This is a genomic window from Alphaproteobacteria bacterium (genome assembly GCA_041396705.1).
Classification (GTDB): Bacteria; Pseudomonadota; Alphaproteobacteria; order CALKHQ01; family CALKHQ01; genus CALKHQ01.
The window spans coordinates 1-46265 of sequence record JAWKYB010000027.1 but is presented as its reverse complement, the minus strand read 5'-3'; the positions used below and the strand labels follow the sequence as shown (position 1 = coordinate 46265).

Sequence of the window (46265 nt, the reverse complement as noted above, 5' to 3'; positions counted from 1 at the left end):
ATGTCAACAACGGCGGCGACATCGCCCTGGCGCTCGGCCACGGCGCGCGGTTCGCCATCGGCATCGTCGCCGACCCGCGCGACGGCCGCGTGGTCGGCCGGCTGACCATTGGCCACGGCGACGGCATCGGCGGCATCGCCACCAGCGGGCGGCACGGCCGCAGCCTGTCGCTGGGCATCGCCGACGCGGTCACGGTCCTGGCCGCCGATGCCGCCGCGGCGGATGCCGCCGCCACCCTGATCGCCAATGCGGTCGACCTGCCCGGCAGCGCCAAGGTCCACCGTGTACCGGCGCAGGCGGTGGCATGCGACAGCGACCTGGGCGACCGGTTGGTGACAGCGGGCGTCGACCCGCTGTCGGCCGACGAGGCGGACCGGGCGCTCGCCCGCGGCGCCGACGCCGCCCGCGCGATGCTGGCCCGCGGCCTGATCGCCGGCGCCGCCCTGTGCCTGGACCGCCGGGTCGCGACCGTCGGCGGCGAGGGCCGGTTCGTGCCGGACGCGCCGCAGCTTCACTGACGCCACACGCCGACAACGGAGGACGCCCGACATGCCCGAGATCAGGATCCGCAAGACGCTGTTGACCGTGGAGGAAATCTTCCACGAAGGCGGGCCGGTGGCGGCCCAGCCGCGGCGGCGCGCGGCGGCCGCAGCGGTGATCGCCAACCCGTTCGCAGGACGCTATGAGCCCGGCATCCAGGGCTTCATGGAGGACCTGAAGGCGCTGGGCGCGCTGCTGACCGACCGGCTGATCGCCGCACTGGGCGGCGACGTCTCGGTCATCGACGGCTATGGCAAGGGCGCCATCGCCGGCGAGGCCGGCGAGCTGGAGCATTGCGCGCTGTGGCACGTGCCCGGCGGCTATGCGATGCGCGAGAAGCTGGGCGAGTCCAAGGCGATCGTGCCGTCGGCGAAGAAGGTCGGCGGCATCGGCGCCCGGCTCGACATCCCGCTCGGCCACATCAACGCCGCCTATGTGCGCAGCCATTTCGACGCGATGGAGATGGGCGTGCCCGACGCGCCGCGGTCTAACGAGATCGTCTACATCCTGGCGATGGCCTGCGGCCCGCGCATCCATGCCCGCGTCGGCGGGCTGGAGGCGAAGGACGTCAAGGGCCTGGACGGGCTGCGGTGAGCGCAGACGCGACCGCCGCCGCCGACCGCGCGGTCGACGCCTACCGGCTGGACGACCAGGTCGGCTTCCTGCTGCGGCTGGCCAACCAGCGCCACACCACCCTGTTCGCCGAGCGGATGATCGGCGAGCTGACGCCGACCCAGTTCGCCGCCTTGGCCAGGCTGCACGAGGCGGGCGCGCTGTCGCAGAACGAGCTCGGCCGGATGACGGCGATGGATGCGGCGACGATCAAGGGCGTCGTCGACCGGCTGCGCGAGCGCGAGCTGGTCGCCAGCGCGCCGGACGCCAGCGACCGCCGCCGGCTGAGCCTGACGCTGACCGAACGCGGCCGGCGGCTGGCCCGGGCAGCGATTCCGGTGGCGGCGCGGATCACGGCGGAAACGTTGCAGCCGTTGCCGCCGGCCGACCGCGCACGCTTCGTCGCGCTGCTCGCCCGCCTGGGCTAGGATCGGCCGCATGAGCCAGCCCGTCATCGCCGGCGTCGACGTCGGCGGCACCTTCACCGACCTCGTGCTGATCGGCGCCGACGGGTCGGTGCGGCTGGCCAAGACCCCGACCACCGCCGACAACCAGGCCGGCGGCGTGCTCGACGCGCTGGACCAGGCCGGCGCGGTGCTGGCCGACACCGACCTGATCGTGCACGGCACCACCACCACGACCAACGCGGTGCTGGAGCGCAAGCTGGCGCGCACCGGCATGATCACCACCCGCGGCTTCCGCGACGTCATCGAGGTCGGCCGGCGCACCCGGCCGCAGCCCTATGGCATGACCGGCCGCTTCGTGCCTGTGATCCCGCGCGACCTGCGGCTGGAAGTGACCGAGCGGGTCGACGCCACCGGCGCGGTGCTGCAGAAGCTGGCCGAGGACGAGGTGCGCGCCTGCGCCCGCGCCCTGCTGGCCAGGGGCTGCGAGGCGCTTGTGGTCCACTTCCTGCACGCCTATGCCAATCCGGAGCACGAGCGGCTGGCGGCGCAGATCGCGGCCGAGGTCTGGCCGAACGCCTATATCACCGCCGGCCATGCGCTGCTGTCGGAATTCCGCGAGTTCGAGCGCGGGGTGACCGCCAGCGTGAACGCGGCGGTGCAGCCGATCCTCGACCGCTATGTCAGCCGGCTGCAGGCGGAGCTGACCGCGCGCGGCTTCCGCCGCGACCTGCTGGTGATGAACGGCAACGGCGGCATGGTGCCGGCGCGCGACGTGGCGCGCGAGGCGGCGAAGACGGTGATGTCGGGCCCCGCCTCCGGCGTGATGGCCGCCGCCTATACCTGCAAGCGCGCCGGCATCGCCGACGTCATCACCTACGACATGGGCGGCACCTCCAGCGACGTCGCGGTGATCCGCGGCGGCGTGCCCGCGGTCAGCGGCGAGCTGGAGATCGAATATGCGATGCCGATCCACGTGCCGATGGTCGACGTGCACACCATCGGCTCCGGCGGCGGCTCGATCGCCCGCGTCGACGGCGCCGGGCTCCTGCAGGTCGGGCCGGAAAGCGCCGGCGCCCGGCCCGGACCGATCCACTACGGCCGCGGCGGCGAGCGGCCGACCATCTCCGACGCCAACGTGGTGCTCGGCCGGCTGAGCCCGGAGCGGTTCCTGCCCGGCGACGGCTCGCTGACCCTCGACCACCTGCGGGCGCGGCTGGTCGAGGCGGTCGGCCGGCCGCTGGGGCTCGACGCCGAGCGGGCCGCCGCCGCGATCCTGCGCATCGCCGACATGAAGATGGCCGGCGCGATCCGCATGGTGTCGATCGGTAAGGGGCTGGACCCGCGCGACTTCGCGCTGTTCGCCTTCGGCGGCAGCGGGCCGCTGCACGCCACCGCGCTGGCCGCCGAGCTGGGCATCCCGCGGGTGCTGGTGCCGGCGCGGCCCGGCATCACCAACGCGCTGGGCTGCGTGGTCGCCGACTTCCGCCACGACTTCGTCAACACCGTCAACATGCCGCTCGACAACCTGGAGCTGGGCCTGATCCGTGCGATCTGGGAGGACCAGGTCGCCCAGGGTGCCCGCGCGATCGCCGAGGCGCCGGTGCCGGTCGAGAACGTGCAGATCCTGCACGCCGCCGACATGCAGTTCGTCGGCCAGACCCACCTGCTGCGGGTCGAGGTGCCGTCGGCCGCCGTCGACCAGGCCGAACTGCAGGCGCTGTTCGCCGCCGCCTACGACCGCCGCTTCCGGGTCGAGCTGCCGGAAATCCGGGCCAACCTGGTCAACCTGGCCACCTCGGTGATCGGCGCGCGGCCGCCGGTCGACCTCGCCAGACTGATCGACCCGGCCGGGCGCCGGGACAGCGCCGCCGCGGCGCAGACCGGCAGCCGGCCGGTGTGGTTCGCGTCCGGCACCGCCGACGGCGCCTGGCACGACACGCCGGTCTACTGGCGCGACCACCTGCCGCTCGATCCCGCGCTTGCCGGCCCGGCGGTGATCGAGCAGATGGACACCACCGTGCTGGTCGAGCCCGGCTGCACGGTCGGCGGCGACGCCGACGGCAACCTGATCGTCGCCGTGCCGCCGGCGGGGAGGCCCTGAGCATGGACGCCGCCAACGCGCCCGACCCGATCACCCTGGCGGTGATCCAGAACGGCCTGCAGCAGGTCTGCAACGAGATGGACCTGACCTTCTCGCGCGCCGCCTTCTCGCCGGTGATCGCCGAGGCCAACGACCGCTCCGACGGCATCTACGACGCCGACACCGGCGCGCTGATCGCCCAGGGCGAGCTGGGGCTGCCGGTGTTCGTCGGCACCATGCAGGAATCCACCGCGACGCTGATCGCGTTCATCCGCGACGGCCGCGCCGGCGCGCCGGCGCCGGGCGACATCTACATCGTCAACGACCCCTATCTCGGCGGCACCCACCTGATGGACGTGCGTTTCGCCATGCCGTATTTCCGCGACGGTCGCCTGTTCGCCTGGCTGTCGAACACCGGTCACTGGCCCGACATCGGCGGCGCGGTGCCCGGCGGCTTTTCCGCCAACGCCACGGCGGTGGAGCAGGAAGGGCTGCGGCTGCCGCCGGTGAAGCTGTTCAAGCGCGGCGCGCTCGACCGCGAGATCTACGCCATCATCGCCTCCAACATCCGCATCGCCGACCAGCGCATCGGCGATGTCAAGGCGCAGGCCGCCGCGCTCCGCGTCGGCCAGGCCCGGCTCGACGCGCTGCTCGATCGCTATGGCGACGAGACGGTACGCGCCGCCATCGCCGAGCTGCGCCAGCGCGCCGCGGCGCAGATGCGCGCCTGCATCGCCGCCATCCCCGACGGCACCTACGAAAGCGTCGCCCATGTCGATTCCGACGGCGTGGTCGACGTTCCGCTGGAGATCCGGCTGGCGGTGACCAAGCGCGGCGGCGACCTGTGGTTCGACTTCGCCGGGTCGAGCCCGCCCTGCGCCGGACCGATGAACTCGGTGATCGCCACCACCCGCTCGTCGGTCTACCTCGCCATGCGCCACATCTTCCCGGAGGTGCCGATCAGCGCCGGCGCGTTCGCGCCGCTGCACGTCGTCGACCCCGCCGGCACCTTTTTGCATGCGGTCTATCCGCGGCCGGTGTCCGGCTGCGCCGCCGAGGTGTCGCAGCGCATCGCCGAGGCGGTGTTCCTGGCGCTGGCCGACGCCCTGCCCGACCGGGTGACCGCGGCGCCGGCCGGCACCAGCGGCAACTTCGCGCTGGGCGGCGTCGACCCGCAGCGCGGCAGCGGCTACGTGATGTACCAGATCTCCGGCGGCGGCTACGGCGGCAACGCCGACCACGACGGGCTGACCAACGGCTGCTCGACCATCGGCATCTCGAAGACTCCGCCGATCGAGGTGATGGAGCAGGTCTATCCGGTGCTGTATCGCGAATACGGCCTGCGCGAAGGCTCCGGTGGCGCCGGCCGCCAGCGCGGCGGCTTCGGCGTGAAATACAGCGTCGAGCTGCGCCGCGGCGAGGCGCAGGCCTCGTTCGTGATGGACCACGGCCGCTTCGGCCCGCCCGGCGCGCGCGGCGGCGCGGCCGGGCAGCCGAACAGCGTCACGGTCGTGCGCGACGGCCAGGCGATGGTGCCGCCGCACCTGTCGAAGGCGCAGGACATCCGCATCCGCGCCGGCGACCGGGTCGAGGTCGGCACCCCCGGCGGCGGCGGCTATGGCGACCCGTTCGCCCGCGCGCCACAGGCGGTGCTGGCCGACGTGCGGCTGGGCTACTACACGCCCGAGCAGGCCCGTGCGCTGTTCGGCGTCGTGCTGGCCGCGGATCGCGCCGCCGTCGATGACGAGGCCACCGCGGCGCTGCGTGCCGCCCACGAGGCCACCGCGCCGTCGCGCGCCGCGCGGGACTGACCGCCGCTGCGACAGCCGGCCGGGTTGCCTGCCGGCCGCCCGCATGGTCAGATCGCACGCAAGAGTCTCACCAGGGAGGATTCCAGATGGCTGATCGGCCACCCTATCGCGCCGACCAGGTCGGCAGCCTGCTGCGGCCGCAAGCGGTGAAGGACGCCCGCGCCGCCCGCGAGGCCGGCACGCTGGACGCCGCCGGGCTGCGCGCGGTCGAGGACGCGGCGATCCGCGACGCGGTCGCGCACCAGTGCCGGGTCGGCCTGACCGGGGTCACCGACGGCGAGTTCCGCCGCGCCTTCTGGCACTTCGACTTCCTCGGCCAGCTCGAGGGCGTCGAGCTGCGCCAGGGCGAACGCGCCATCCAGTTCCACGGCATCCAGACCAAGGCGGTCAGCATCGCGGTCACCGGCAAGGTCGGCTTCGGCGACCACCCGATGCTGGCCGACTTCCGCTTCCTGAAGCAGGCGGCCGACGCACACGGCGCGGTGGCGAAGATGACGATCCCGGCGCCCAGCGTGCTGCACTTCCGCGGTGGTCGCGCCTCGATCAGCAAGGACGCCTATCCGGACATGGACGCTTTCTTCGCCGACACCGCCGAGGCCTATGCCCAGGCGGTGCGCGCCTTCTACGACGCCGGCTGCCGCTATCTGCAGTTCGACGACACGGTGTGGGCCTATCTGTGCTCGGAGAAGGAGCGCGAGGCGGCGCGCGCCCGCGGCGACGACCCGGAACCGCTGCAGATCGCCTATCGCGACATGATCCGGCACGCGCTGGCGGCCAAGCCGGCCGACATGACCATCACCACCCATGTCTGCCGCGGCAACTTCCGCTCCAGCTGGATCTCCGAGGGCGGCTACGAGCCGGTGGCCGAGGTGCTGCTGGGCCAGACCGGCTATGACGGCTTTTTCCTCGAGTACGACACCGAGCGGGCCGGCGGCTTCGAGCCGCTGCGCTTCCTGGCCAAGGGCGACCAGCGGGTGGTGCTGGGCCTCGTCACCTCCAAGTTCGGCGAGCTGGAAGCCGAAGGCGCGATCGAGGCGCGGATCGAGGAGGCGACCAAGTATGTCGCGCTCGACCAGCTCTGCCTCAGCCCGCAATGCGGCTTCGCCTCCACCGAGGAGGGCAACATCCTCAGCGAGGACGACCAGTGGGCCAAGCTGGCCCTGGTCACCGCGACGGCGAAGACGGTGTGGGGCGCAGCCTAGCACCTCTGCGTCGACGTCACCGTCCGGCTGCCGACTTCCGCCTCGTTCCCTGTTGACAGAAATGGAAAATTGTCGACAGCGTTGCGGCATTGTCGGTCATGACAGTGGGATCTGAGGGACCGAGACGATGGCGGGCAGCCAGGATTACGTCGCCGACACACGCAACAGGGACGTCGAGATCTACCTGAACGGGGAATTCGTTCACCGCGACAAGGCAATGGTTTCGATATTCGACGCCGGCTGGATTCTGGGCGACGGCATCTGGGAGGGCTTGCGCAACCACGGCGGCCGCCTTGCCTTCATGAAGCGGCATCTCGACAGGCTGTTCATGGGGGCCAAGGCGATAGACCTTGAGATCGGCATGACGCGGGCCGAGGTGCGGCAGGCGCTGGAAGCGACGCTGGCGCACAACGCCATGACAGGGGAAGAGGGGGTTCACGTCCGCCTGATGATCACCCGCGGCCTGAAGAAGACGCCCAACCAGGATCCGCGACACACCATTTCCAAGCCGACCGTGGCGATCGTGGCCGAGTTCAAGACCTTCGACCCCGCCATCCTGAAGACCGGGCTGACCCTGTTCACCTCGACCTTCCGCTGCGCACGGGCCGACATGTTCGACATGCGGCTCAACACGCACAGCCGGCTCAACCTGATCATGGCTCTGACCCAGGCGATCAAGGCCGGCGCCGACGAGGCGCTGATGCTCGACGATCGCGGGTTCGTCGCGAGCTGCAACGCGACCAATTTCTTCATCGTGAAAGACGGGAAGGTCATGACCTCGACCGGCGCCAATTGCTTCAACGGCATCACCCGCGCCAACATGATCGAGCTCTGCGCCCTGCTCGATATCCCGTGCGAGCAGAGGGACTTCTCGCTCAGCCACGTTTACGACGCCGACGAGGCGTTCGCGACCGGGACCTTCGGCGGGCTCACGCCGGTCGCCGAGGTGGACGGGCGCAAGATGCCGCACATCATGGGCCCGGTCTCGACCCGGCTCCGCGAGGCCTATTTCGAATACGCCAAGACGGCGGAATGACGCGCGATGGGCGACGCCATCCCCAACAAGGCCAGGCAGACGATGGCGGATACGCTCACGGTGGAACTGCGGGCCTATATCCTGACCGGCGCAGTCCAGCCCGGCCAGCCCCTCCGCGAGGAAACGCTCGGCGCCAGATTCGGCTGCGGGCGCGGCCCGGTCCGCGAGGCGCTTTCCCGGCTGGCGGAACGCGGCTTTCTGGTCAAGCAACCCTTCTCCGGCTATGCGATGCGCGACCTGCGCGTGACCGATATCCGCAGCTACTACAAGGTGCGCGAAAGCATCGAGTTGCTGGCCATCAGAAGCTGTTGGCCGCTTCGCGATCGCAGTTTTCAGAGCAACCTGCGCCGCCTGCATGGCCGCCTCGTCGCGGCCGTCGAGGCGGGCGAGGCGATCCGTTCGGTCGACGCCGAGGCGGATTTCCATGCGGCCGTCTACGTCGCCTCGGGCAATGAACCCCTGCTGCGCTGTTGGGAACTGCTCGCCTGCTATCGGGATCTCTACTACGTGACGCTCAACCGGCTGCGCCAGGACGGCCGCTTCCTGCCGGCACCGATGAGCGCGTCGCACCAGAGGCTGCTGGACGTGCTGATCGGCGACAGCCTCGAGGCCGCGCTGCAAGCGACAGTCGAGCATCTCACGATGGGGCTGGAGCAGTTCGAGCGCGCGCACGAGGAATACACCGATCGGATCGATCAGCTGCGCTGGTCTCACGACCCGCCGGGGCGGAGTCAAGGCAACGGGCACGTCGCACGCCGCGGCGGCAAACGAGGCGCGGACGCTGGTTCAAGGGGGAGCTGAGCGCGACCAAGAAGAACATGCCGTCAAGGCGGAAGCACTGCATGCAATATCCGCAAAAGCAATGACAGGAGGCTGATCATGAAACTGTTCAAGACGGCGAGGGCAACGGCGGCGGCCGCCATGCTCGCAGCGTTGCCCGTGACCGCGGCCAACGCGCAGGACAGCCTGGAACAGGTGATCGACAGCGGCGTGCTTCGCATCGGCGTCGCGCAGTCGCCGCCGTGGTTCTTCAAGACGTCCAGCGACGCCGAGTGGACCGGCGTCGGCGTCAGCATCGGCAGGCAGATGAGCGAGGATCTCGGTGTCGACCTCGCGTTCGTGGAGACGACCTGGGGCAACGCCGTCGCGGCACTGCAGGCCGACCAGATGGACCTGATGTTCATTCTCGACGCCACGCCGCAGCGGGCACTCGCCGTCGACTTCCCGACGGCGCCGTCGATCTACTACGCCATGGCCGTCATGCATAACGAGGACATGGCGGTGACGAGCTGGGAAGCCTTGAACAACCCCGACGTCAGCATCGCCGTGGCGCAGGGCTCCGCCATCGACAGCTTCATCTCCGACACCATGCCGAACGCGGAGATCCAGCGTTTCGCCGGCCTGCCGGAAGCCGTCGCCGCCTTCCAGTCCGGTCGCACCGATCTGGTGGCGATGTTCCACCCCGCGCTGATCTCGTTCCGCCAGCAGCTCGGTTATGGCGAGATCACGCTGCCCACGCCGGTCTTCGCATCCGCGTCCAGCGTCGGCGTGCGCCCGATGGCCGACAAGGCCTTCCGCGACTGGGTGAACACGGCAATCGCCTACTACTACAACACCGGCCGGACCCAAGGCTGGTTCGAGGACACGCTGGACACGCTCGGCGTCGATCCGGACAGCGTTCCGCCGATCCAGCGCGAGCTCTGGCGCTAGCCGCCACGTGAGGCGCCGCGCCACGGCGCGGCGCTTCCCAACCGCGACGCTCAAGCTGGTCCGATGGGTTACGACTGGAAATTCGGCCCCGTCTTCCGCAATTTCGACGTGCTGCTTGCCGGACTGGGCAATACCTTGCTGGTCACCGGCATTTGCCTGGTCTTCGGCCTGGCGCTGGGACTGCTGATCGCGCTGCTGCGGCTCAACAGGCACCGTCTTGTCTCCGCCCCGGTTGGCTTCGTCATCGACTTCCTGCGCATCGTCCCGCCGCTGGTGCAGTTGATGTGGGTGTTCTTCGCGCTGCCGATCCTGATCGATGTGCGCATGACGCCGTTCATCGCCGCCTGCGTGACGCTTTCGATCCAGTCGTCCGCCTTCTTCGCCGAGGTCATCCGCGGCGGCATCATTTCCATCGAGAAGGGGCAGTGGGAAGCCGCGCGCGCCCTGGCCATGCCCAAGGCTACCATGATGCGCCGGATCATCCTGCCGCAGGCCATCGGCCGGATGACCCCGACCCTGCTCGAGCGCGCCATCGAACTGCTGAAGACGACCTCGCTGGTCAGCGCCGTGTCTTATGCCGACCTGCTGTTCCGGGCGACGCAGGTGTCACAGGAGATCTTCCGTCCGCTCGAGACCTTCACCGTGGCCGCGGCCCTGTACCTCGCGGTCATTCTGCCCGGCAGCATCGCGGTAAGGCTGCTCGAACTGCGGATGGCGCGCAGCGGCATCGCCACCGTGGCCTAGCCGGTAGGGGGACGCAGGCCGGATGTATGAGTTCAACTTCCAGTACATCCTGGACAACCCCGGCTTCCTGTGGTCCGGGTTGCAGCACACCCTGCTGCTCTATGCGAGCTCGGTTGCCATCGGCCTGGTCCTGGGCATGGCGATCGGCTTCGGGCGCTACAGTTCCAATCGGCTGTTCAGGTGGCCGGCCACCGTCTGGGTCGAGCTGTTCCGGAACACGCCCGTGCTGGTCCAGATGATGTGGTTCTTTTTCGCGCTGCCGGTGCTGGTGGGTTTCTCCATCCCGGCCTATGTTGCGGCCACGTTGGCCCTGTCGGCCAACGGGTCGGCGAACGCGGCCGAGATTTTCCGGGCGGGCATCCAGTCGATCCACAAGGGCCAGTGGGAGGCCGCGCGGTCGCTGGGCATGCCCTACAACAGGATCATGCGCCGCATCATCCTGCCGCAGGCGATCCGGCGCATGATGCCAGCCTTTTCGAACCGGGCGATCGAACTGGCCAAGATGACCTCGCTGGCGGCCACCATTTCCTATGCGGAGCTGTTGTACGAGGCGCGCCTGTTGAGCTCGATCCGGTTCAACCCGATCGAGGCCTTCACCGCCGTCGCCGTGCTGTTCTTCGTCGTGCTCTATCCGCTGACCCGGCTTATCGCACGCTTCGAAGTCGACGCGAGATTCTGAGCGATGGCGCCGATCCTCCGGATTGTCGGCCTGCACAAGCGTTTCGGCGACCACGAAGTGCTGAAGGGCATCGATCTCGACGTGCACGAGGGCGAAGTGATCGTGGTGCTCGGGTCCAGCGGCTCCGGCAAGTCGACGCTGCTGCGTTGCATCAACCACATGGAGATGCCCAGCGCCGGCCACATCGAGATCGAAGGCGAACGCCCGGACGAAGGCAAGGTCCCCTACAGGATCACCGAACGCAACCTGCTGGCCCTGCGGCGCAAGGTCGGCATGGTCTTTCAGCAGTTCAACCTGTTCCCGCACATGACGGCGATCCAGAATGTCATGGAGGCGCCGCGTCAGGTCCTGGGCATGTCGGCCCAGGACGCCAAGGCGCTGGCCATGGGCCTGCTGGCGCGGGTCGGGCTGGAAGGCCGCGAAGACGTGCATCCGATCCGGCTTTCCGGGGGCCAGCAGCAGCGCGTCGCCATCGCCCGCGCATTGGCGATGAACCCGAAGGTCATGCTATTCGACGAGGCGACGTCATCGCTCGACCCCGAACTGGTGGGCGAGGTGCTCAAGGTGATGCGCGGCCTGGCCGAAGACGGGATGACGATGGTCGTCGTCACCCACGAAATCGGCTTCGCCTATTCGGTCGCCGACCGGGTCATCTTCCTCAACGATGGCAGGATCCTCGAGCACGGCAAGCCGTCTGAGATCCTGGTCAGGCCGCAGACGGAGCGATTCAGCCAATTCCTGAACGTCTTTCGCGAGTTCAACGTCCCAACGGCAGAGTAGCGCGGCCGGTCTCGGCGCCGACCCGGCGCGGAGCCGCGCGGCGCCCTCGGATATTCACGCCGCCGGCCGGGTCGGCGACCACATCCTGACCCCGCCCCTGGCCTCGTAGCCCATCCCCTGCGGGTAGTGGTACAGCTCCATGAAGTTGCCCCAGGGCGTCAGGAAATAGACCCACCACAGGCCGGCCAGGTCGCCGTCGGCGATGTGCATCGGCTCGTCCAGCACCTCGACGCCCTCGGCGCGCAGGTGGCGGACCGCGGCGTGGATGTCCTCGACATGAAAGGCGACATGGGCCGCACCGTGATCGCAGGTCTGCGGCATCTGCCGCTTCTGCTCCGGCGCGGTCCATTCCAGCAGCTCGATGTTGGAGCCCATGCCGCAGCGCATGATGCAGACCTTCACGGTCGCGCGCGGGTGGGTCTTGAACCGGCGCACCATCAGGTCGCCGGCGTCGCCGAACGGCGCGGTCCAGGCGACCGGCTCCGCGCCCAGCACCCGCTGGAACCACGCAACCGCCTGTTCCAGGTTCGGAACCGTCAGGCCGACATGGTCCGCCCCGGTGAAGCCGGCCTTCAGCCGGTGTCCCTCAGCCATGCTTGCGTCCTCCCTCACCATGCATTCGGTACTTGCCGAGCGGCCCGACCGCGCCCACTCCCTCCCGCCTCTCCCACCCCGCCCGCGGCGCGTGAGGGAGAATGCGCGGCCTACGTCTCGAACCCCAGGTCCGGCCGCGGGATCGCCGCGGTGGTGTCGGGGTCGAACAGGTGGACCTGGCGCATGTCGACGGCCAGGCGCACGGCCTGGCCGGGATCGGCGTGGAAGGCGCGGCCGAGCCGGGCGGAGACCTCGCGGTCGGGATAGCCCAGCGGCGCGCCGACCAGGATCACCTCCGGGCCGACCATTTCCGCCGCGCTGGCAGTGACCTGCAGCACCGCCGGGCTGCCAGGCGCGGCCTCGTCCAGGTCCTCCGGCCGGATGCCGAGCACCACAGCACGGTCGCGATAGGGCGCGTAGGCCGCGGCGAATTCCGCCGGCAGCGGCAGGCGCGCGGTACCCGCCTCCACCGCCAGGCCGTCGCCGGGTGCTGCGACCAGCCGCGCCGGCAGCAGGTTCATCGGCGGGCTGGCCAGGAAGCCGGCGACGAAGACGTTGGCCGGGTTGCGATAGACCTCGCGCGGCGGGCCGACCTGCACCACCCGGCCCTGGTGCATGATGCAGATGCGCTGGCCCATCGTCATCGCCTCGAGCTGGTCGTGGGTGACGTGGACGATGGTGGTGCCGAGCTGGCGGTGCAGCTTGACCAGTTCCAGCCGCATGGCGGTGCGCAGCTGGGCGTCGAGATTGCTGAGCGGCTCGTCGAGCAGGAAGCCGCGCGGCTCGCGGATCAGCGCCCGGCCCAGCGCCACCCGCTGGCGCTGGCCGCCGGACAGCGCGCCGGGCTTGCGCCGCAGCAGGTCCTCGATGCCCAGCATCGCCGCCGTCGCCTGCACCCGGCGCGCGATCTCCGCCGGCGGGGTGCCGCGCAGCCTGAGCCCGAATCCCAGGTTGCGCGCCACGTTCATGTGCGGATAGAGCGCGTAGTTCTGGAACACGATGGCGAGGTCGCGGTCGCGCGGGTCCGTCTCGTTGACCCGCTCGCCGTCGATCAGCATGTCGCCGGAGGAGATGGTCTCCAGCCCGGCGATCATCCGCAGGGTGGTCGACTTGCCGCAGCCGGACGGGCCCAGCAGCACCATGAACTCGCCGTCGGCGATCTCCAGGTCGACGGCGTCCACCGCCGTCACGCCGCCGGCGAACACCTTCGACACGCGTTGCAGGCTGATCGCCGCCATCTCAGCCGTGCCTCCCGACCTGGCAGCCGCGCCGGATGCGCCATCCGCAACCAAGCGGGCGGGCGAAGGGTGTTTGCGCCGGCATGGTCAGGTCCGCTCCCGCATCGCGCGGAACAGGCCGAGGGTCAGCACGATCACGATGACCATCAGGATCAGCGCCATCGCCGCGGCCTCGCCCAGGTTGAGGCGGGCGAAGGCGGAGCGGTAGATGTAGTAGCTGATCAGGTCGGTCGCGTCGCCGGGCCCGCCGCGGGTCATGATGTAGATCAGGTCGTAGGTCTTGATCGCGAAGATCAGCCGGATCAGCAGCGTCACCGCGATCACCGGCCGCATCAGCGGCAGGGTGATGAACCAGAAGGTCTGCAGCGTGCCGGCGCCCTCGGCGCGCGCCGCCTCGAACGGCTCGGTCGGCAGCGCCGACAGGCCGGCGGTCAGCAGCACCGCCATGAACGAGACCTGGTGCCAGATGTCGACCAGCACCACGGTCCAGAACGCGTTGGTCGGCTGGCCCAGCCAGTCCACGTCGGGAATGCCGAGCCCGCCGAGCAGCCAGTTGACGATGCCCAGCGTCGGGTGCAGCAGCATGCGCCAGATCAGCCCGACCACCACCGGGTTGATCAGCAGCGGGATCAGCAGGATCAGGTAGTAGACGTTCTTGCCGCGCTTCACGGTCGACAGCATCAGCGCGACGACGAAGCCGATGACGAACTCCAGCGCCACCACCGCCACCACGAAGAAGGTGGTGACCAGCATGGCGTTGGCGAACTCCGCGTTGTCGATGGCGCTGGCGAAGTTGTCGAACCAGATGAACGTGTCGAAGGTCATGTTCATCATGGTGTAGTCGAACAGGCTGGTCGCCAGCGCCAGCGCCACCGGCGCCAGGATGATCGCCGCCAGCACCAGCACCGCCGGCGCCGCCATGCCATAGCCGAAGCGCCGGTCGCGCGCGGCGAGGGTCGGGGCGAACAGGGACGGCGCCATCGCGGTCAGCAGGCCCTGGCGCCCATTCCCCCGCCGTCATGCCCGGGCTTGTCCCGGGCATCCGCGCCGCCCGGCACCCGCAGGCGCACGGGCGCCGTCCGCGCGGGTCCCGCGCGGCGTGCAGGCGTGGACGGTCGGAACGCGCCCGACCATGACGACGGAGGGGTTGGCACCTGTCGAGACCGGTTCGGGCGATACCGCGCCCTTACTGGATCTTGCCGTCGCGACGGGCCAGCTCGGTGAACTCCTCCTGGATCGTCGCCAGCGCCTCCTCGGCGGTCTTGTCGCCGACCACCGCCAGCGAAAGCTCGCGGCCCATGATGTCGACCAGTTCGGGCGTGTAGGTGAACACCGGGAAGTTGTGGCTGGTGTCCAGCAGCGCGCGCAGCGCCGGGTAGTAGGGGTACGTCGCGTTCAGCTCGGCATCGTCGAACACGTCGAAGCGGGTCGGCGAGCCGCCGAGCATGGCGCGCTGCTTGGCCACGTCGAAGGATTCCACCCACTGCAGGAACTGCCAGGCCGCCTCCGGGTCGGGGCTCGACACCGGGATCGCCCAGCCCCAGGCGCCGTTCAGCCCGCCGTTCGGCACCGGCGCCAGCTCCATCTTGCCGACCACCGCCGACTGGTCGGGATCGTCATAGGCGGTGCGGAACATGTTGTAGGTCAGATAGCTGTAGGCCTGACCCTGGGCGGCAACGTTGAACGCCTCGTCGAAGCCGAAGCTGGCGGCGCCGACCGGACCGAACTGCTCGATCATCATCTTGTAGTCCTCGAGCGCCTGCACCGCCTCCGGCGTGGTCAGCGTCGGGTTCCAGTTGTCGTCGTAGAACCGGCCGCCGTTGGCGAACAGGTAGTTCGACCACTCCATCGCGATCGGGTCCGGCCGCAGGCCCTGGTTGACCACGCCGTAGAAGCCGGCGTCCTTGTCGGTGAAGAACGCGACCTGGTCCTTGTATTCCTGCCAGCTGGTCGGCACCTGCAGCGGCATGCCGTATTCGGCCTGGAACGCGGCCTGGTTGTCCGGGTCGTCGATCAGGTCCTGCCGGTAGGTCAGGCCCATGGCGTAGTTGTAGAACGGCAGCATGTAGGTGACGCCGTCGACCCGGCCGACCAGGTCCATCAGCGACGGCACATAGACCGAGGTGTCCATGCCGGCCGCGGCGATGCGGTCGTCCAGCGGCTGCAGCCAGCCGGCCTTGGTGAACTCGCCGACCCAGTAGAAATCGACCACGATCACGTCGTAGCTGCCCTCGGGCGCGACCAGCTGGGGCACCAGCTTGGGGTGCATCTCGGCATAGTTCACCACCTCGATCTCGACCTCGATGCCGGTCGCCTCGGTGAATTGCGGCACCACCTCCTGGATGAAGCGCGTGTCGGGCACGCTCTCCATCAGGATCGAGATCGTCTCGGCATGCGCCAGCGCCGGCGTCGCCAGCATCGCCGAAGCCATCAGCAGTGTCTTGGTTCGCATTGTCGGTCTCTCCCCCTTCGCTGCGCGCTGGTCGGACGGGCGCCGCGCGCGATACGCCCTATTTCACCGCCCCAAGGGCCAGGCCCTTGATCAGGTACTTCTTCAGGAACGGCAGCAGCACGAACACCGGCGTGATCGAGAAGATCGTCGCCGCGGCCAGCAGCGCGATCTCGACCCCGCGGTGGGTCTCAAGCGCCGACAGGCCGATCGGCAGCGTGGCGGTCGCCTTGCCGGACAGCACCAGCGCATAGAGGAACTCGTTCCACGACAGGATCAGGCCGAGCAGCCCGGCGGCGACGATGCCGGGCGCGGCCATCGGCACGGCGACCAGCAGGAACGCCTGCAGCCGGGTGGCGCCCTCGACCCGTGCCGCCTCCTCCACCTGGCGGGCGTCGCCCTCGAAGAACGAGACCAGCATCCAGCCGAGGAACGGCAGGTTGATGGTGACATGGGCCAGGATGATGCCGAGGTGGTTGTTGATCAGGCCGACGGTGAGGAACACCGAGAACAGCGGCAGCACCAGGATCACCGGCGGCAGCATCTGGCTGGCCAGCACGGTGATGCGCAGGCCCATCCCGCCGGTGTTGAACCGGCAGAAGGCGTAGGCCAGCATCGTCGCCAGCGGCAGCGCGATCGCGGTGGAGCCGACCGCGACGATCAGGCTGTTGAGGAAGAAGTCGCCGAACGGGTGCTCGACGAAGATGTCGACATAGTTGTCGACCATCGGCTCGGTCCACTGCGGCGGGATCATGTAGGCGTTGAGCTTGTTGGTCAGGCTGGTGCGCAGCACCCACAAGAGCGGCAGCAGCAGCGAGGCCGAGAACAGGATCAGGATCAGGTGCGGCCCGACCGTCTTCACCGCCCGCTTCGCCGCGCGCACGGCGGGATCGGGCCGGCGCGCCGATGCCGGCGGGCGGGCTACGGTCTGCACGCGCAATCGACCCGAGCCCGGAGTGCCGTCGTTGCGGGCCGCCAGCCGGCGGCGCGGCAATCAAGGCCAACCGCACAGACGGCGCAGGCCACGGCCCGTGATTGCCGCGTCGCTTCGCTGCGCGCATTGACGGCGTGGTCGTTCCTCTTGCCCGCTACCCCATGTAGACGCCTCCGGTGACGTTGACGGCCTGGCCGGTCATGAAGCGGGCGGCGTCGCTGGCCAGGAACACGACCACATCGGCCACGTCCTCCGGCTCCTCGATCCGGCCGAGCGGGGTGGCGTCGATATAGCCCTGGCGCACCGCCTCCGGCGCGATGCCCCTGAGCTCGCCCTCCCAGACGATCTCGCGCTCCTGCATCGCCGTGCGGACATAGCCGGGGCAGACGGCGTTGACCCGGATGCCATCCTTGGCCACCGCCTTGGCCACCGCCTGGGTCAGGCCGACCACGGCGAACTTGCTGGCGGTGTAGTCGGCCAGGATGGCGTCGCCGACCTTGCCGGCCAGCGAGGCGGTGTTGACGATCGCGCCGCGCCCGCCCGCCTTCAGCATGCGTCGCACCGCCTCCTGGTCGGTCAGGAACACGCCCTTGGCGTTGATGTCCATGTTGAAGGCCCAGTCGGCCTCGGTCAGGTCGAGGAAGCGCTTCATGCGCGAGACGCCGGCATTGGCGCAGACGGTGTCGATGCCACCGAACGCCGCCTCGGCGGCATCGAAGCCGGCGGCGATGCTGGCGGCGCTGGTCACGTCGATGCGCGCGGCGATGGCGGCCGCGCCGATCTCGCCCGCGACCCGCTGGGCCGCGTCCGCGTCCATGTCGGTGACGGCGACGCGCGCGCCGGCCCTGGCCAGCGCATGCGCGATCGCACGGCCGATCCCCGCCCCCGCCCCGGTCACCAGGGCCCGGCGGCCGGCCAGATCATAGTGGCTCGGCATCGTTTCTCTCTCCCCGGCGCCGATGCTACGGGCGATGCCGCGGCCTGGCAAGCCGGCGGGACCGCGCGCCGCATGCCCGGCCGCACCGCGGCGGCGTCAGTGCATCACCGCGTCCGCGCCGGTGACGACGTCGAGCAGCTCGGCCGTCACCGCCTCCTGGCGGCCGGCCCGTTCCGCGCGGACCAGCCCGGTCAGCCGGTCGTCGATGTTGCGGTCGGCCTGCTGCATGGTCCACAGCCGGGCGCCGTTCTCGCTGGCCAACGCCTGCATCAGCGCGAAGGCGATCTCGGCCAGCAGATACTCGCCGGTCAGGCCCTGCAGCAGCGCGGCCGGATCGAGGTGGTGCAGCACGGCGGCGCCGTCGCGCCCGTCGGCGAGCAGCGCCGGGTCGAGCGGCAGCACCGGGCGCACCGCGACCGCGAAGCCGGCACGGTCGGGCCGGGCGTGAACGATGCGCACCCGGGCGCCGTCGGCGACCGCCACCGCCACGGCGCGCGCCAATGCCAGCACGCCGCCGACCCGGGTCGCCATCGGCAGGCTCCAGGCCGGTTCGATCCCGCGCTCGGCCGCGGCGGCCGCCCCGCGCCTGCCGACCAGGCCCAGCCGTGCGGCACCGCGCTCACGCTCGGCCAGGTCGAGCAGGCGGCGGTCGAGCGCGCCGGTGAAGCCGTGCTCCGACAGCACGACGACCAGCCAGTCGGCGCCCTCCGGCGTGCCCGCAGCCGGCGGCAGCGGGTCGAGGCCGTCGCCGACCAGCGCGGTCGTCTTGCCGATGGCGCCTTCCACCACCGCGGCATAGCGGCCGATGGCACCGAGCGCGGCGTCCGCTTCCTGCATATGGGCGGCGGCCAGCGCGCGCATGGCGCGGAACAGGCCGCGCAGCTCGCGCAGGCTGGCGATGCGCGCCTGCAGCCGGGCGACATCCTCCATCGCCGCTAGCCGGGCGCGAGTGTGCCGGCATAGGCGGACAGCGCCTGCAGCAGCACCGGCCGGTCCTCGTCGGCGACTGCCGCGCTGGCGTCGATGCGGGCGACGACCTGCGGGCAGGCGGCGGCCAGCCGGTCGGCGAGGCCGGCCTTGAACGTCTCCACCGCCGCCGGCGACAGCGGGTCGAGCACGCCTTCGCGCACCGCCAGCAGCAGCGCCGCCATCGCGCCGACGCCGAGCGGACGGTATTGCGGCTGGGCCAGGATCGCGCGGATGCGGTTGCCGTGGGCGATGCGGGCGCGGGTCCGCTCGTCGGTCATCGCGCCGAAGCGGGTGAAGATCTCCAGCTCCAGGAACTGGGCGTAGTCCAGCTTCAGGCTCTCGGCCAGGCTGCCGATCGCCGGCGGCTGGGTCTTACCGCCGACCCGCGACACGCTGAGCCCGACGTTCACCGCCGGCTTCTGGCCCTCGTAGAACAGCTTCGGCTCCAGGTAGATCTGGCCGTCGGTGATCGAGATCAGGTTGGTCGGGATATAGGCGCTGAGGTTGCCGGCCTGGGTCTCGGCGATCGGCAGCGCGGTCAGCGAGCCGCCGCCGAGGTCGTCCGAAAGCCGCGCCGCCCGCTCCAGCAGCCGGGCGTGCACATAGAAAATGTCGCCGGGATAGGCCTCGCGCCCGGGCGGCCGGCGCAGCAGCAGCGCGATCTGGCGATAGACGATGGCGTGCTTGGTCAGGTCGTCGAAAACCAGCAGGGCATGCTGGCCCCGGTCGCGGAAATACTCGGCGATGGCGCAGGCGGCATAGGGTGCGATCCACTGCGCCCCGGGCGGCGCGCCGGCGCCGGCCACCACGAACACGCAGCGCTCGAAGGCGCCGTGCCGGCGCACCGCCTCGATGATGGCGGCGGCGGTCGAAGCCTTCTGGCCGATCACGGCATAGACGGAGACCACGTCGGAGCCGCGCTGGTTGATCACCGTGTCGACCGCGATCGCGGTCTTCCCGGTCTTGCGGTCGCCGATGATCAGCTCGCGCTGGCCGCGGCCGAGCGGGATCATCGCGTCAACAACGGTGATGCCGGTCAGCAACGGCTGCGTCACCAGCGCCCGGTCGACGATGGCCGGCGCCGGCCGCTCGATCGGCAGGCTCTGCGTTGCCGCCGGCGCGGGCCCGCCGTCCAGCGGCGCGCCGGTCGGGTCGATCACCCGGCCCAGCAATTCGGGCCCCACCGGCACCCGCACCACCGTGCCGGTGCCGCGCACCTGCGCGCCGGCGACCACCCCGGCGCCGCCGCTGAGCAGCACGCAGCCGACCGCGCCGGCGTCGACCTGGAACGCAAGCCCGAGCGAGCCGTCCTCGAACGCCAGCACCTCGTCCAGCCGGGTCCACGGCAGGCCGACCACCTGGGCGACGCCGTCGCCGACATGGCGGACCGTGCCGACGTGGTCGACCGCGGCCGCCGGCACGAACCGGTCCAGCGTCGCCGGCGCCCGGCCGAGCCAGACGGCGAGATCGTCAGTCAGCGTGGGCATGGGCCAGCAGCGCCGAGCGCGCCGCCTCCAGCTGGTCGGCCCAGCCGCAGCCGATCACCGTGTGCGGGAAGTGCAGTGCCGCCCCGCCGATCAGCGCCGGGTCTTCGTCGAAGCCGACCGCCAGGTCGGCACCCAGGTCGCGGCGCAGCGCCGCGGTCCAGCGCGCCCGCGCCGGCGCGTCCAGCGGCACCGCCGTCGCCACCGTCACCCGGAAGCCGTCGTCGGCGAGTTCCCCCTGGAGCCTGCGGCGGTCGGAATCGGGCATTGCGGCCAGCGCCTGCTCGATCCGGGCCAGGAACACCGCGTCGGGCGTGGCGGGCGCCAGGTCGCGCAACAGTGCCGCCGCCATGCCGGCCGCCAGCCCGGCGACGGCGCCCTTGGTGTCGTGCAGGGCGGCGCGGCGCTCCTCGGCCAGCGCGTCGCGGCCGGCGGCGCGCAGCCGCTCGGCCTCCGCCTGCGCCGCAGCCAGCACCTGCGCCTTCTCCGCCGCCATCTCGTCGTGGGTGGCGTCGCGCATGCGCCGACGCTCGTCCTGCAGGCCGGCGAGCCTTGCCGCATAGTCGGCCTTGGCCGCCTCGCCCTCGGCGCGGACCTGCGCCGCCTCGGTCATTGCCGCCTCCGCCGCCGCCTTGCGCCGGGCGATCACCGCCTGCACCGGGCGATAGAGGAAGCGGTGCAGCAGCCAGACCAGGACCAGGAAGTTGACGACCTGGAGGCCGAGCGTCCACCAGTCGATCTGCATGGTCAGGCGGCGAAGGGGTTGGCGTAGAGCAGCAGCAGCGCGACGACCAGGCAGTAGATCGCCATGGTCTCGATCATCGCCAGGCCGACGAACAGGGTGCGGGAGATCGGCCCGGCGGCCTCCGGTTGGCGGGCGATCGCCTCCATTGCCGCGGCGATGGCGCGGCCCTCGCTGAACGCAGGCCCGATCGCGCCGAACGAGATGGCGACGACCGCTCCGATGATGCTGAGCGCGTGGATGTCCATGTCAGGTGCTTTCCGTCTTTGGCTGGGCCTTCATTCGGCCTGGACGCTGCCGATCGCCGCGCCGAGATAGACGGCGGCCAGCACGGTGAAGATGTAGGCCTGGATCAGGCCGATCAGGATGCCGAGCAGCAGGAACGGGATCGGCACGAACAGCCCGGCGAGCAGTGCGACGATGGCGATGACGATCTCGTGACTCATCATGTTGCCGAACAGACGGATCATCAGCGAGAAGGTGCGGGTGATCTCGGCCAGCACGTTCAGCGGCAGCATCAGCGGGCTGGGCCGCAGATAGTGGGCGAGATAGCCGCGCAGGCCCTTGCCGCGGATGCCGAAATAATGGACCGAGAAGAACACCACCAGGGCCAGCGCCGCCGGCGTCTCGATGTGCGCGGTCGGCGCCTGCACCCCCGGCAGCACCGCCGACAGGTTGGCGAAGGCGAGGAACAGGAACAGCGTGGCGAGCAGCGGCAGCAGCCGCGCGCCAGGCTTGCCGGCGATGTCGGAGACCTGGGTGGCGATGGTCTCGACCACGATCTCCAGCATCGCCTGTACCGGGCCGGGATCGAGCCGGGGCCGGCGCATGGCCAGCCACGCGCCGAGGCCGAGCGCCGCGACGATGCCCCAGGTCGTGGCCACGGCACGGCTGATCGGCACCGGGCCGAGCGCGAACAGGATGTCCGGCTGCAGCGGGTTGGCGCCGTCCATCAGCGCGGCCCCGCCAGGCGGCGGGCGAGCAGCCCGGCTGCGGTGAATCCGCCGGCGCCGGCCAGCAGCGCGCCGCCGCCCCATCGCGCCAGCAGCCAGAACACCGCGACGGCCAGCGCGACACGCAGCAGGCCGAGCCCGAACATCGCCGTCACGCCGCCGGCGGTTGCAGTCAACGCCGCCACCGCACGGTGCAGCAGCCCGAAATAGGCGGCGCCGAGCGCGAGGCCGACCAGCGCCGCGGCGGCGATCTCCAGAGGCAGCAACCCGTTCATTTCTCCCCCATCCTGCGCCAGGCGAGCCAGCTGCCGACGGCGACGCCGGCGACGATCAGCGCGCCGGTCCAGAAGATGCCGGTGCCGTAGCGGTCGTCGAGCCAGCGGCCGAGCGCGACGCCGCCCAGGGTGGGCAGCACCACCAGCCAGCCGAGCGCGCCGATCATCGCCAGGTTGCGGCCGAGCGAGCGTTCGCCGGTCTTTTCCCAGAAGTCGCGCCGCCGCTCGCGCTGGCGCACGGCGTCCTGCATGGCGCGATCCGCGTCGCGCCGATCGTCGCCGTCGTCGACAGCCGGGGTCACGGCTGCAGGTCCGCGCCGTCGGCCGCGGCCGGCCGCTCGGCCACCTGGCCGGAGCGCAGATAGCGGTCGAGCGCGCGGATCGCGGCCAGATGCATGCGGGCCGAAGAAGTCCGCGCCGCCGCCTCCGCCTCGGCATCGCTGCGCAGCCGGTCGAGTACCGCCGCGCCCAGGCGCTGCAGCGTGTCCTCGCCGACCGCCTCGCGCGTCACCACCGCGACGGTGCCGCCGCCGACGCTCAGCACGCCGCCGCGCACCGCGACGTGATGTTCCGCGCCGGCGCCGTCGCGCCAGGTCAGCACGCAGACCTGCAGCACGGTGACCAGGTCGGCATGGCCGGGCAGGATGCCGAAGGCGCCGGTGGCGTCCTCGGCGCGGACGTGGCGGACGCCATCGGCGTCGACCACCACCGCCACCGGCGTCGTGACCACCAGCCTCACGCCGCAGCCTCCGCCGTCCGGGCGGCCGGTGCGTCGGGCAGCCTGCCGATCATGTACAGCGCCGTCTCGTCCCAGTCGTCGGCGGCGCCGTCGAGGATCGCCCGGCAGCCCGCCAGCGTGTCCGCCAGCGGCACGCTGACCCCGGCGTGGCCGGTGAATTGCGCGGTGACCAGGAACGGCTGGGTCAGGAAGCGGATCAGCCGGCGGGCGCGCTCCACCGCCTGGCGGTCGGCGCTGCCGAGTTCGTCCATGCCCAACAGCGCGATGATCTCCTGCAGCTCGCGATAGCGCTCGATCAGCCGGCGGGCTTCGTCGGCGACCGCATAGTGTTCGGCGCCGACCACGCGCGGATCCAGCATCACCGAGGTCGAGGCCAGCGGGTCGACCGCCGGATAGAGCCCCTGGCTGGCCATGTCGCGGCTGAGCACGATCGACGCGTCGAGGTGGGTGAAGGTCTCTGCCACCGCCGGATCGGTGAAGTCGTCGGCCGGCACGTAGACCGCCTGGATCGATGTCACCGCCGCGCCCTTGACCGAGGCGATCCGCTCCTGCAGGTCGGCGATCTCGGTGCCCAGCGTCGGCTGGTAGCCCATCCGCGACGGCAGCCGGCCGAGCAGTCCGGACACCTCGCCGCCGGCCTGGGCGAAGCGGAAGATGTTGTCGATCAGCAGCAGCACGTCGTGGCGGGCGACGTCGCGGAAATACTCGGCGATGGTCAGCGCGGTCATGCCGACGCGCCAGCGCGCGCCCGGCGGCTCGTTCATCTGGCCGAACACCAGCGCGGTGCGCGCGAGCACGCCCGAGCGCTGCAATTCCAGCCACAGTTCGTGGCCCTCGCGCGAGCGCTCGCCGATGCCGGCGAACACCGAGGTGCCGGCATAGCGTTCGACCGTGGTGCGGATCAGCTCCATGATCAGCACCGTCTTGCCGACGCCGGCGCCGCCGAACATCGCCGCCTTGCCGCCGCGCGGCAACGGCGCCAGCAGGTCGATCACCTTGATGCCGGTCTCGAACAGGGCGCGCTCCGCGTCCTGCTGGCCGAGCCCCGGCGGCGGCCGGTGGATCGGCAGCCGCGGCACGTCGGCCGGCAGCGGCGGGCCATGGTCGATGGGGTCGCCGAGCACGTTGAGCAGCCTACCGAGCACCGCCTCGCCGCCCGGCACCCGGATCGGCCCGCCGGTGTTGCGGGCGGCGACGCCGCAGCGCAGACCGCCGGTTTCCTGCAAGGCCACGCCCAGCACGGTGCGCTCGTCCTTGTGCTGCTGCACCTCGACCACCAGCCGGTGCGGGCCGTCCCAGTCGATCTCCAGCGCCGTGTCGAGCGGCGGCAGCGCGCCCGGCGGGAAGGCGACCTCGACCACCGACCCGCTGACCGCGACCACCTCGCCGTCGGCCGCGCCGGCGGCCCCGATGTCCGCGTCGGCGGACATGCGCCGAACCGGCGGTCGGCCCTATCTGCGCGGCTTGGTGACCGCGTCGGTGGCGTCGCGGGCGGTGTCGGACGCCATCGTCATCAGCTTCTGCATCTCGTCCATGTACTGCTGAGACGCGGTCTGGAAATACTCGGTGTAGACCTTCTGCATGTCCTGGAAGCTGGTCGACTGCATCAGCTTCTGCTGGGCGGCGAGATCGGCGCTGAGCCTGGCGCTGACGAAATCGAAGATCTCCTTGTTCAGGGTGGCGCCCGCCTCCAGCATCTTGCGGCCGACCTCGGCCATCGATTCCATGCCGCCGGCGCCCAGGTTGCCGAACTGCGCCAGGTCGAACGGCATCCCCATGTCGGCTTTCTTGCCCGCTTGCGTCATCGTCGGTCTCCCTCGCTACGCTGTTGCCGATCCCGTTCCGCCTCCTCGCGGTCGACTGTACAACCATTAGCCGCCGCCGTCCGCCCCGCGTTGATTCCGGTCAATCCCGCCACGCGGGCCAATCGCTCAGGCCGCGTGCCCGGGTTTGCCGGCCGGGCGGCCCCGGCGATGCTGGACGTAGAGCAGCGCCAGCGCGCAGGAGGCCAGCCGTGCCAGGGTTCCGTCGGCCCGGCTGGTCAGCACGATCGGCACGCGCGCGCCCAGCACGATGCCCGCGGCTTCGGCGCCGGCCAGATAGACCAGCTGCTTGGCCAGCATGTTGCCGGCCTCGAGGTCCGGCACGATCAGGATGTCGGCATCGCCGGCCACGTCGCTGACGATTCCCTTGGCCGCGGCCGCCCGCTTGGAAATCGCGTTGTCGAAGGCGAGCGGGCCGTCGAGCAGGCCGCCGGTGATCTGGCCGCGGTCGGCCATCTTGCACAGCGCGGCTGCCTCGATGGTCGAGCCGACCTTGGCATAGACGGTTTCGACCGCCGACAGGATCGCCACCTTCGGCGCATCGATGCCCAGGGCGTGGGCGAGGTCGATGGCGTTCTGCACGATGTCGCGCTTCTGGTCGAGGTCGGGCGCGACGTTGATCGCGGCGTCGCTGATCAGCAGCGGCTTCGGATAGGACGGCACGTCCATCACGAAGATGTGGCTCATCCGCCGTTCGGTGCGCAGCCCGAGATCGTGGTCGACCACCGCGCCCATCACCTCGTCGGTGTGCAGCGCCCCCTTCATCAGCGCCGCGGCCTTGCCGGCGCGGACCAGCGCCACCGCCTGGGCGGCGGCGGCGTGGCTGTGCGGGGCATCGACGATCTCGACGTCGCCCAGGGTGCGACCGGCCTCCGCCGCCGCCGCCGCGATGCGCGCGCGCGGACCGACCAGCACCGGCACGATCAGCCCTTCGCTCGCCGCCTCCAGCGCGCCGACCAGCGAGGCCTGGTCGCAGGGGTGGACGACCGCGGTGCGGATCGCCGGGCGGTCGCGGGTCGCATCCATCAGCGCGGCGAAGCGGGCGCCGTGCGGGTGCAGTTCGACTTCGGGCACCAGCACGCGCGGGCGGCGCACCTTGTCGGCCGGCGCGATCACCAGTGCCACGCCCTCGATGACTTTGGTGCCGTCCTGGTTGATGCACAGGCAATCCAGCGTCACGTGCCGGTTGGCGGGATCCTTCGCCTTCACCGTCACCCGCACGGTGACGGTGTCGCCCAGCCCGACCGGGTGGCGGAAGTGCAGGCTCTGGTCCAGGTAGATCGTGCCCGGGCCGGGCAGCTCGGTGCCGAGCACGGCGGAGACCAGCGCGCCGCCCCACATGCCGTGCGCCACGACGCGGTGGAACATGTCCGAGCGGGCATATTCCGCGTCCATGTGCGCAGGGTTGACGTCGCCGGACATCGCCGCGAACAGCGCGATGTCGCGCTGGTGCAGCGTGCGGGACAGCTCGGCGGTGTCGCCGACCTGGATCTCGGCGAACGTCCGGTTCTCGATGAACTGCATCCCGCGGTTCCCTGTCAGCATGCGAGCGTCGCCCCGCGATCATGGACCATCGCCGCGACATCGCGGTGACGGTGGACCATCGTCCGGTGCCCGATCAATCCTGCAGCACATAGCTGCCGGGCGCGTCGCCCAGCGGCGGATAGCCGGCCGCGGCCGCGCCCAGCGCGGGCGGCGACACGGCGGCGCCGGAGCGGGCGCCAAGCCAGGCGACCCATTCCGGCCACCACGAACCCTGGTGCACCGGCGTCTCTTCCAGCCAGCGGTCGGGGTCGACATAGTGGCTGTCGTGCTTGTGCGCCAGCACCCGATAGCGCCGGCGCGGATGGCCTGGTTCGGAGACGATGCCGGCATTGTGGCCGCCGCTGGTCAGCACGAAGGCGACCGAGGTGTCGGTCAGCATGTGGATCTTGAACACCGAGCGCCACGGCGCAACGTGGTCCCATTCGGTGCCGACAGCGAACACGTCCTGCTCGATGTCCGGCAGCGCCACCGGCTTGCCGTCGACCGGGAAGCGCCCCTCGGCCAGGTCGTTGTGCAGGAACAGGGTACGCAGATACTCGCTGTGCATCTGATAGGGCATGCGGGTGGCGTCGGCGTTCCAGGCCATCAGGTCGGTCATCGGCACGCGCTCGCCCATCAGGTAGTCGTGGACCATGCGCGACCAGACCAGGTCGTTCGAGCGCAGCATCTGGAAGGCGCCGGCCATCTGGCGGGTGTCGAGGAAGCCCTGCTCCCACATCATGTCCTCGAGGAAGGTGAGCTGGCTTTCGTCGATGAACAGCGTCAGCTCGCCGGCCTCGGTGAAGTCCGTCTGCGCCGCGAACAGGCTGATCGAGCGCAGCCGGTCGTCGCCGTCGCGCGCCATCGCCGCCGCCGCGATCGCAAGCAGCGTGCCGCCCAGGCAATAGCCGGTGGCGTGGACCTTGGCGCCGGGCACGATCGCCGCGATCGCGTCGAGCGCCTCGCCGATGCCCAGCGCGAGATAGTCGGCCATCGCCAGGTTGCGGTCGTCCGGCCCCGGGTTGCGCCACGAGATCATGAACACCGTGAAGCCCTGGCCGACCAGATAACGGACGAGAGAGTTCTCCGGCGACAGGTCGAGGATGTAATATTTCATGATCCAGGCGGGCACGATCAGCACCGGCTCCGGCCGCACCGCATCCGTCGTCGGCGCATATTGGATCAGCTCGACCAGCCGGTTGCGCCACACCACCTTGCCGGGCGAAACCGCGACGTCGCGCCCGACCCGGAACGCGTCGGTGCCGACCGGCCCGCGGCCGGCAATCGCGCGTTCCCAGTCCTCGGCCATGTTCTGCAGGCCGCGCAGCAGGTTCATGCCGCCTTCCTTGCGGGTGCGCTCCAGCACCACCGGGTTGGTCCACGGGAAGTTGGACGGCGAGAACAGGTCCAGGATCTGGCGGGCGGCGAACTCCACCTCGTTCTCGTGCTGGCCGGTGACGCCGCGCACGCCGGTGGTGGCGTTGTGCCACCATTGCTGGGTCAGCAGGAACGACTGCTGGACCAGGTTGAACGGAAAGGCCTGCCACGCCGGGTCGGCGAAACGCCGGTCCTGCGGCAGCGGCTGGACGCAGTCGTCGCAGCGCCCGTGCGCCGCCACCCGGGCGGCGTAGTTGGCATAGCGCCAGCCCTTGCGCATCGCCTTCTCGGCCAGCTGCAGCCGCTTGCCGGGCGCGGTTGCCAGGTGGATCGCCCAGTCCATATAGGCCTCGGCCAGCGCGGCCGGCGACAGCCCGGCGGTGAAGCGCGCAATGGTCGCCCGCACGGAGCGGTCGATGACATCGGATAGCGCGGTGGCCGCATAGGAATCGCGCTCGAACGGTGCGGCGGCAGGGGGCGCCGGCGGGGCCGCGCCCGGTGCCGCCGTGCCTGCCTTCAGGCGCGGACGCCGCCGCGCGGCCGACGGTGTGCGCCGATGCATTTCCATGGCCCGATCCCCGCTGCTGCGGCGGGCGGCCTGTTGTCGCCCGCCTGCCCTGGCATCTGGGCACGGCGCCCGGCCGGCACAACCGCGGCGCGCGGTCGGGACGCGCGTCAGTCGGTCGCGCCGCCGATTCCGCGCAGCCTGGCCCGCAAGACCTCGATCTCGTCGAGCAGGTCCAGCACCAGCGCAGTGGCGTGGGGCGCGATGTCGAGGTCGCGCTGCAGCCGCACCGCGCGCGCCGCCCGCCGCAGCGTCGGCCCGGCGAAGCGCCATTCCGCCTCGCTGCGACCGCTCGGCGCCAGCACGCCCTCGGCCACCAGCGCGCAGATCGTCTCGCGCCCGGTGGCGCAGTAGACGGTCACCTGCTCCAGCGTCAGCGTCGTCCGCTCGTCGACGATCGCCCCGGTCAGCACGTCGGCTTCGCTCCTGCCAGCCATGGCTCAGACCTCCAGATGCCTGCGCGGGTTGAACGGAGCCGCCTCGGCCAGCGCACGATAGGCGGCCCTGGCGGCGTCGCTGTCGGCGGGCGGCAGCGCGATCTGCAGCACCACGAACAAGTCGCCGGGCGGATCGCCGGGAATGCCGCGCCCCTTCAGCCGCAGCCGGCGGCCCTGGCGCGAGCCGGCCGGCACGGCCAGGTCGACCGCGCCCGACGGCGTCGGCGTCTTCACCTTGGCGCCCAGCGCCGCCTCCCATGGCGTCACCGGCAGGTCGAGATAGACGTCGGCGCCTTCGACCCGATAGCGCGCATGCGGGTTGAACGCGACCTCGAGATAGAGATCGCCGGGGGGACCGCCGCCATAGCCCGGATCGCCCTGACCGGCCAGGCGGATCAGCTGGCCCTCGCGCACGCCCTTGGGGATGCGCACGTTCAGCGTCCGCTCCTTCATCCGCACCCGGCCGTCCTCGCCGAGTTCGGCCGCGCGCAAGGTCAGCGCGCGGGTGGCGCCGCCATAGGCATCCTCCAGGTCGATCAGGACGCGGGCCTGATGGTCGCCGCCGCGGGCCTGGAACCCGCCCTGGGTGCCGGCGCGGCCGCGGCTGCCGGCTCGGGCCCGTCCGAACAGCGCCTCGAAGAAGTCGCTGAACTCAGAGGTGTCGGTCTCGGCATAGTGCTCGCGATGCTCGAAGCCGGCGTCCCACCCCGGCGGCGGCCGGAACTGCTGGCCGGCCTGAAAATCGCGGCCCAACTGGTCGTAGGCGGCCCGCTTCTCCGGGTCCTTCAGCGCCTCATAGGCCTCGCTGATTTCCTTGAACCGCTCCTCCGCCCCCGGCTCCTTGCTGATGTCGGGGTGGTACTTGCGGGCCAGCGTGCGATAGGCGCGCTTGATCTCGTCCAGCGGCGCATCCGCCGCGACGCCCAGCGCCTTGTAATAGTCCTTGTACTCCATGCCGCCCTGCCGTTGCGGGTCCACCGAGCACCTAGATAGGCGCAGGCGGCGCGGCGCGCCACCCGGCCGCGTGTCGCAAGGTCGCTGCCGGTGGACCGCGCCGGACGTCGCCGCTAGGTTCGGACGCGACCGACGACGCGAGGAGATGACGGCGATGGATGCAGCCGAACTGCGCGCCTCGACGACCGCCGCGGCTGCGCCCGACGGGCTGGCGCCATGCGTGCGCGCGCTGTGGCACGCGGCCAGGGGCGAGTGGGACCGCGCCCACGAGATCGCCCAGGGCGAGGACGGCAGCGACGGCGCCTGGGTGCACGCCCACCTGCACCGGATCGAGGGCGACCTCGGCAATGCCGGCTACTGGTACCGGCGCGCAGGCAAGCCGGCGGCGACCGGCGGGCTCGATGCGGAGTGGGACGCGATCGCCGCGGCACTGCTGGCCGCCGGCTGAAGGCGCGGTGGTTGCGCCGGCGTCACTGGCGCGCGGCGCCGGCCTGCGCTAACCCTGCGGCGCATCCCAGCAGCCGCCGGACGCCACGATGGCCGACCCCTATGAGCCCGCCCGCCGCAACCGCCTGATCGACATCTTCCGCGGGCTGGCGTTCCTGTTCATCTTCCTGGCCCACACGCCGGGCAACGACTGGAAGCAGTTCATCCCCGGCGCCTGGGGCTTCTCCGACGCGACCGAGGTCTTCGTGTTCGTGTCCGGAATGGCCGCCGGCTTCGCCTTCGTGCCGGCGTTCGGCCGCGCCGGTTTCGGCATCGGCACGCTGCGCATCGCGCGGCGGATGTGGCAGGTCTATCTCGCCCACCTGATGATGTTCTTCGCCATCGCGGCGCTGCTGACCGTCGCCGACCTCACAGCCGGCGGCACCACCCATGTCGACTTCCTCAACCTGCGCCCGTTCTTCGACGACCCGCAGACCAACCTGGTCGGGCTGCTGAGCCTGACCTATGTGCCCAACCTGTTCGACATCCTGCCGATGTACGTGGTGATCCTGGCGCTGGTGCCGCCGCTGGTGGCGCTGGCGCGGCTGCACCCGACGGCGGCGCTCGGGGCCTCTGCCTGCCTCTACGCGGTCGCGGCGATCGGCCGGGTCAACCTGCCGGCGGAGCCGTGGAGCGACCGCGGCTGGTTCTTCGACCCGCTGTGCTGGCAGCTCCTGTTCACCATCGGCATGGCGCTGAGCGCCGGCTGGCTGCCGCGGCCGCGCCTGCCGCGCTGGCTGGCCTGGGCCGCGCTCGGCTTCGTCCTGGTCTCGGTACCGGTCGCCAACTTCGACCTGCGCACCGGCACGCCGCTGCTGGAAGACATCTATGCCGCGCTGGAGCCGGTCGATTCGAAGACCTTCCTCGGCCCGCTGCGCATCCTGCACTTCCTGGCGCTGGCGATCGCGGTGATCGGCCTGGCCGGCCCGCGGCTGGCCGCCACCGGCAACCGGGTCGCCGTCTGGCTGGAGCGCATCGGCCAGCAGTCGCTGATCGTGTTCGTTTCCAGCACCATCCTCGCCCAGGTTGCCGGCGTGCTGATCTTCGAGATCGCCAACACCTGGGCGACCACCCTGGTCGCCACCGTCGCCGGCTTCGTCGCGATCTACGCGGTGGCGCGGCTGGCCGCGCGGACCAAGGCCGCACTGGAACAGGTCACCCTCGCCCGCGCCGCAGCGCGCGGCCAGCTGCCCGCCGCCGCCCCGGCTGAAGTACGTCCTTCGAGACGCCGCCCTGCGGGCGGCTCCTCAGGATGAGGAAGGTCGGGGATGGCATCCGGAGGTTGGAGCAGGTCCGACTGCGGGGCACGGACTCGTCCCTTGCGGCGGTCGTGGCACACAGGAACACGCCTCATCCTGAGGAGGCGTCCGAAAGGACGCCGTCTCGAAGGACGCAACCCTGCCAATCCCCCACGCGGCGCCGTCACCGCCAGCATGACACCGGCACCGGCTGAAGTGCGTCCTTCGAGACGCCGCCCTGCGGGCGGCTCCTCAGCATGAGGATGGTCGGGGACGGCATCCGCCGCGGGGGGCGCTTTCCGCGCACCGGTACCCGCGTCCCGTCTCCGGCAACGCCAACGGCAAACCCGGCAACCCTTATCCTGAGGAGGCGTCCGCCAGGACGCCGTCTCCAAGGACGCACCGCCGTCGATCCAACCTGCCGGCTCACGCCTCGCGGGCAGGCTCGAACCAGACCGGGCAGGCATAGCGGCGGGTGATCTCTTCGCCGGCGGCGATGGCGCGGGCGGCGACCAGGGTGACCAGCCAGCCGAGCTCCGGGTCGCGCTCGGTCAGGGTCAGCGCCGACGGCGCGTCGGCGTGGTTGCACAGGCTGGCCAGGCCGAGCACCACCAGGCCCAGCCGGTCGCCCGCGGGATGGGCGAAGTAGTAGTTGTCGATCGCGGTCGGCGTCACCGCGACCACGTCGGCCTCGCTCAGCTCGATGGTGCAGTCGCACAGGATGACCTCGCCGGCGGCGATCGCCGCGGTGGCATAGACCCCGCGGCCCTTGGCGCCGGCGCGGCGCGGCGCGACCTTGGTCGCCGCCGGCTGGAGCCAGCCGCCGCTCACGATCCCAGCGCCTTGACGAACATCGTCTTGCCGTCGCCGGGCCGGTAGAAGTCCGGCAGTTCGGCCGCCAGCGTGAAGCCGACGGCGCGGTAGAAGGCCCGCGTCGGCGCGTAGGCCGGCGACGACGAGGTGTCGGCATAGACGCGGTGCGCGCCCATGCGCCGCATCGCCGCCTCGCTGCGCTGCATCAGCGCGCGGCCCAGGCCGGTGCCCTGGAATTCCGGTGCCACCGCGATCCAGTAGAGGTCGTGGCTGACCTCCGAGCCCGGAATCAGGCCGTAGCAGGCATAGCCGGCGAGCGTGCCGCCGCGCTCGGCCAGCACGAACTCGTAGCCGGAGGCGCGGCCCTTGGCGACCCGCTCGTCGACCAGTTCCTGGGCGATGTCGACCTCGTCGGCCGAGAACATGCCGGTGGCGGCGACCAGCGCGCGGACGCGCGGCCCGTCGTCGGCGCGCACCGCCTCGCGCCAGGTCAGCGTGTCGGCCTTGGCCGGCCGCTGCTGCACGGGCGTCCCGGCCGGCCGCGCCCGCGTCGACGCCTCGGCCAGGCCGGTGAAGAAGTGGCGGGCATTCACCCCCAGCGTGCGCACCCGATAGCCGCCCTCCTGCACCACCACCGTCGGCAAGCCGGCGCCGCCGATCATCGCGCCGATGCGATGGAAATCGGCGGCGCGGTTGGGCCAGGTGCCGGTCGGGTCGCCGCGGGCGGTGTCGAGGCCGAGCGAGACCACCAGCCAGGCCGGCCGGAACCGCGCGATCCGCTTCAGCGCGGTGTCGAGCGCCTCGCGGTAGAGCGCCGGCGTGATCGTCTCCGGCAGCGGCAGGTTGAGGTTGAAGCCGGCACCCTTGTCGCGCCCGGTCTCGTTGCGGAAACCGGTGAAATAGGGATAGGCGAAGGACGGATGGCCGTGGATCGACACGGTCAGCACGTCGTCGCGGCGATAGAAGATGTCCTGCTGGCCGTTGCCGTGGTGGTAGTCGATGTCGAGCATCGCCACCCGGCCGTAGCCCGACAGATAGTGGGCGGCGACCGCGCCGTTGCAGAAATAGCAGAAGCCGCCGAACGAGCGCCGCTCCGCATGATGGCCCGGCGGGCGCACCAGCGCATAGGCCAGCGGCGCGCCGCGCAGCACCGCGTCGGCCGCCGTCAGCGCGCAGTCGACCGCCTGGCGCGCGGCCGGCCAGACGTTGCGGTTCAGCGGCGTGAAGGTGTCGATGCACCAATAGCCGGCCAGCACCGAGCGTTCCTTCGGCCGCCGCGCCGGATTGCGGATCGGGAAGACATAGGGATAGACCGAGCGCTTCTCCGGCGCCTCGGCGCAGGCGCGCTCGATATAGTCGACCAGCCCCGGGTCGTGCACCGCGCGCAGGTGGCGGTCGGGGAAATGCCGCGGCGCGATGCGCTGGAACAGGCCGGTCTTGTACAGCTCGCCCAGGATGGCGCTGATTCGCACCGGCGCCTCGACATAGCCGCGGTCGCGGACGTGATGGATTTCATGGCCGTTGTTGACGACGACCGGAATCGGCTGGCGCGGCCGGGTCTGCGGCGGCGCCACCGCCTCGGCCTTGTGATAGCGCGCCGGGCGCAGGCCGAAGCCGCCGTCGCGGATCGATCCGACCACGCGCTCGACATAGGCCGGCGGGCACAGCCGGGCGTATTTGCGCTCCAGGATGGCGCGGACGATGCGACGCAGCTGCGGCCCGTCTGGCAGGCCGTGCAGGCCGAGGCCGTCGAACACCAGGAACGGCATGTCGGTGTCGCCCGGCTGCAGCGGCAACTGGTAGTCGGTGCCGACGATCGGCAGCGCGCCATAGCGCTCGTAGAAGCGCAGCCGGGCGACGTTCTGCCGGCGCACCGCCGGATCCGGGCTGGCCTGCGGATCGTCCGGCAGACACTCGAAATAGAGCCCGCGGACGCCCAGCGCCGCCGCCTCGTCGCGCACGCGGTCGTACAGCGCGCCGCCGATGCCCGAGCCGGCGCGGCTGCCCGGCGCGACGGTGATCACGTCGAGATAGGCGAAGGCGAGGTCCGGGTCGTGCAGCAGCAGCGCCGCAGCCTTGACGTGGCCGCGCGCGTCCTCCGCCACGAACAGCGCGGCGACGAAGCGATGCCGGAACGGATTGGCAAGCTGGTCGGGCAGCTTGTCGATCTCGTCCGCCGGCATGCCGGGGAACTGGGCGCGGACGATGGCGACGGCCTCGTCCACGGCCGCCGCGTTGGCCGGCGCCCGGGCATCGGTGATCTTGCGGATTCTCAGCATCTCAGGCCGCGGCCCGGTGCGCCCCCAGCGCGGCGTCGACGATGGCGCCGATCAGGGCGTCGAAGCCCAGGCCCGATTCCGCCGCCGCGGCGACGAAGCCGGCGTCGGGCGCCAGGCAGGGATTGACGTTGACCTCCAGCAGCCACAGTCGGCCGTCTTCATCGACCCGGAAGTCGACGCGGGCATAGCCGGCGACCTCGAACAGCGTCCAGGCGTCGCAGGCCAGCGCCCGCAGCCGGTCGAGCAAGGCCGCATCCGCCGCGGCGAAGTCGAACCGGCGCGGCGTGTTCTCGTAGGCGAACGAGCCCGCCGCCCATTTCGCCTCGTAGTCGACGATGCGCGGGCGGCCGGGCGGAAAGGCATCGAAGCGGATCTCGGCCGGCGGCAGCACCCGCGGCCCGTCGGCGCCCTCGAGCAGCGACAGGTTGAACTCGCGGCCGTCGACAAAGGCCTCGGCGAAAAACCGGCCGCCGTGGCGGGCGGCGCGGTCGCGGACGACGCGGCCTGCCTTCGCCGCCGGCACCACCGAGTACGCGTCGATGCCGAGCGAGGCGTGCTCGGTCTCCGACTTGACGATCGCCTGCGCACCAGCCGGCAGGCCGGCGCCGTCGCGCGACCACGCCGGCGTCGGCAGGCCCGCCGCCGCCATCAGCCGCTTGGCCGTCACCTTCGACAGGGTCAGGCGGTGCGCCTCGCCGCCGGCGCCGGTGAACGGCAGGCCGAGATGCTCCAGCGCCGACGGCACCAGCTGGGCCAGCGCGCAATCGCCGTCCAGCGCCTCGACCAGGTTGAACACCGCCGCGGGACGCTGCGCAGCGAGGCGCCGCAGCGCGCCCAGGTCGAGGTCGACCCGGACCACCGCGCTGCGCCGGCCGAGCCGCTCGAGCGCCGCCGCCACCGCCTCGGCCGTCGCCAGCGTGTCCGCCTCGTCCGGCCGGTCGAGCGCGGCGCCGTGGATGACGGGGATGTAGGGGCGGTTCGCGGTCATCGGACGCCTATGCCGCCGCCGGCACCGGGCGCCCTGCGCCCTGCGCCCTTCGAGACGGCGTCCTGCGGACGCCTCCTCAGGACGAGGGCTTCGGTGCGGTCGCGACGCCCGAATACCCGGTAGCGTCGACCCTTCGCGCACGTTCCCGATCGGTGGCTGCCGTCCCCCTTTGCCCCTCATCCCGAGGAGCCGCCCCGAGGGCGGCCTCTCGAAGGACGCACGATGCCGACGGCGGCGCGGTCACGCGGCGGTGCGGCGGGCAGGCGCCAGGCGCAGGCGCGTGCCGGCCGCCTCCATGATCGCGGCGATCAGGGCGTCGTAGGCCATGCCGGCCTGGCCGGCGAGGATCGGCAGGTCGGAATGGGTCGGGTGCATGCCGGGCAGCGTGTTGACCTCGAGGAACTGCGGCACGCCGGCGGCGTCCGAACGCATGTCGATCCGCGCCGCGTCGCGGCAGTCGAGCGCGCGATAGGCCGCCAGCGCCGACGCGCCGGCGGCACGCGCCTCGGCATCGTCGGCCAGCGCATAGGTCACGCGGCTCTCGCACAGCTCCTTGTTCTCATAGGTGTAGACCTCGGCCTCGGCGCCCTCGCGCAGCAGGATCTCCAGCACCCCGATCACGCGGGCGGCCGCGCCATTGCCGACGATGCCGACCGTGAACTCGCGCCCCGGCAGGAAGGTCTCGGCGATCGCCGGCTGGGCGAAGCGGTCGCGCAGCGCACGGGCGACGCGGGCCAGCGCCTTCGCGCCCGTCACCTTCGACGCCGCGGTGCAGCCCTTGCCGGTGCCCTCGGCGACCGGCTTGACGAACAGCGGGTACGGCAGCGCGCAGGCGCGCGCGTCGTTGTCGTCCGCGATCAGCGCGAACGGCGCCGTCGGCACCCCGGCGTCGCGCACCAGCCGCTTGGCCACCGCCTTGTCCAGCCCCGCCGCCTGGGTCAGCGGGTCGGAGAAGGTGTAGGGCACGCCGAACGCCTCCAGCAGCGCCGGCACCTGCGCCTCGCGCGAGCGGCCGTGCACGCCCTCGGCGATGTTGAACACCAGGTCCCAGCGGTCGCCGGCGACCAGCCGCTGCGCCAGGGCGCGGACATGGCCGATGCGGACCACGGCATGGCCGAGACCGACGAGCGCCGCCTCGATCGCCGCGATCGTTTCCGGCGAATCGAATTCGGCGAGCTGTTCCTCGCTAAAGCCGCAGCAGCCGCGATAGTCGTCGCGCAGGTCGTAGGTCAGGCCGACGCGCATGGGACCGCCTCCGCACCGGCGCGATCCGCACCGATGGTGCCGCCCGGGTCGGGATAGCGGTAGATGCCGCCCTCGAAATTGCGCAGCAGCAGGTCGTCGCCGTCGCGCCCGACGATATAGTCCGGCAGCAGCGGGATCTTGCCGCCGCCACCGGGCGCATCGATCACGTACTGCGGCACCGCATAGCCGGTGGTGTGGCCGCGCAGGCCCTCGATGATCTCGATGCCCTTGGCCACCGGCGTGCGGAAATGCGCCGAGCCGGTGATCGGATCGCACTGGTAGAGGTAGTAGGGCTTCACCCGGCGCATCAGCAGCCCGTGCATCATCGTCTTCATCGTCTCGACGTCGTCGTTGATGCCTTTCAGCAGCACCGACTGGCTGCCCAGCGGGATGCCGGCGTCGGCCAGCCGCGCATAGGCCTCGGTCACCTCCGGCGTCAGCTCGCGCGGATGGGTGACGTGGATGCTCATCCACAGCGGATGGTGTTTGCGCAGCACGCGCACCAGCGCGCGGGTCACCCGCATCGGCAGCACCGTCGGCACCTTGGTGCCGAGGCGGACGAACTCGACATGCCGGATCGCGCGCAGGCGGCCGAGCAGGTAGTCGAGCTTCTCGTCGGCGATGGTCAGCGGGTCGCCGCCGGAAATCAGCACGTCGCGCACCTCGCTGTGCGCTTCGATATAGGCCAGCGCCTGCTCCCACTGGCGGGTGGAGAACTGGTAGTCGCCGCCGGCCTCGCCGACCATGCGCGAGCGGGTGCAGTAGCGGCAGTAGGTCGAGCAGAATCCGGTCGACAGGAACAGCACCCGGTCGGGATAACGATGCACCAGCCCCGGGGCGGCGGAATCGTGGTCCTCGCCCAGCGGGTCGTCGGCCTCGCCGGGGGTGCGCAGATATTCCTGGCCGACCGGGATGTGGGTGCGGCGCAGCGCCTCGGCCGGATCGTCCGGGCTCATCAGGCTGGCGTAGTAGGGCGTGATGCCGACCGGCAGCGAGCCCTTGTGGGCCGCCACCGCCGCGCGCTCGTCGGCGCTCAGCGCGAACACCCGCTCCAGCTGGGCGAGCGAGCGGATGCGGTGGCGCAGCTGCCAGCGCCAGTCGTTCCACTCCGCATGGGTGGCTTCCGGGAAATGGCGGCGGCGGAAGGCGCGGCTATCGGGACTGATCGGGAACGGCTCGGTCCGGCGCACCGGGCGCATGGTCAGCACGGGCACGATCGGCGCCGGATCGGACGGGATCGGCGGGTTCAGCAGGCTGGCGATGATCGGTTGGGAGAGGGAGAGATTCGTTGCGGAGCCGCAACTCGGAGGCTCCGCCGGAGCCGCCTGAAGATCGTCCATAATATGGATAATCCATGCCGCTGCGGGCGATCGTCGCGCGACCATCGTCGATTCTGTCACCGCGCCGCAGTCGCCTCCAGATTGTTCACTTCAACCGCCTTTGCAAGGGGCATTTTTTGGGCCGAAAGCGGTTTTTCGATGGAACCTTTTCGCGGTCCGCCGGGGCCGCGCGCAACAGGCCCGGAAAGCGCAGGATTCCCGCGATCCGGCGGCGGGGTTGATCTGCATCAACGACCGCAAGCGCAGTGTCGAATTGACTGAATTTAAGGCTGGCATGCGCGCGCTTCCGCGGCGCGGTGCCGAACCGGGACCGGGGGCCCAGCGCGACGATGCCGATGGAACCGAGCGACAAGAAGACCCACGTCAACTTCTGGTACTTCGTCGCAGCGCTCGGGCTGATCCTGGTGCTGCAACAGTGCTGGCAGGCCAGCCAGCAGGTCGAGACCATTCCCTACAGCGAGTTCCAGCGGCTGCTGCGCGAAGGCCAGATCGCCGAGATCGCCATCGCCGACACCAACATCCGCGGCCAGCTGCGAAGCCCGCTGCCGAACGGCCAGCAGTTCATCTACACCGTCCGCGTCGATCCCGACTTCGCCAACGACCTGGAGCAGTACGACGTCAAGTTCACCGGCGTGGTCGAAAGCAACGTCATCGGCACCGTCCTGTCCTGGGTACTGCCGGCACTGATATTCGTCGGCATCTGGATGTTCTTCATCCGCCGCTTCGCCCAGAACCAGGGCCTGGGCGGCTTCATGCAGATCGGCAAGAGCCGCGCCAAGGTCGCGGTCGAGAAGGACATCAAGGTCACCTTCGACGACGTCGCCGGCGTCGACGAGGCCAAGGAGGAGCTGCGCGAGGTGGTGCAGTTCCTGAAGGACCCGCGCGGCTACGGCCGGCTGGGCGCGCGCATTCCCAAGGGCGTGCTGCTGGTCGGCCCGCCCGGCACCGGCAAGACGCTGCTGGCCCGCGCGGTCGCCGGCGAGGCCGGGGTGTCGTTCTTCTCGATCAACGGCTCCGAGTTCGTCGAGATGTTCGTCGGCGTCGGTGCCGCGCGGGTGCGCGACCTGTTCGACCAGGCCCGCAAGAGCGCGCCGTGCATCATCTTCATCGACGAGCTCGACGCGCTCGGCCGCGCCCGCGGCGTCGGCCCGGTCTCCGGCGGCGCCGACGAGAAGGAGCAGACGCTGAACCAGCTGCTGGCCGAGCTGGACGGCTTCGACCCGTCGACCGGCGTGGTGCTGCTGGCCGCCACCAACCGGCCGGAGATCCTGGACCCCGCCCTGCTGCGCGCCGGCCGCTTCGACCGCCAGATCCTGGTCGACCGGCCGGACAAGACCGGGCGGATCCAGATCCTGAAGGTGCACATCAAGAAGGTGACGCTGGGCGGCGACGTCAACATCGAGCAGCTCGCCGCGCTGACCGCGGGCTTCAGCGGCGCCGACCTCGCCAACCTGGTCAACGAGGCGGCGATCCTGGCCACGCGCCGGCGCGGCCGCGACGTGACGATGGACGACTTCAACCGCGCGATCGAGCGCATCGTCGCCGGGCTGGAGAAGAAGAGCCGGCTGCTGAACCCGCACGAGCGCGAGGTGGTGGCCTATCACGAGACCGGCCACGCGCTGGTGACGCTGGCGCTGCCGGGCACCGAGACCGTGCACAAGGTCTCGATCATCCCGCGCGGCATCGGCTCGCTCGGCTACAACATCCAGCGGCCGACCGAGGACCGCTATCTGATGACCCGGCGCGAGCTGGAAAACAAGATGGCGAAGCTGCTGGCCGGCCGCGCGGCCGAGATGCTGAAGTTCGGCGAGCTGTCGACCGGCGCGGCCGACGACCTGGACAAGGCCACCGACATCGCGCGCAGCATGGTGATGCGCTACGGCATGGACCCGGCGCTCGGCCAGGCGGTCTATGCGCAGGAGCGCACCATGTTCCTGGGCGACGTCGGCATCCCCAGGCCGGAGACCCGCACCTACAGCGAGCGCTCGGCCTGGCGCATCGACGAGGCGGTGCGCAAGCTGGTCGAGGACGCCTACGACCGCGCCACCGCGATCCTGGAGCGCAACCGGGCGATGCTGGACGAGACCGCGGCCCGGCTGCTGGAAAAGGAGACCCTGACCGGCGAGGAGCTGCCGACCCCGATCGGCGAGGCCAACGGCGGCCGCCCGGCGATCGCCGCGGCGACGGCGCTTTAGCGGCGCGGGACCGGCGGCGATGGGCGACAGCGCGGTCAGGATCATCCGCAAGCCGGCGCACCCGGGCGTGGCGCCGAACCTGGCCGACTACGCGTCGGCCTGCGCCGCCTTCAGCTGGGATGCGGTGCGGGCGGAGTTGGACGGCCTGCCGGGCGGCGGCCTCAACATCGCCCACGAGGCGGTCGACCGCCACCTCGCCACCGACCGGCGCGACCGGCTGGCGCTGCGCTGGATCGCGCGCGACGGCGCGGTGCGGGACTACAGCTATGCCGATCTCGCCGCCGGCGTGGCCCGTTTCGCCAATGTCCTGCGCGGGCTGGGCGTCGCGCCGGGCGAGCGGGTGTTCTCGCTGCTCGGCCGCGTGCCCGAGCTCTATTTCGCCGCGCTCGGCACGCTGAAGGCCGGCTGCGTCTACTCGCCGCTGTTCGCCGCCTTCGGCCCGGAACCGGTGCAGTCGCGCATGACCATCGGCGACGCCCGCGTGCTGGTGACCACGGCGTCGTTCTACCAGCGCAAGGTGGCGCCCTGGCGCGCCGCGCTGCCCGGCCTCGCCCACGTGCTGCTGGTCGACGTCGACGCCCAGGCCGCCCCGGCCGGCACCGCCAGCCTGGCGGCGCTGATGGCCGCCGCGTCGCCGCAGGCGGACACGGCGGCGACCGGGTCCGACGACATGGCGCTGCTGCATTTCACCAGCGGCACCACCGGCCGGCCGAAGGGCGCCATCCACGTGCACGGCGCGGTGGCGATGCACAAGGCGACCGGCCGCACCGCGCTGGACCTGCATCCCGACGACGTCTTCTGGTGCACCGCAGACCCGGGCTGGGTCACCGGCACCTCCTACGGCATCATCGCGCCGCTGGCCAACGGCGTGACCATGCTGGTCGACCAGGGCGAGTTCGACGCCGAGCGCTGGTACCGGCAGCTGCAGGACCACGCGGTCACCGTCTGGTACACCGCGCCGACCGCGATCCGGATGCTGATGAAGGCCGGCGACGACCTGGTCGGCCGCTTCGACCTGTCCCGGCTGCGCTTCCTGTCCAGCGTCGGCGAGCCGCTGAACCCGGAGGCGGTGGTGTGGAGCGACCGCGTGTTCGGCCGGCCGTTCCACGACAACTGGTGGCAGACCGAGACCGGCGGCATCATGATCGCCAACTATGCGGCGATGGACATCAAGCCCGGTTCGATGGGCATGCCGCTGCCCGGCACCGAGGCCGGGATCGTCGAGCGCGGCGACGGCGGCCACGTGCGCCCGGTCGACAAGCCGATGGCAATGGGCGAACTGGCGCTGCGGCCCGGCTGGCCGTCGATGTTCCGCGGCTACCTGAACGAGGACGAACGCTACCGCAAGTGTTTCGCCGACGGCTGGTACCTCAGCGGCGACCTGGCGATGCGCGATTCCGACGGCTACTACTGGTTCGTCGGCCGCGCCGACGACGTGATCAAGTCGGCCGGCCACCTGATCGGGCCGTTCGAGGTGGAAAGCGCGCTGGTCGAGCACCCGGCAGTGGCCGAGGCCGCGGTGATCGGCATCCCGGACGAACACATGGGCGAGATGGTCAAGGCCTTCGTCGCGCTGAAGCCCGGCTTCGCGCCCGACGAGGCGCTGCGCAAGGACCTGCTCGGCCATGCGCGCAAGGCGCTGGGCCCGGCGGTGGCGCCGCGGCAGATCGACTTCCGCGCCAACCTGCCGAAGACCCGCAGCGGCAAGATCATGCGCCGGCTGCTGAAGGCGCGCGAGCTCGGCCTGCCCGAGGGCGACATCTCGACCCTGGAGAGCGACGAGCGATGAGCGCCGGCAAGACGCACCTGACCCGCGCCCACGCGCTGCACCTGCTGCGCGAGATGCTGCGCATCCGCCACTTCGAGGAGAAGTGCGCCGAGCTCTATACCCAGGAGAAGATCCGCGGCTTTCTGCACCTCTACATCGGCGAGGAGGCCAATGCCGTCGGCGTGATGCAGGCGCTGGCGCCGGAGGATGCCGTCGTCGCCACCTATCGCGAGCACGGCCACGCGCTGGCCCGCGGCATCGCGATGGGGCCGGTGATGGCCGAGATGTACGGCAAGCAGGAAGGCTGCAGCCGCGGCCGCGGCGGCTCGATGCACATCTTCGATGCCGCCACCCGCTTCTACGGCGGCAACGCCATCGTCGGCGGCGGCCTGCCGCTGGCGGTCGGGCTGGGTCTGGCCGACCGGATGCAGGGCCGCACCGCCGTCACCGCCTGCTTCTTCGGCGAGGGCGCGGTCGCCGAGGGCGAGTTCCACGAGAGCATGAACCTGGCCGCGCTGTGGCGGCTGCCGGTGCTGTTCGTCTGCGAGAACAACCTCTACGCCATGGGCACCGCGCTGGAGCGTTCGGAATCCCAGACCGACATCGCGGCCAAGGCGGCCGCCTACAGGATCCCGTCGGCCAGCGTCGACGGCATGGACGTGGTGGCGGTCGAGGTCGCCGCCCGCCGCGCGGTGGCGCAGATCCGCGAAACCGGCGCGCCCCATTTCCTGGAATGCAAGACCTACCGCTTCCGGGCGCATTCGATGTTCGACGCCCAGCTCTATCGCGACAAGGCCGAGGTCGAGGACTGGAAGCGGCACGGGCCGATCCTGCGTTTCCAGGGCTGGCTGCAGCAGGCCGGCCTGCTGCACGACGCGGACGTCGCCGCGATGGAGCGCGAGATCGCGGCCGAGATTGCCGACGCGGTCGCCTTTGCCGAAGCCGGAACCTGGGAGCCGGTCGCCGAGCTCTTGCGCGATGTCGGCGGCGAAGGCGCGGGCGCGGGAGCGGGCCGGTGAGCGCGGCGGTCGAGACCACCTATCGCGAGGCGGTGAAGCAGGCGATCCGCGCGGCCATCGCCGGCGACCCGCGCGTGTTCCTGATGGGCGAGGACGTCGGCCGCTACGGCGGCTGCTATGCGGTCAGCAAGGGCCTGATCGACGAGTTCGGGCCGGAGCGCATCCGCGACACGCCGCTGTCGGAATCCGGCTTCACCGGCGCCGGCATCGGCGCGGCGCTGGGCGGCATGCGGCCGATCGTCGAACTGATGACGGTGAATTTCAGCCTGCTCGCGCTCGACCAGATCCTCAACAACGCCGCCACCCTGCGCCACATGTCGGGCGGTCAGTTCGCCGTGCCGCTGGTGATCCGCATGGCGACCGGCGCCGGCCGCCAGCTCGCCGCCCAGCATTCGCACAGCCTGGAGGGCTGGTACGCCCACATTCCCGGCATCCGCGTGCTGGCGCCGGCTACGCTGGAGGATGCGCGCGGCATGCTGGCCACCGCGCTGGCCGACCCCGACCCGGTGCTGATCTTCGAGAACGTCACCCTGTACAACCGCAGCGGCATGCTGGCCGCCGACGCCGGCGCGGTCGACATCGACAAGGCGGCGGTGCGCCGGCCCGGCCGCGACGTCAGCCTGATCACCTATGGCGGGTCGCTGTTCAAGACGCTGGAGGCGGCGGAGACGCTGGCGGCCGACGGCATCGAGGCCGAGGTGATCGACCTGCGCAGCCTGCGCCCGCTGGACGACGCCACCATCCTCGGCTCGGTGACGACGACGCGCCGCGCGGTGATCGTCGACGAGGGCTGGCGCACCGGCAGCCTGGCAGCGGAGATCACCGCCCGCATCGTCGAAGGCGCTTTCTGGGAGCTGGACGGACCGGTGGCCCGCGTCTGCAGCGAGGAGGTGCCGATCCCCTATCCCAAGCACCTGGAGGATGCCGCGATTCCGCAGGCGCCGAAGATCGTCGCGGCGGTGCGCCGGCTGCTGGGCCGCACCGAACCGCGATGAGCCAGTTCTGCATGCCGTCGCTGGGCGCCGACATGGAGTCGGGCACGCTGGTCGAGTGGCTGAAGCAGCCCGGCGACCGGCTTGCCCCCGGCGACATCATCGCGGTGGTCGAGACCGACAAGGGCGCGATCGAGATCGAGGTGTTCGAGCGCGGCACGCTGACCGAGCAACTGCTGCAGCCCGGCGCGACCGTGCCGGTGGGCACGCCGATGGCGATGATCGACGGCGGCGCCCCGCCCGTCGCGGCGCCGCGGCCGGCCGCCCGGCCGGCGCAAGCGCCACCCGCAGCGGTGCCGGCGGCCGCGCCCGCCGCCGCTGCGCCGGCACCGGTGGCGGCCGAAACCGGCGGCGGGCGGCTGCGCGTCTCGCCGGCCGCGCGCCGGCTGGCGGCGGAGCGCGGCGTCGCGCTGGAGCGGCTGCACGGCAGCGGCCCCGACGGCGCCGTCGTCAGCGCCGACGTGCTGGCCGCTGCGTCCGCCGCACCGCCCACGCCGACCCAGCCGGCGCCCGCGCCGAGCCGCGGGTTGGACATGGCGGCGATGCGCCGCGCGATCGGCGCCGCGATGGCGCGGTCGATGCGCGAGATCCCGCACTATTACCTCAGCCACCGCGTCGAGGTCGGCGCCGCCGAGGCATGGCTGGCCGCCACCAACGCGCAGCGGCAGCCGGCCGACCGGCTGCTGATGGGCACGCTGTTCGTCAAGGCGGCCGCGCTGGCGCTGAAAAAGTACCCGGAGTTCAATGGCACCTACGAGGACGGCACGTTCCGGCCGGCCGCCGCCGTCCATCTCGGGCTGGCCATCGCGGTGCGCGGCGGCGGGCTGATCGCGCCGGCGATCCACGGCGCCGACGGCCGCGACCTCAACGACCTGATGGCCGGCATGCGCGACCTGGTGGCGCGCGCCCGCAGCGGCGGGCTGCGCTCGTCGGAGCTGTCGGACGGCACCGCCACCCTGTCCAGCCTGGGCGACCGCGGCGTCGATCTGCTCTACGGCGTGATCTATCCGCCGCAGGTGGCGCTGATCGGCGTCGGCAAGGTCGCGCGCCGGCCCTGGGTGGTGGACGACGCGGTGGTGCCGCGGCCGGTGGTGGCCTGGACGCTGGCCGCCGACCACCGGGTCAGCGACGGCCACCGCGGCGCGCTGCTGCTCGCCGAGATCGAACGCCTGCTGCAACAACCGGAGGCGCTATGACCACCCCGCAGCCGATGACCGCGGACCGGATCCGCGCCGCATTCCTGGCCGAGCTGGCGACGATCGCGCCCGACATCGACACCGATGCGCTCGACCCCGCCGTCGACCTGCGCGAGCAGGCCGACCTGGATTCGATGGATTTCCTCAACCTGACCATCGCGCTGAACCAGCGCCTGCGCATCGACATCCCGGAATCCGACACCGCCGCGCTGACCACCATCGACGGCGCGGTCGCCTTCATCGCCAGGCAGCTGGGCGGATAGCGGGCCGGCCGCCGCCGGCTCAGTCGTCGGAGTAGAACGCGCGCAGCGGCACGTTGTGCTCCGCGCGGATCGAGTTCTCGCAGATCGCGACGTTGGCATAGCCGTTCAGGCCGACGGTGAAGTGTTCCTCGTCCATCCGCTCGGTCTTGGCGACGCCGTTCAGGTTGTGCCAGGCGTGGACCAGCTCGTGGGCAAGCCCGATGAAGTTGGGGCGGACGCCGTCGGGCGTGTTGATGGTGTTGTGGTTGTACTTGACCATCGAGACGCAGCCGTTGCCGTTGCAGGCGTCGTCCTCGTTGCCGCGCTTGGCCAGGTTGCCGCCGCCGATCATGGTCACGCCCTTGACCTCCTGCACGGTCATGTCCGGGCGCATGATGCACACCTTGTAGCCGAACTTGGCCTGGCCCTCGGCCTTGATCTTGTCGAGCAGGCTCTTGCCGACCGGCTTGCTGTAGATCGTGGTCAGCGCCTCCTTGACCATGGTCGGGAACATCGGGCTCTGGTCGGTGTCGACGCGCACCTTGATGTGCTCGAAACCGGTGTCGTGCATGGTTGCCGGCATGGGCTCAGTCCTTTGCGATTGCTACCTGCGGGCGAAGGCCGCGGCGGGGAGGGTCGCCATGTCCCGGCCGGGCGGGCGGCCCGGCGGGATGCCGCGCAGTCTGATGCCGGGGCCGTTAAGATTCGGTCGACGCGCCGCCCGGGCGGCGGCTCAGACGTGGTGGCGCGGGATCGACAGCGTCCACTGGCGGTGGGCGAACGGGGCCTCGCCCTCGAAAGCCTCGAGCTCGGCGGAGAACTGGAACATGGTCGCCGTCGCGGACAGCCGGGTGCGGCAGGCGACGCGC

General features: G+C 71.2%; 47 protein-coding genes. 20 read left to right on the top strand and 27 right to left on the bottom strand.

Annotation, left to right across the window (positions count from 1 at the left end; all coding sequences use genetic code 11):
- From R3F55_25370 to R3F55_25315, 12 genes are all read left to right on the top strand, one after another.
- On the top strand, positions 1-518 hold a 518-nt coding region (locus tag R3F55_25370; GenBank protein MEZ5670707.1), incomplete at its 5' end, for a UPF0280 family protein.
- A 31-nt stretch (positions 519-549) separates the two neighbouring features.
- On the top strand, positions 550-1134 hold the full coding sequence (locus tag R3F55_25365; protein MEZ5670706.1) for an amino acid synthesis family protein: 585 nt from the start codon (positions 550-552) through the stop codon (positions 1132-1134).
- Positions 1131-1580, top strand: a complete 450-nt coding sequence (locus R3F55_25360; protein ID MEZ5670705.1) for a MarR family transcriptional regulator — start codon at positions 1131-1133, stop codon at positions 1578-1580. The genes R3F55_25365 and R3F55_25360 overlap by 4 nt, the downstream gene beginning before the upstream one ends.
- Positions 1581-1590: 10 nt before the next feature.
- Positions 1591-3660, top strand: a complete 2070-nt coding sequence (locus R3F55_25355; GenBank protein MEZ5670704.1) for a hydantoinase/oxoprolinase family protein — start codon at positions 1591-1593, stop codon at positions 3658-3660.
- A 2-nt stretch (positions 3661-3662) separates the two neighbouring features.
- Positions 3663-5450 (top strand): hydantoinase B/oxoprolinase family protein, encoded by a 1788-nt coding sequence (locus tag R3F55_25350; GenBank protein ID MEZ5670703.1) that lies wholly within the window; start codon positions 3663-3665, stop codon positions 5448-5450.
- 86 nt (positions 5451-5536) lie between these two features.
- On the top strand, positions 5537-6652 hold the full coding sequence (locus tag R3F55_25345) for a 5-methyltetrahydropteroyltriglutamate--homocysteine S-methyltransferase (protein MEZ5670702.1): 1116 nt from the start codon (positions 5537-5539) through the stop codon (positions 6650-6652).
- A 127-nt stretch (positions 6653-6779) separates the two neighbouring features.
- A complete protein-coding gene (locus R3F55_25340) occupies positions 6780-7688 on the top strand; it encodes an aminotransferase class IV (GenBank protein MEZ5670701.1) in 909 nt (302 codons plus the stop codon).
- A gap of 6 nt (positions 7689-7694) precedes the next feature.
- Positions 7695-8489, top strand: coding sequence for a GntR family transcriptional regulator (locus tag R3F55_25335; GenBank protein MEZ5670700.1), 795 nt, complete (start codon positions 7695-7697; stop codon positions 8487-8489).
- Positions 8490-8567: 78 nt separating this feature from the next.
- Positions 8568-9398: a transporter substrate-binding domain-containing protein gene (locus R3F55_25330; GenBank protein ID MEZ5670699.1), complete on the top strand. Its 831-nt coding sequence runs from the start codon at positions 8568-8570 to the stop codon at positions 9396-9398.
- Positions 9399-9461: 63 nt separating this feature from the next.
- Positions 9462-10142: an amino acid ABC transporter permease gene (locus R3F55_25325; protein MEZ5670698.1), complete on the top strand. Its 681-nt coding sequence runs from the start codon at positions 9462-9464 to the stop codon at positions 10140-10142.
- 22 nt (positions 10143-10164) lie between these two features.
- Positions 10165-10821 carry an amino acid ABC transporter permease gene (locus tag R3F55_25320; GenBank protein MEZ5670697.1) on the top strand — a complete coding sequence of 219 codons (657 nt, stop codon included), beginning with the start codon at positions 10165-10167 and terminating at the stop codon, positions 10819-10821.
- Positions 10822-10824: 3 nt separating this feature from the next.
- Entirely contained in the window at positions 10825-11601 is a 777-nt protein-coding gene (locus R3F55_25315; protein MEZ5670696.1) for an amino acid ABC transporter ATP-binding protein, read from the top strand.
- 54 nt (positions 11602-11655) lie between these two features.
- Here R3F55_25315 and R3F55_25310 read toward each other — a convergent pair whose 3' ends face one another.
- From R3F55_25310 to R3F55_25215, 20 genes are all read right to left on the bottom strand, one after another.
- Positions 11656-12195 carry a VOC family protein gene (locus tag R3F55_25310; GenBank protein MEZ5670695.1) on the bottom strand — a complete coding sequence of 180 codons (540 nt, stop codon included), beginning with the start codon at positions 12193-12195 and terminating at the stop codon, positions 11656-11658.
- Positions 12196-12305: 110 nt separating this feature from the next.
- Positions 12306-13433, bottom strand: coding sequence for a sn-glycerol-3-phosphate ABC transporter ATP-binding protein UgpC (gene ugpC / locus R3F55_25305; protein ID MEZ5670694.1), 1128 nt, complete (start codon positions 13431-13433; stop codon positions 12306-12308).
- A gap of 87 nt (positions 13434-13520) precedes the next feature.
- Positions 13521-14414 (bottom strand): sugar ABC transporter permease, encoded by an 894-nt coding sequence (locus R3F55_25300; GenBank protein MEZ5670693.1) that lies wholly within the window; start codon positions 14412-14414, stop codon positions 13521-13523.
- Between the two features lie 205 nt (positions 14415-14619).
- Entirely contained in the window at positions 14620-15885 is a 1266-nt protein-coding gene (locus tag R3F55_25295) for a sugar ABC transporter substrate-binding protein (protein ID MEZ5670692.1), read from the bottom strand.
- Positions 15886-15943: 58 nt separating this feature from the next.
- A complete protein-coding gene (locus R3F55_25290; protein ID MEZ5670691.1) occupies positions 15944-16765 on the bottom strand; it encodes a carbohydrate ABC transporter permease in 822 nt (273 codons plus the stop codon).
- A 205-nt stretch (positions 16766-16970) separates the two neighbouring features.
- A complete protein-coding gene (locus R3F55_25285) occupies positions 16971-17753 on the bottom strand; it encodes an SDR family NAD(P)-dependent oxidoreductase (protein MEZ5670690.1) in 783 nt (260 codons plus the stop codon).
- A 96-nt stretch (positions 17754-17849) separates the two neighbouring features.
- Entirely contained in the window at positions 17850-18683 is an 834-nt protein-coding gene (locus R3F55_25280; GenBank protein MEZ5670689.1) for a FoF1 ATP synthase subunit gamma, read from the bottom strand.
- A 5-nt stretch (positions 18684-18688) separates the two neighbouring features.
- Positions 18689-20209, bottom strand: coding sequence for a F0F1 ATP synthase subunit alpha (locus R3F55_25275; GenBank protein ID MEZ5670688.1), 1521 nt, complete (start codon positions 20207-20209; stop codon positions 18689-18691).
- On the bottom strand, positions 20193-20951 hold the full coding sequence (locus R3F55_25270; protein ID MEZ5670687.1) for a F0F1 ATP synthase subunit delta: 759 nt from the start codon (positions 20949-20951) through the stop codon (positions 20193-20195). Before R3F55_25270 ends, R3F55_25275 begins: the two co-directional genes overlap by 17 nt.
- Positions 20952-20953: 2 nt before the next feature.
- Complete coding sequence (locus R3F55_25265) at positions 20954-21196, bottom strand: F0F1 ATP synthase subunit C (GenBank protein ID MEZ5670686.1); 243 nt, start codon at positions 21194-21196, stop codon at positions 20954-20956.
- 30 nt (positions 21197-21226) lie between these two features.
- Positions 21227-21901: a F0F1 ATP synthase subunit A gene (gene atpB / locus R3F55_25260; protein ID MEZ5670685.1), complete on the bottom strand. Its 675-nt coding sequence runs from the start codon at positions 21899-21901 to the stop codon at positions 21227-21229.
- Positions 21901-22176, bottom strand: coding sequence for an ATP synthase subunit I (locus R3F55_25255; GenBank protein ID MEZ5670684.1), 276 nt, complete (start codon positions 22174-22176; stop codon positions 21901-21903). Before R3F55_25255 ends, atpB begins: the two co-directional genes overlap by 1 nt.
- Positions 22173-22478 carry an AtpZ/AtpI family protein gene (locus R3F55_25250; protein ID MEZ5670683.1) on the bottom strand — a complete coding sequence of 102 codons (306 nt, stop codon included), beginning with the start codon at positions 22476-22478 and terminating at the stop codon, positions 22173-22175. Before R3F55_25250 ends, R3F55_25255 begins: the two co-directional genes overlap by 4 nt.
- On the bottom strand, positions 22475-22915 hold the full coding sequence (locus R3F55_25245; GenBank protein MEZ5670682.1) for a F0F1 ATP synthase subunit epsilon: 441 nt from the start codon (positions 22913-22915) through the stop codon (positions 22475-22477). Before R3F55_25245 ends, R3F55_25250 begins: the two co-directional genes overlap by 4 nt.
- Entirely contained in the window at positions 22912-24345 is a 1434-nt protein-coding gene (gene atpD / locus R3F55_25240) for a F0F1 ATP synthase subunit beta (GenBank protein ID MEZ5670681.1), read from the bottom strand. The genes R3F55_25245 and atpD overlap by 4 nt, the downstream gene beginning before the upstream one ends.
- A gap of 21 nt (positions 24346-24366) precedes the next feature.
- Positions 24367-24720, bottom strand: a complete 354-nt coding sequence (locus tag R3F55_25235; GenBank protein MEZ5670680.1) for a phasin family protein — start codon at positions 24718-24720, stop codon at positions 24367-24369.
- A 126-nt stretch (positions 24721-24846) separates the two neighbouring features.
- Positions 24847-26262: a bifunctional enoyl-CoA hydratase/phosphate acetyltransferase gene (locus R3F55_25230; GenBank protein ID MEZ5670679.1), complete on the bottom strand. Its 1416-nt coding sequence runs from the start codon at positions 26260-26262 to the stop codon at positions 24847-24849.
- 94 nt (positions 26263-26356) lie between these two features.
- Positions 26357-28201 (bottom strand): alpha/beta fold hydrolase, encoded by a 1845-nt coding sequence (locus tag R3F55_25225; protein MEZ5670678.1) that lies wholly within the window; start codon positions 28199-28201, stop codon positions 26357-26359.
- 113 nt (positions 28202-28314) lie between these two features.
- Positions 28315-28641 (bottom strand): chaperone modulator CbpM, encoded by a 327-nt coding sequence (locus R3F55_25220; GenBank protein ID MEZ5670677.1) that lies wholly within the window; start codon positions 28639-28641, stop codon positions 28315-28317.
- Positions 28642-28644: 3 nt separating this feature from the next.
- Entirely contained in the window at positions 28645-29595 is a 951-nt protein-coding gene (locus R3F55_25215; GenBank protein ID MEZ5670676.1) for a DnaJ C-terminal domain-containing protein, read from the bottom strand.
- A gap of 154 nt (positions 29596-29749) precedes the next feature.
- On the opposite strand from R3F55_25215, the gene R3F55_25210 reads away from it, so the two are divergent.
- Positions 29750-30043, top strand: a complete 294-nt coding sequence (locus tag R3F55_25210) for a hypothetical protein (GenBank protein ID MEZ5670675.1) — start codon at positions 29750-29752, stop codon at positions 30041-30043.
- A gap of 88 nt (positions 30044-30131) precedes the next feature.
- Entirely contained in the window at positions 30132-31337 is a 1206-nt protein-coding gene (locus R3F55_25205) for an OpgC domain-containing protein (protein MEZ5670674.1), read from the top strand.
- A gap of 408 nt (positions 31338-31745) precedes the next feature.
- On the opposite strand, the gene R3F55_25200 is transcribed toward R3F55_25205, so the two are convergent.
- The 6 genes from R3F55_25200 to R3F55_25175 form a co-directional block, all read right to left on the bottom strand.
- Entirely contained in the window at positions 31746-32150 is a 405-nt protein-coding gene (locus R3F55_25200) for a hypothetical protein (protein MEZ5670673.1), read from the bottom strand.
- Entirely contained in the window at positions 32147-34411 is a 2265-nt protein-coding gene (locus R3F55_25195) for a GNAT family N-acetyltransferase (GenBank protein MEZ5670672.1), read from the bottom strand. Before R3F55_25195 ends, R3F55_25200 begins: the two co-directional genes overlap by 4 nt.
- Position 34412: 1 nt before the next feature.
- Positions 34413-35399: a D-alanine--D-alanine ligase gene (locus R3F55_25190; GenBank protein ID MEZ5670671.1), complete on the bottom strand. Its 987-nt coding sequence runs from the start codon at positions 35397-35399 to the stop codon at positions 34413-34415.
- 240 nt (positions 35400-35639) lie between these two features.
- Positions 35640-36644 carry a D-alanine--D-alanine ligase gene (locus tag R3F55_25185; GenBank protein ID MEZ5670670.1) on the bottom strand — a complete coding sequence of 335 codons (1005 nt, stop codon included), beginning with the start codon at positions 36642-36644 and terminating at the stop codon, positions 35640-35642.
- Positions 36629-37843: a KamA family radical SAM protein gene (locus R3F55_25180; GenBank protein MEZ5670669.1), complete on the bottom strand. Its 1215-nt coding sequence runs from the start codon at positions 37841-37843 to the stop codon at positions 36629-36631. Before R3F55_25180 ends, R3F55_25185 begins: the two co-directional genes overlap by 16 nt.
- 226 nt (positions 37844-38069) lie before the next feature.
- Positions 38070-38336: a hypothetical protein gene (locus tag R3F55_25175; GenBank protein MEZ5670668.1), complete on the bottom strand. Its 267-nt coding sequence runs from the start codon at positions 38334-38336 to the stop codon at positions 38070-38072.
- Between R3F55_25175 and ftsH the strand changes: the two genes are divergently transcribed.
- The 6 genes from ftsH to R3F55_25145 are packed head-to-tail and all read left to right on the top strand — an operon-like array spanning position 38320 to position 45417.
- A complete protein-coding gene (gene ftsH / locus R3F55_25170) occupies positions 38320-40179 on the top strand; it encodes an ATP-dependent zinc metalloprotease FtsH (protein MEZ5670667.1) in 1860 nt (619 codons plus the stop codon). The genes R3F55_25175 and ftsH overlap by 17 nt on opposite strands.
- A 19-nt stretch (positions 40180-40198) precedes the next feature.
- Positions 40199-41968 (top strand): acetate--CoA ligase, encoded by a 1770-nt coding sequence (gene acsA / locus R3F55_25165; GenBank protein ID MEZ5670666.1) that lies wholly within the window; start codon positions 40199-40201, stop codon positions 41966-41968.
- On the top strand, positions 41965-42966 hold the full coding sequence (gene pdhA / locus R3F55_25160) for a pyruvate dehydrogenase (acetyl-transferring) E1 component subunit alpha (GenBank protein ID MEZ5670665.1): 1002 nt from the start codon (positions 41965-41967) through the stop codon (positions 42964-42966). The genes acsA and pdhA overlap by 4 nt, the downstream gene beginning before the upstream one ends.
- Positions 42963-43961, top strand: a complete 999-nt coding sequence (locus R3F55_25155) for an alpha-ketoacid dehydrogenase subunit beta (GenBank protein ID MEZ5670664.1) — start codon at positions 42963-42965, stop codon at positions 43959-43961. Before pdhA ends, R3F55_25155 begins: the two co-directional genes overlap by 4 nt.
- Positions 43958-45154, top strand: coding sequence for a dihydrolipoamide acetyltransferase family protein (locus R3F55_25150; GenBank protein ID MEZ5670663.1), 1197 nt, complete (start codon positions 43958-43960; stop codon positions 45152-45154). The genes R3F55_25155 and R3F55_25150 overlap by 4 nt, the downstream gene beginning before the upstream one ends.
- Positions 45151-45417, top strand: coding sequence for an acyl carrier protein (locus R3F55_25145; protein MEZ5670662.1), 267 nt, complete (start codon positions 45151-45153; stop codon positions 45415-45417). Before R3F55_25150 ends, R3F55_25145 begins: the two co-directional genes overlap by 4 nt.
- Positions 45418-45436: 19 nt before the next feature.
- On the opposite strand, the gene R3F55_25140 is transcribed toward R3F55_25145, so the two are convergent.
- On the bottom strand, positions 45437-45979 hold the full coding sequence (locus R3F55_25140; GenBank protein ID MEZ5670661.1) for a M91 family zinc metallopeptidase: 543 nt from the start codon (positions 45977-45979) through the stop codon (positions 45437-45439).
- Positions 45980-46265: the final 286 nt, after the last annotated feature.

What these genes read in the sequence shown, in the direction of transcription:
- R3F55_25335 (MEZ5670700.1), top strand. Translation starts at nt 7,695, where the DNA reads ATGGGCGACGCCATCCCCAACAAGGCCAGGCAGACGATGGCGGATACG.
- R3F55_25145 (MEZ5670662.1), top strand. Translation starts at nt 45,151, where the DNA reads ATGACCACCCCGCAGCCGATGACCGCGGACCGGATCCGCGCCGCATTC.
- R3F55_25295 (MEZ5670692.1), bottom strand. Translation starts at nt 15,885, where the DNA reads ATGCGAACCAAGACACTGCTGATGGCTTCGGCGATGCTGGCGACGCCG.
- R3F55_25350 (MEZ5670703.1), top strand. Translation starts at nt 3,663, where the DNA reads ATGGACGCCGCCAACGCGCCCGACCCGATCACCCTGGCGGTGATCCAG.
- R3F55_25300 (MEZ5670693.1), bottom strand. Translation starts at nt 14,414, where the DNA reads ATGGCGCCGTCCCTGTTCGCCCCGACCCTCGCCGCGCGCGACCGGCGC.
- R3F55_25205 (MEZ5670674.1), top strand. Translation starts at nt 30,132, where the DNA reads ATGGCCGACCCCTATGAGCCCGCCCGCCGCAACCGCCTGATCGACATC.
- ftsH (MEZ5670667.1), top strand. Translation starts at nt 38,320, where the DNA reads ATGGAACCGAGCGACAAGAAGACCCACGTCAACTTCTGGTACTTCGTC.
- R3F55_25330 (MEZ5670699.1), top strand. Translation starts at nt 8,568, where the DNA reads ATGAAACTGTTCAAGACGGCGAGGGCAACGGCGGCGGCCGCCATGCTC.
- R3F55_25315 (MEZ5670696.1), top strand. Translation starts at nt 10,825, where the DNA reads ATGGCGCCGATCCTCCGGATTGTCGGCCTGCACAAGCGTTTCGGCGAC.
- pdhA (MEZ5670665.1), top strand. Translation starts at nt 41,965, where the DNA reads ATGAGCGCCGGCAAGACGCACCTGACCCGCGCCCACGCGCTGCACCTG.
- R3F55_25190 (MEZ5670671.1), bottom strand. Translation starts at nt 35,399, where the DNA reads ATGACCGCGAACCGCCCCTACATCCCCGTCATCCACGGCGCCGCGCTC.
- R3F55_25225 (MEZ5670678.1), bottom strand. Translation starts at nt 28,201, where the DNA reads ATGCATCGGCGCACACCGTCGGCCGCGCGGCGGCGTCCGCGCCTGAAG.
- acsA (MEZ5670666.1), top strand. Translation starts at nt 40,199, where the DNA reads ATGGGCGACAGCGCGGTCAGGATCATCCGCAAGCCGGCGCACCCGGGC.
- R3F55_25210 (MEZ5670675.1), top strand. Translation starts at nt 29,750, where the DNA reads ATGGATGCAGCCGAACTGCGCGCCTCGACGACCGCCGCGGCTGCGCCC.
- R3F55_25220 (MEZ5670677.1), bottom strand. Translation starts at nt 28,641, where the DNA reads ATGGCTGGCAGGAGCGAAGCCGACGTGCTGACCGGGGCGATCGTCGAC.
- R3F55_25235 (MEZ5670680.1), bottom strand. Translation starts at nt 24,720, where the DNA reads ATGACGCAAGCGGGCAAGAAAGCCGACATGGGGATGCCGTTCGACCTG.
- R3F55_25140 (MEZ5670661.1), bottom strand. Translation starts at nt 45,979, where the DNA reads ATGCCGGCAACCATGCACGACACCGGTTTCGAGCACATCAAGGTGCGC.
- R3F55_25275 (MEZ5670688.1), bottom strand. Translation starts at nt 20,209, where the DNA reads ATGCCCACGCTGACTGACGATCTCGCCGTCTGGCTCGGCCGGGCGCCG.
- R3F55_25185 (MEZ5670670.1), bottom strand. Translation starts at nt 36,644, where the DNA reads ATGCGCGTCGGCCTGACCTACGACCTGCGCGACGACTATCGCGGCTGC.
- R3F55_25365 (MEZ5670706.1), top strand. Translation starts at nt 550, where the DNA reads ATGCCCGAGATCAGGATCCGCAAGACGCTGTTGACCGTGGAGGAAATC.
- R3F55_25230 (MEZ5670679.1), bottom strand. Translation starts at nt 26,262, where the DNA reads ATGCAGTTCATCGAGAACCGGACGTTCGCCGAGATCCAGGTCGGCGAC.
- R3F55_25320 (MEZ5670697.1), top strand. Translation starts at nt 10,165, where the DNA reads ATGTATGAGTTCAACTTCCAGTACATCCTGGACAACCCCGGCTTCCTG.
- R3F55_25345 (MEZ5670702.1), top strand. Translation starts at nt 5,537, where the DNA reads ATGGCTGATCGGCCACCCTATCGCGCCGACCAGGTCGGCAGCCTGCTG.
- R3F55_25180 (MEZ5670669.1), bottom strand. Translation starts at nt 37,843, where the DNA reads ATGCGCCCGGTGCGCCGGACCGAGCCGTTCCCGATCAGTCCCGATAGC.
- R3F55_25150 (MEZ5670663.1), top strand. Translation starts at nt 43,958, where the DNA reads ATGAGCCAGTTCTGCATGCCGTCGCTGGGCGCCGACATGGAGTCGGGC.
- R3F55_25265 (MEZ5670686.1), bottom strand. Translation starts at nt 21,196, where the DNA reads ATGGACATCCACGCGCTCAGCATCATCGGAGCGGTCGTCGCCATCTCG.
- R3F55_25355 (MEZ5670704.1), top strand. Translation starts at nt 1,591, where the DNA reads ATGAGCCAGCCCGTCATCGCCGGCGTCGACGTCGGCGGCACCTTCACC.
- R3F55_25325 (MEZ5670698.1), top strand. Translation starts at nt 9,462, where the DNA reads ATGGGTTACGACTGGAAATTCGGCCCCGTCTTCCGCAATTTCGACGTG.
- R3F55_25280 (MEZ5670689.1), bottom strand. Translation starts at nt 18,683, where the DNA reads ATGGAGGATGTCGCCCGGCTGCAGGCGCGCATCGCCAGCCTGCGCGAG.
- R3F55_25270 (MEZ5670687.1), bottom strand. Translation starts at nt 20,951, where the DNA reads ATGCAGATCGACTGGTGGACGCTCGGCCTCCAGGTCGTCAACTTCCTG.
- R3F55_25340 (MEZ5670701.1), top strand. Translation starts at nt 6,780, where the DNA reads ATGGCGGGCAGCCAGGATTACGTCGCCGACACACGCAACAGGGACGTC.
- atpB (MEZ5670685.1), bottom strand. Translation starts at nt 21,901, where the DNA reads ATGGACGGCGCCAACCCGCTGCAGCCGGACATCCTGTTCGCGCTCGGC.
- R3F55_25195 (MEZ5670672.1), bottom strand. Translation starts at nt 34,411, where the DNA reads ATGCTGAGAATCCGCAAGATCACCGATGCCCGGGCGCCGGCCAACGCG.
- R3F55_25215 (MEZ5670676.1), bottom strand. Translation starts at nt 29,595, where the DNA reads ATGGAGTACAAGGACTATTACAAGGCGCTGGGCGTCGCGGCGGATGCG.
- R3F55_25285 (MEZ5670690.1), bottom strand. Translation starts at nt 17,753, where the DNA reads ATGCCGAGCCACTATGATCTGGCCGGCCGCCGGGCCCTGGTGACCGGG.
- R3F55_25310 (MEZ5670695.1), bottom strand. Translation starts at nt 12,195, where the DNA reads ATGGCTGAGGGACACCGGCTGAAGGCCGGCTTCACCGGGGCGGACCAT.
- ugpC (MEZ5670694.1), bottom strand. Translation starts at nt 13,433, where the DNA reads ATGGCGGCGATCAGCCTGCAACGCGTGTCGAAGGTGTTCGCCGGCGGC.
- R3F55_25255 (MEZ5670684.1), bottom strand. Translation starts at nt 22,176, where the DNA reads ATGAACGGGTTGCTGCCTCTGGAGATCGCCGCCGCGGCGCTGGTCGGC.
- atpD (MEZ5670681.1), bottom strand. Translation starts at nt 24,345, where the DNA reads ATGTCCGCCGACGCGGACATCGGGGCCGCCGGCGCGGCCGACGGCGAG.